The sequence below is a fragment of the Kangiella marina genome (assembly GCF_039541235.1).
Classification (GTDB): Bacteria; Pseudomonadota; Gammaproteobacteria; order Enterobacterales; family Kangiellaceae; genus Kangiella; species Kangiella marina.
The window spans coordinates 172,871-230,541 of record NZ_BAABFV010000001.1; the positions used below are offsets into that span (position 1 = coordinate 172,871).

A 57,671-nucleotide genomic window follows, 5' to 3' on the forward strand; every position below is an offset into this window, starting at 1 on the left:
CATACTCATTGATTGGGTGCATCACTAAGCTTGATTGTACTGATAAAGCCGAACGGTAACCTGAGTCAACGCGCTCTACTTCACGCGCGACAAGACCGTAAGCAACGTAAGATGCGCCAGCACAGCCATAGCCATCAATCGTAGAACCTAACAAGCCAAGCTCACCCAACTCGTTCATGATTTCACGATGGAAGTGCTCGTGGCGATTAGCTTCAAGGACACGAGGCATCAACTTGTTTTGGCAATAGTCGCGAGCAGTATCACGGATCAGCCTTTCTTCTTCAGTCAGCTGGTCGTCTAGGAGCAGGATGTCATCCCAATGTTCTAATAAGGCTTTAGACATATTCGTTTTGGTTCTAATAAATGTTGAATGGAATATACGCAATCTTAACAAATTTAACCAGTCCATAACTACTGGTCTGATGAGAGTGTCTTTTAACTGCTTATATTCAGACAAAAGCCAGCTCGAAAGCTGGCTTGTAAGGAATAAAAAGTCCGTCCTTGGATAAAAGCCTCCCACTGGAGATCTTAATTCATCGACAAGTAATAACGACTCATCGCTACAGCAAATTCAGCGCGTGTCATCAATTCTTGAGGATTGAAATGGGCAATGATAGTCGGTTCTAGATCGAACGGTCCTTGCTCAATGCTAAAACTCACGCCTAAGACACCTCGATCGATTGCATGCTGTACATAATGCTTCAAACCTTCTGGCACCATGTCTTGATCGGCAATCACTACGCGCTGATCACGATAAGCAGCCGTTAAATTTTGACCGTCATAGCTTGAATTGACGCCTTCTAAACTGAGCGACTGCATCAGTGAGTATGCCGCATCAAGCTTGCTGACTTTTCCTTTAGGGTCAAAGCTTGAACCACTGGCGGCCATCACTGGAGACTGAACCTGCGCTCTGTCTTTTAGTGCACTACCGGTTTGAGTCACGGCATTTACACTCGCTGCTTGTTCAGTTTTAACGTCGGTGAAAACTTTATCTGCGGCGTTGTTCGACTGACGAATACCCGCGCCAAGCGTTAAGTAATCAGCCATCTGTGCACGCGTGATTAAATTGTCAGGTTTAAAGCCTCTTGAGGTGCTGTCCACTAATTGCTCACTGACCGCATGCTCAATGAAGCTTTGAGCAGGGTGGCCAACCACATCATCTAAGCCAACAAAACCATCAGTGCGAATCATTTTAATGTTTGTTTCAATAGTGTCAGGCGCTGCATAACCGTTTGTCGCATCAACTGGGTCAACGTCCATGCCAGAAATGCCGCCAATACCATTAGCTTTAATAGTCCAAGTACCTGCTTCACCTGGAGCCACAACCGCAATGTTCTCACCCAATACTGGTAGCGCAATGCTAGAACCATATCGCTTACCTGATGGGCTAAATAACGATAGACCCACGGTGTTATCGGAAACACGAGCACTCGCCATCACCAAAGAAATATCGCTTTCAACATTGAAAGTCTCACCCGCATTTTCACCTACTGGCGAAAATGGAACACTTAGCGGAAACTCTCCTGCTAGCGATGTTAAAGAGCGTGCATTAAAATCACGTTCAATTTTTGTCGTCTGCCCGAAGTCTTGGCTTTCGCTTAACACCGCTTTAACAGCCGCATAGGCATTCACGTAACCAGCGCCAGCTTCCCACGGCTCAAGTCCTGGCATATTCGTAGCAGTTTCTTGCAAGATACGCTTAACGTCACGCCAGTCCATAGACGGATTGGCTTCTAACATTAATGCCACGATGCCTGAAATATGAGGCGCAGACATTGAAGTGCCGCTTGAATGCGTATAGTAAGGAACTTGTGACGCTGGTAATGCTTCAACATCACCATCAATGCTCAGCCAAGAAGTACTACCTAATGACGCACGAGCTGAAGCAATATCAACACCCGGCGCAGTGATAGTTGGGCGATCGACCCACTCAAAAGTCTCACCATCAATCTCAACGGTGCCACCCTTGCCTTTCACACCACGAGAACTAAAGTCAGCTAAGTTACCGTTTTTATCACCCGCAGCCACAGTCACAACCCATGGTGCTTTTTTAAAGTTACCGGTAATAGTGCCTTCACCGTTGCCAGAGTTACCTGCTGAGAACACCACAATAACGCCATTATCGCTTAACTTTTTGGTAATAACGTTGGTTGGGTGATCAGGGTTAAAGTCAGAACCTACATCACCAGTACTGCCGAATGAATTTGAAATAACACGAATGTTATACTCGAATTTATGGCTTAAGGCGTAGTCAAATCCACCTAGCGTATCGAGGATGAAAAGCCCTGCGCCCGAACCATAACCAATAATTTTTGCACCCGGAGCAACGCCTTCTTGCTCACCATTAGACATGCTGCCGTTACCGCCGACAGTTCCCGCTACGTGCGTACCGTGACCGCCACCGATATCCGTGTTAGCAACATCTTCTTGATAAGTAATTGGTGCAACGTCACTGAAAGAACGAAGGTTCGTTTGAGCCAATACGTTTTGTACAACATGGTTTGGGTATTTCAAATCTGGATGAGTGCCGTCAACACCAGAGTCATTGACCACAACACCAATACCACGTCCCGAAAATGGTAAGCCTTGGCTACGAAGACTGCTGTCTGCACGCAAACGATCAACGCCTGTTATTTCAGTAGCACCTTGGTTTTCATAAGAAAGCTCTGAATTGTGCCAAACGGAGCGTACATCATCACGCTCATAAATAGCTTCGATTTGCGACTTGGTAGCTAACAAACCAATAATCGGTACATTCTGTAAGCTAATACCAGTAGTCACTCCAAGCTGCTCTAAAGCATTTAACTGAAGTGGTGTCGCTGGACCATCACCTTCAAACGTGACAATAACCTCAAACACTTCAGCTTCTGATGCTGTAGGTAGCATCTCACTCAATTGAGGACCTAAAGATTTTGCTGACAAGCCTAACGATGTTACTCCAAGCCCTGCTGCAAGCATGGCCGCTTGTAACGGTTTTGATTTAAATATTGATGTTTTTTTCATGTTTTTTCACCCATTTAGTCATTACAAAATGAGGATGCCATGAAATAAGGGAGGTTGAATATCGGGGAAACCCCCTAGAATTATGCCTGCTTTTACCTAGTTATGGTGTGGTGTATAAAGTAGCAAGCTCGCTATTAAAACCGTTCAGCACGCACTCTGTTCAGCACGTACTGGTTTAAATCAAGAGCTTGTGTTGCGCGGCGTACTTTACCAGCTCTGCCGAATTAGCCGCATCGAGCTTATCAAGAACTTTACCACGATGGTTTTCCGCAGTTTTAACGCTAATATCCAGTGCTCGCGCAATCTCCTTCGTGGTTTTCCCATCGACCACCAAGTGAAACACTTCACGCTCACGTTTGGTTAGATTTTTATAGGGGTCACTCCACTTCTCGGGTTGGGTATATTGATTCGCCAAAACCTGCGCCGCGTATTGGCTGAAATAACTTTTCCCAGAGGCTAGAGTTTTGACTGCCTGAATAAGTTCTTCGCTGGCGCTATCTTTTAATAAATACCCTGATGCGCCCGCCCGAACCATATGAATCACATATTCTTCTTCTTCGTGCATGGTCAATACCAGAATTCGACAGTCGGGTAGCTTTTGATGAATCCTTTTCACCACTTCCATACCATTCAATTCAGGCATGCTAATATCCACAACAGCAATCTGTGGCTCAAGCTCAAAGGCTTTCTCCACTGCTTCTACGCCATTGGAGGCCTCACCGACGACCATGCACTCATCATCTTTGGCTAAGATGCTAACAAGTCCCTGTCTTAAAATCGTATGGTCATCAGCTAATAAAACTCGAATCATGATTAATGGCTCCCCATCAATAACATTTTAATTTCAGCACCTTGATTGGGAGCCGAGTTAATCATCAACTGGCCGCCAAAAGCTGAAACTCTGTCTTGCATCGCAGCCAAACCAAATCCATCAGGGCCGAGCGCTTCATCAGTATTCATGCCAATACCATCGTCTTTAATCTTAACCATTAACAAACTCGGCTGGGATACGACCTGAACAATAATTTGTTCAGCCTCAGCATGTTTAATCGCATTGGTCACTGACTCCTGAACCACTCGAAAAACCAGTGTCTGCGTTTCTTCATCCAGCTCATGATCGAGCTGTGTTTCAAGCGAGATATCCGCTTTTTCTTCTTCACGCATCACTCGGGTTAACCACTTTAAGGCTGGCTCAAGCCCCAAATCATCAAGAATTCTAGGGCGCATGAGTCTTGATATTTTTCGTGTATCGCTTAAAGCCTGTCTCGCTAACTCAAGACTGTCTTTTAGTGATTGCTGTATCTCATCGGAAACGGGATCTTTAGCCGTCAACTCCAGTTGATTAATTAAAGCCGTTAACAGCTGACCTACGCCATCATGAAGTTCACGAGCGATATGTTTACGCTCATCCTCTTGCACACGCCAAACGCGTTTCGCTAGACTGCGCATCTGTGTGTTGCCGCTGGCTAAATTTTCGGCAATTTTATTCTGTTTTAAACTCAGTGCATCAAGGGCTTTACTGATCTCATCACTCTTTGTCATTGACTAGCTCCATAAAATCATCGTTCCGGTAGTAACGTCCTTGAAGTGAAATAAGGTTTTGTCTTTGTTGCTCTGATAATTGTTGTAGTAATTCGGTAAAACTTGCGTGGGCACTTTGAGCATACTCTTTAGATTTTGTCGGTTGATTTTGCAACTGATAGTAAATCGCTTGCAACCTATCAATTTGATAATGTCGCCAATAGGTACCCACACCACGCTTTAATAGCATCAACTTATCTAAGCTGACTTTGAGAGCATCGACATCCCCCTTCTGGGCACTAATAAACCCCATCAAAATAAGCTTTCTCAGCTGGTAATACTTGTGTAAGTCTAAGTCATATTGGCCAAAACTTTTTTGAATACTTTCTACATCAGTATCCACCTGGTCAGAAATAAGCTTTGCTTCAAGCTGATATATTAAGGTTTCAAGGGCAGCTTTAGCCGTCACTTGAGTGAGCGATGCAGGTTCAGTCTGTACCACCGCTCTACCCTGGTAACGTTCAAGTCGTGCCGAAAAAGCATCATAAATAAGCTGCTGCGAACGGTTATTTTCTTCCTCGAGCAATGGCAAGATATCTACGAGTAACGACTCTGCCTGCTGGTAGTCACCATAAGCGGTAAACCACTCAATGAGCCATAACCCAAACTCTACTTGGCCACGGATATCCTGTCTATCCTTCAGCTCACTCTTAATGTCAAAAAGCTGCTCTGTTGGTTGTATGAAGTTACCTTGTAAGAATGCAATTTTAGCCAAGTAAGCTTTGGCCACGATGCTTTCCTCATAAAGGTTAAGCTCTTGAGCTTTATCTAACGCGGACTGATACATTTGATAAGCTGACTGCCACTGCCCTTTTTGTAACTCAAGCTGAGCCATATTTTCATTAACACGTAACACACCTACAGGATCTTCAACTTTTTCGTAGTAAGCCTTTGCTTGTTCCCAGTAGATTGTTGCCTGCTCTACATCCGATAATAAAAAGAAAATGTAAGCAACGTTGTTAAGGCTCTCGGCTTTTAACCAATCATCATCCAGCTTCATTCTAATACTGAGTGATGCACGGAATTGCTCCAGTGCCTTGTGGTACATCCCCTGCTCCTCGGCGATAACCCCTAACTCATTAAAGAGATCAGCTTGTTTTACCGAATCATTGCGTGATTGGTTAACTTTTAAAGCTCTTACCAAGCTGTGCTCGGCCTGTTCGTACTCACCTTTTATTGCGAAGACAGAGGCCAGGTTGGATAAGCTGGTTACAACACCTCTCGTATCATCAGACGCTTCGCGAGAAGATAGTCCTTGTTGATAATAGTCCAAGGCCATATCGAGCTTGCCTAGCCGATGATAAGCAACACCAAAGGCATTAAGAACATCACCTTCTAACTGAGTATTCTTTAACTTCTTTGCCGTTACCAAAGCTTTAACCAAGTAGTTGTCCACGGCCTCCTGTGTGTTTCCTTGCCATATGGATACTTTTGCCAGTTCATACCAAGCAGAAGGATGGTTTTCGTCTTGGGTGACAATTCGCTCGAGTTGGTTTTGAGCCAGCTCGAATGATTGCTGCTCTGTGTATAGTTGCGCTAACTCAAAACGGATATCATGATGGTTTGGTAATTGCTTTAAGATACTCAGGTAGGTTTGAATGGCTTGTTCATAATCCTCGGCTAACAACTGAAGCTCAGCCGTTGTTCTTTTGTGGGTTAACGAATTCTCCGCAGAGTGCTTAAGCGCTTCAGCGAAAGCTTGTTCCGCCTCTAATACCCCACCAGCTTGAGCTTCCAGTCGTCCCAATTGAAACCAACCTTTGGCATAGTCAGGAAGGGTTACCAATAAACTGTTCAGGCGTTCTTTAGCGCGAATCTCTTCTCCTTGCTGCAGTAAGATCCCAATCTCAGCAATCGCTTGCAAGTTAACTTGACTGAAGCCAGACTCAGTTGAGTCGATCGTTTCAAGATCGAAGTGTTCCTGAATAGCTTGTATCAGCTGATTAAAGTCTTTGGACAGCTCATTTTTATTGGAGCTGAACTGCGCAAGAGGTATTACTGTAAGGCTATGACCAGAAACATGAACCAAACGGGCGCTAACTTGAAACTGTGTAGGGCCTGTAGGTATAAGCTTGGTGGTCAATAAATAGGGGCTTTGTGTTAAATCACTAACCACCTTAAGTTTAGCGTCATCCAACGGTTGTTGATAACCCAGTAAATCCAATGTTCTTCTCGAGCGGTCGAAGCTTACAACACGCAGATTCGAAATTTGTGATAGCTCATCAGAGAGGAGTAATGGTAACCCTTCTGTTAACCACTCATCTCCTTTTTGAGGTTTGGTTTCGAAAGGCAGCACCACTAAAGATTGATTATTTTCAACAGTACTAGCAGCTGCAACCTCGGCGACTCCCTTCCCGCCTGAACCACTCCACCAAAATAAAGTGCCGACACCTAAGATTACAACTGTGGTAATCAGCATCAAAAAAAGTCCGCTTCTTTTAAGCGGCGAATGGGACGCGCTAGCAGTACTAGAACTCAGTAATTTTTTTACATCGGCGACGCTTTTTGGTCTGGATTCAGCAATGGGCGCAATACAGCGCTGAATGGTTTCCTGATAACCTGAATATTGCTTTGGTAGTTTAAGCTTACTTGTTGAAAGCTTTTCCTTGATGAGTTCGCTTTGGGTCCTTGACTGATAAGGGGACCGTCCAACAATAATCTCATGTAAGATTAAGCCAAAAGCATAAATATCAATCGACAACGTAACTTTTCCCGCCTGCAAATATTCAGGTGGCGAATACAAAGGCGACCCCGCTATCACTCCACTGTTAGCGTCACCAACGGCACTCGCGATACCAAAGTCTGCGATATACAGTTGGTGATTATCATCGATGAGTATGTTCTCAGGCTTAAGGTCTTTGTGCTTAATTCCTTTCGCCTCAGTCGCTTGAAGAGCTCCCAATATTTGCTCTATAAAACTATTGAGAAGCTCTTTTGAACTGCTACGATTTGAGTCTAGCCACTGGCCTAAATGTTCCCCGTCAATCCAATCCATGGTGATAAAATGATGGTCAGCATCCTCATAATATTCGTGCACACGCACAATATTCGGATGGGATAGTTGCCTGAGGGTTAAGATTTCATTTTTAAAGTGCTGGAGGGATGCTGCACTAACAAGATGCGAATGTAATACTTTAACGGCAACAAGGGAGTCGAGCTGTAGGTCTTTCGCTTTGTAGACACAGCCAAACTTGCCGCAACCTTGAAGGGATAAAACTTTGAAACGCCCGGCGAGCAGAGCATCAGCTTTTAGAGTCGCTGGTTTCGATAAAACTTGCGTTTCACTTAACGAATCGGACTTAGTTTCTTTGTCTAAGTCATCATTCCCCATTAATCTGCGCTCCTGTGGCTAACAAGCCAAATAATCAATGTATTCAGAAGTTCCCCGTGCTTTTTAATGCACAGCAGCGAATATTTGCTCTTTTATGGGTTGTTTTTGTGCAAATATATGCTCTGGAATATGACTTAATATAGCAGATATTTCGTTTTGTAAAACAATAGCTTCTGAATTTATTTTGATTTGCTCAGAAACCAGATTTAGGATTTCTAGATCTAACTCGGTTAAGACTTTATTAGCCTCTTTACTGTCAGTATAAACCACACCTACCAAGTTGTTATCCGATAATAGCGGAATACAAGCCAAAGCGGCTATTTGCTTGCGTTGAATACTCTCTCTGGAGGCTAGCTGATGCTCAAGCCTAACATCCATTGCGAGGATCGGGCTTTTACGCTGCAATGCTAATTGCATTGCGCCGACGCTTCCCTCAAAAGATTGATGGTGAAACTCTTGTCGCGACATTCCCTTAGCTGCGCAAACCGTTAAGGTTTCTGGGGAGTTTCCTAACATTACAAGGCCGCGTTGGGTGCCTGTTAAGTTAAGCAAAGAAAATAACTGCTCATCCAAAGCATCCAGTAACGATTGATGAGCGAGTTCGTTGTAGGACTTTCTAGATTGTTGAATGCGCCAAGCGTTATGAGCATTAGTAGCATCAAGTTGTTGCTGAGATTGAAGCTCAAATAGACAATTGATATCGCCTAATGAAATCAGGTCGTTAGTACTTAGCTCGCGATCGACAACCGACTCACCATTAACTTTGACGCCATTCGAGCTTAGGCCATCTTTTAAAAACCAGTGTTCGCCACTAGACTCCACAAACGCATGCTTGCGTGAGACGCTGGGATGATTAAGCCTGACTTCACAGTCATGGTCTCTACCGACTTGATAGTGAGAGTCCTCAAATAAAACGCTTTCCTTAGCCGGCTTATCAGGATAACAGGCCGTTATTCTGGCTGGCATAATTTAATAACCTCAGTTAATTAGTCGTAAACTAAAACGAAGCGTATTGGCTAAAGCTATAAGCTCACCAGCCACGTTATCAATGTCACGACTAGAGCGCCATACATTAGGAATATCTGTACCACTAGCTGCTTCAACTAATTGGTTAAACTCATTAACCTTATTACTCGCTTGCACGTAACTTTGCTGAGTAATCAGCTGCTGCACTTCATTTAACTTAGCGTTTAGTGACGTGTAGGTTGCTGAAGACATCTGAGAAGAGAAGTTGCTTAAAGTGGTGCTTAGATTATTCATTTTTGCGGTCACTACCGTAGTCGCTAATCTCAAGTCCGCTAAAATTAAGAACTGAGAAAACTTGCCCGTTGTCCCTCTAGCGCGGTAACTGCCGGAACCCATGGTCATAGTGATGTCTTTAAACTGACCGCCAAGAGGTGCTTTAAATAAGCGTAAAGGCGTTCCAACAGTATACTCTAAATTATGAGTATGGATATCAACCGTCACGAGACCTGAGAATGAAAGGCCTTCTGTTGAAGGAGGCTCAACGGTGATCAGCATCGGAAATGCTGACAGTAAATTCGTATTTAGGCTTGAAGGTAAACGATTTAGGATGCTGGTATCGGTTATATCAATCACCTCAGCGGTTAAGCCAATACTGTTATCATCTAAACCAATAACATCTTCAAAGGTAATGGTGAAGTCTGCCTCTATGCCTCCTGCTAACTCTATATCAGCGGTGACTTTATTCCCTCCATTGACTGTTAATTCAACCGGTGAGCTTTGCGCTGTGGCAAAACAACCAATCGCAACAATAGTAACCGCTAAGCGGCTAAGGAAATTCGACATTCTATACCTCCAGTGAGCTAAACAACCTTTGTAACGCCTTCAAAATTACTATTAGTAATATATGAATAGCGTTCAAAATACTTTTAATTAACTCTCAATGCAACACATTATTACAGTTGACGACAGCTATACAACTAATAAACAAAGCAGACATTAACTTTAATTTTCAAAGAGTTAAAGCTGAACCTTAAAGTTCTTTTTTTAATAAACTTTTTATCAGGAACTCTCCAAAAATTGTCTGCTCAGAGGTTAGAGCTGCACGTCATTTAGGACTAGCTTTGGCAAACCATTTTGGGTTGTGCCAAGCCTAGAACCATCTGATAGCAAGCGATAACAGCAATGTTCAGATTACTAATAGCTATCGTTCAAATTAATCAGACTTATTTGACCTTAAAATAGATACCTTTGGAATGGGGGTTTCCCCCTACTTCGACTCGGTCATGATCCCCAAAACCAGCTGCTATGTGACGTCCTTCACAAAAAAAGGGGCCCGAAGGCCCCGATGACTACAGCAATGATCCGCGCTTAGTCTTGGATCAATTTAGATAGTGTTGTGTTAATCGTATAGTTAGTCAGCACGCTAGCATAACCATTAACTCGAAGGTTATAAGTACCTTCCATGGTTGGTGCGAAACCTAATACTTCTGGGTTCGCCAATGACGCGCTTGACGCTACAGAGTCACCATTAGGGTCGATTAGCTCGTAATCTAAGTCGGCTACGCCTTCCCAGCTTAACGTCGACTCAATGAATGCTACGGTACCGTCAACTTCAAAAGGATGATCTTGGAACTGGATATTTTCAGCTGAAGGACCAATAGTTCCTTCAATGAAGAACTCTTCAGTCACCACTGTCGTGCCATTATCAACCAACTGACCATCAACCTTTAACGCATCCAGGTTGATTTTTCCTTCTACATGGCGTAGCTCAACAGAGTGAACATCGCGAGATGCTAAATCTCTAACCGCAAAACTACGAGTCTCAGGAGACTGACTGTAGAAGTCAACGATGCCATAGCTGTTGCCGTCGATCACTAACTCACCACGACCACCCTGCTCGCTCGCCTGATAGACGATTTGCAGGCTCTCACCGATAAAGTCGAACATGGCTTTAGAGCCGCGTTTCTTCGTTTCAAGGTAGGTACCACCAAAACTCTCAGCAGAGTTCACAGGTTTCCAACGAGAAGTGTAATCAATATTGGCATCAGACTGATCGACGTCATTCCAGAAACCTTGGCTTGACCACTCAGTTGAACCGTTCATGAAGTTTGAGCGAACCCCTTCTGTATTGCGCGCTAACTCAACTGCTGCTCTAACATTAACGTAACCATCACCAACTTGGTGGAACTGGTAACCAGGCATATCATCTGCAGAATCACGAATGATATCTTCGATTTGGTCTGGAGAAAGATCTGGGTTCACTTCCAACAACAATGCAGCCACACCAGCGATGAATGGCGTTGCCATTGACGTACCGCTCAGCGATGCATAGTAAAGATGGTAATCAGGGTAATCAGGCTCGATGACTGGACCTGTTAACGGTAGTGGCGTGTTGATTGCGCGCACAGAAATCACACCATCACCTGGCGCAACAACGTCAATGTGCTTGAACGTACTACCTTCAACACCACGGCTTGAGAAACCGGTTAATTCTTTATCTGGATCACCAGCACCTACATTGATAACCCAAGGCGCAATTGCGTAAGGGTTAATCGTATCGTCGCCTGGGCCATCGTTACCCGCCGCAAAAGCAACCACTAAACCTTTTTTGTACGCTTCATACGATGCTTGGTTAATTGGATTGTTTGGATCGAAAGCTGGGCCACCGCTAGCGCCCCAACTGTTAGTAATAATATCAATCCCTAAGCGCTCACGATTAGCAATCGCATAATCAAAGCCACCGATTGAGAACAAGATTGAAATCGCTTCACCAGCCCCTAGCCCTACAAGGTTTGCGTTTGGCGCGATACCATCATGATAATTAGCGCGACGAGCATCCATCGCAGAAGCTGCGCCTGTACCTGCTACTGTGCCCGCTACGTGCGTACCGTGACCAGAGCTGGTATCAGTGTTTGGAACACCTTCTAAGAAATAGTTGCTGCCACCTGCAAGATCCAAGTCGCCAAGGATTTTAACGTTCTCAATCACTTTAGAGCCCATTGGCAAGTCTTGGTGAGTTGCATCAACACCAGAATCTAGAACCGCTACTGTAACGCCTTGGCCCGTAACGCCTTCAACGTCATGGACATAATGACCGCCAGTAATTTCTCCAGAAGTATAGTTGTAATATTTTAGAGGCTTATCGTAATAAATACTCTTTACACGGTCATCGTTGGCAAGGTTCATGATTTGTAACTTGTTTAGCGATGCTCCAGCCATTGGTAGCGCCTGCATACTTAGGTACGGCGCGTTGACCTGTAGCATCACAGAATCTAAGTCGCTTCTGTCATGAGTGGTGATAATCACTTTTTTATTTTCAAGCAAGTTTGGCAACATCTCTTCAAGATCTGGGCCAATGATTGCATCTGCTTGAGCTCCCCCAGCTAATGCTGTTAATACACAAGCTGAAAGCATTTTAAATTTAGTTTTCATAGTATGGTCCTATCGTTATTAATTTAACGACAACCACTATGAATAAAGCACTATCAAAATCATATTGGGGAAAACCCCCAGAAAGAAATGCGCATAGCACCTAACGGCTATGCGGTTAGAATATGAAGCGAGATTACCTGAGACTTCTTATACAACTCGAGATTTTGAAAATAGTCGTTGATAATTCTTTGCGGTGATTTCACAAAGTTCCTGATAGCTCAAACCGTGTAAATCAGCAACAAACTGACCAACGTCTTTAACAAATGCCGGCTGATTGGATTGCCCGCGATGGGGTACTGGCGCTAGATAAGGCGAGTCCGTTTCAATCAAAATACGATCGAGAGGCACTCGACGGCAAACTTCACGCAACTCTTCAGCATTTCGAAAAGTCACGATGCCTGAGAAAGAAATATAAAAGCCTAGTTCCATGGCAGCCTCTGCCATGTCTAAACTTTCGGTAAAGCAATGCAGTACGCCGCCGCATTTTTGTGCATTTTCTTCGTTTAGGATCTTGAGGGTATCTTCCCTCGCGTCTCTTGTATGCACGATAATGGGTAGGCCGACCTGATTCGCTGCTTGAATATGTTTGCGGAAGCTTTGTTGTTGCAGTTGATGGTTCTCAGGTTCTTTATTGTAAAAGTAATCCAAGCCTGTCTCGCCAATAGCAACCACTTTTTCATGCTGGGCATTCTTAACCAGTGCGTCAACGTCTGTGTCCTTGACGCCATCGTAAAGCGGATGCACACCCACAGAGCATGAAATATCATCGTTGTTCTCTGCAATGGTGAGGACATCGTTAAACTTATCGAGGGTGATACAAACACACAGCATGTGTTTAACGCCCTGTTCTCTGGCATGGTTCAGTGCACCATCAAGATTGCCTTCGAACGGCTCTAGGTCCAGTCTGTCTAGATGACAATGCGAGTCAATCAGCATAAATATTTAGCAAGTTGAGCGGAAATTGAGGCGCGTAGAGTAACACGAGCGCCCATGAATTTATATGGGCGCCAAGGATTACATGGTGTGAGTGGGTTTGTCGGATTCTAGCTTTCCCGCCAAAAGGTTTTCAATAGTATTTTTGGCTTTACCTTTATCTTGGTCACTAAACTGAATCCCAATACCAGCGCGACGGTTTCCTTGAGCGCCGATTGGCGTTACCCAAACGACTTTACCGGCGATAGGAAGCTTTTCAGGCTCATCGACAATAGCCAATAGCATAAAGACTTCATCGCCTAAGTCATAAGCTTTAGTTGTTTGAATAAAGAGACCGCCATTAACCACAAACGGCATATACGCGGAGTAAAGGTCTTCTTTGTCCTCTACATGAATGGTTAATATCCCCGGGCCGGTTCTTTCAATTCGCATGTAAACAGTTCCTTAAAAAGTGATTCAGCTTTAAGTTAGCTCGCTATATTTTTGTATTTTATGGCAATTTGCGAACTGTATATTAAAAAACTTTGCCAAGATGCCATTAGATTAGCTGGACTTTTGAGCTTAATCAACCGCTGCATTTCAATTATTTTTGATAGTAACAGCATCACGCCTTTTGGGGAAATTGTTTCCGCAATTGGCCTTGTAGCTCCAAACTGCCCTTTAAGCTGAACTACATCTTCACCAGCCCCCTGCTGCACATACAGCACGTCGTGGAATAAAAACTGACACCAAAAAACACAGTTTTCTAATTCACTTTGCCAGCGCTCAGCGACGTCCATAGGTGATTGCTTACCTTGGACAATGTCCGAATAATCGTAAATAAATTCACCACTTTTAAACGCCTGACCATCTTCGACAAACGACTCAACTTTATAAGGCGCGGTTGGAAATAGCTGAATAGCAGCCTCCATTTCACCACTGATGAAGTCATGGCGCTGTTCCAGCCACTGCCTCGTCACGGCAACATCTGCTACGCCAACTTTACGCAACTGGGCACGACTTTTAATGGTCGCTGGCACGCCTTGAAGCTGTTCTGCTTGTAGTAACAGCAAAGTATTTGGCTGAGGCTCTTCGAGCGTTTTAAGTAACGCATTGAACGAACTCGCGTTCAGTGCATGCACATCGGTAATGTTAGCGATTTTCCACCCAGCTTGATGCGATGATTCTTGCATATGCTCGATCAGTTCCCGAACTTGTGCCACGGCAATCTGTGTCTTGCCCTCTTCAACCGCCAAACAATGGTAGTCCGGGTGACTGCCTGCTTCAAATAGCTGACAACTTTTGCACTGTCCGCAAGCACCAGCGTGTTTAGTTTCAGCACCACACAGCATCCACTGGGCCACGGACACCGAAAAGTCCTCTCGACCGACACCTTCTTCACCCAATAGCAAAATGGAGTGCGGCAGCTGCCCCTGCTCATATTGTCGAGATATTTGCTCAAACGGCTCCTTTTGCCAAGGCGCTAACCGCTCTTCTGTCAGTGAACTCATGCAGATACCACCTGCTGATAAAATAAGTCTAACGTTTGCTCAATTTGCTGCTGAACATCCTCAATCGAGCCCTCTGCATTTATAACCTTCATTCGGTCGGGTTCAGCTTGCGCAATGTTAAGATACCCTTCTCTAACTTTATTGAAGAAGTCGATTTCCTCTTCCTCGAACCGATCGGCTGGACCTCGCTGTCGGGCGCGCTCAAGTCCCACCTCAATCGGTAAGTCCAACATCAGTGTTAAATCAGGCTTAAAGCCCTGCAACGACCACTCTTCGAGTTGTTTCAATTTATCGAAGCCTAGGTTGCGCCCTGCGCCTTGATAAGCGTAGCTGGCGTCGGTGAAGCGATCACACAGCACCCAAGTCCCAGCGTCTAACGCAGGAATGATCTTGTTGTAGACGTGTTGGCACCGAGCGGCAAACATAAGCAGTAGCTCTGTCTGCTCGTTAACCCTTTCTTCACGTTTACTGAGTAGCAACCCGCGAATTTCCTCAGCAAAAGGCGTTCCGCCAGGTTCGCGCGTATGAATCACCTCATGCCCTTTACGCTCAAGCCACTGTTTGACATAAGCCATATTGGTAGATTTACCGACACCTTCTGTGCCTTCAACGGTAATGAAGCGACCTTTACTCATACTCATCATGCTTAACGATTTAATTGGTATTTTTGAACAGCTCGATTGTGTTCACGAAGGGTTTTACTAAAGTGATGACTACCATCGCCTTTAGCCACAAAATATAGCGTATCGCCATCGGCTGGGTTAACAGCCGCATGGATCGCATCACGCCCAACGATGGCTATCGGTGTTGGTGGTAAACCTTTATGCACATACGTGTTCCAGCGATGCGGGCTTCTGATATCTTTGCGACGAATGTTGCCATCAAAATTAGGCAACAAGCCATAAATAATGGTGGGATCTGTTTGCAGCAACATACCGCGCTTTAAACGGCGCACAAAAACCCCTGAAATTTGAGAGCGCTCACTCGGAACAGCGGTTTCCTTTTCAACAATTGAAGCCATAATCAACGCTTCATACGGCTCTTCATAAGGTAGGTCTTGAGCGCGCTGCTGCCACTCTTCCTGAAGAACTCTGTCAAGCCGCTTGTTGGCACGCTTCAGAATATCAATATCCGTATCACCCTTCGTAAACTGATAAGTGTCAGCAAAGAATAATCCTTCAGGATAATCTTTCCCGGTAAACTGAAGCTGTTGCCACGTCTTTGAATATTCTTGGTTTGAATCAATCGTCTGCACTAAGTCATCATTGTTAGCCAAAGCAGCTAACACTTCATAGATGTTAGCGCCTTCCACTAACGTCACTTGATAGGTGATGACATCGCCAGCTACCAAACGCTGCAACACATCTACCGCCGTCATGTCTGGGCTAACGGCATAATTACCAGCCTTAATCTCTCTGAGTTCAGGCTTGAGGCGCATTAAAATTTGGTAGTAATAATAATTATCAATCCGACCTTGGTCATACCATTTCTGCCCTAAACCAAAGGCGCTTTGACCTTTCGACACCTGGAGCTCTTGTTGCAAGCCTAATGGTTTCTCGACGAAGGTCTGAAACCCTTGCCATAGGTACGCTGTTACTCCTGCAAAAGCGACCAATACAATCAATACAAAAATAAAGAATTTTTTCATTAAGAATCGTTGTCGTAGTTGTTATAAACGTTATTTTACAAAAGCCTGCTCATGATATTGCTCTTGCAAGCCTTTAATATCTGGCGATACATCATACCGATGTTGCAAAATTTTAGTAACAGGAATCATACCGTAAAGTGCGTTAGTTACCATACAGTAGTCCGCCTGCTGTAGCACTTCCAGCCCAAACTGAGACTCTTTGACATGCTCCTGCTGACTGAGTAACCAACGTCGAACCGTACCGTTAACGCCAGCATTAGTGACCGATGGTGTATACCAAGCATCATTCAGCCAAAAATAAATGTTGGTTTTGCTACCACCAATGATCTGCTTGCCTGCCAACATAATACCATCAAAACAATTCTCAGGAATTTCGTTTTGCGCCAGTACTTGTGGAAGTCGGTTAAGGTGTTTAATGCCTGCAATTGCAGTATTGATACTGTCATTGGTCTGACAAAGCCCCAATTCAACGCCCTGCTTGCTCGCAGAAGCTAGGCTCAGAGGGAAACTAGACCATCTCACGATGTGAGTCACCTTTGGCTCATCAGGCGCTTTGTAGCCTCTATTACCAACGCCACGAGTCACGGTTAGGCGGATAGCCCCCTGCTCCTCGTGTTGCACAGCTATCAATTTCTCGATGTCTCGCTCAATTTGAGTCACATCAATCTCAGGAAACCCGAGCTTGGCTGCGCTGAAACGGATTCTATCTACGTGCAGTCGCCAATGCTCAACTTTTCCCTCTCTAACTCTCAGCGTGGAAAAAAAGCCATCCCCATACAGCAAGCCTCGATCAGAAATATCAATCGATAAAGCGTCTTGTCCATTTACTACGGCTTTGACCATCATAGACCTTTGATTAAATTGATTATTAATCCGTATTTTCGAATCAGAGAATGCTACCAAGCTTACACTTAGTGCATAGGAAAGAGCAATATAGGATTCATTCTACTGCTCCAAATTTAGCACAAGTTGACTGTTAAATCGGTGATACAAAAAAGGCGGCCGAAGCCGCCTTACAGGATGCGATGAGTGATTAGATTTTACTGAACAGCAATGACCCATTAGTGCCGCCGAAACCAAAAGAGTTACAAAGCACATGCTTCAACTCGGCCTCGCGCGCAGTATGAGGGACATAGTCTAAATCACACCCTTCACCAGGATTGTCCAAGTTAACCGTTGGTGGCGCTACTTGATCAACCAGTGCGAGCACACTGAAAATAGCCTCAACAGCGCCCGCGGCTCCTAGCAAGTGACCGGTCATCGATTTAGTCGAGCTAACCATAACCTTCTTAGCGTAATCACCAAATACCGACTTTACCGCGTCTGTTTCAGCAATATCACCCGCCGGTGTCGATGTACCATGGGCATTAATATACTGAATATCAGTCGTGTTCAGCTGCGCATCATTTAAAGCATTCACCATGGCTGCTGCTGCGCCCTCGCCGCCTGGAGGTGGCGAAGTAATGTGATGCGCATCAGCACTCATACCAAAGCCCGTCAACTCAGCGTAAATTTTAGCGCCGCGAGCTTTAGCGTGCTCATACTCTTCTAACATCATGACGCCAGCACCGTCACCCATGACGAAACCATCACGGTCTTGATCCCACGGACGACTTGCAGCATGCGGGTTATCGTTACGTGTAGACAGAGCTTTTGCTGAGCTAAAACCGCCTAAAGCCGTTGGTGTTGTCGCTTTTTCAGCGCCACCCGCTAACATCGCATCAGCATCACCGTAAGCAATCATACGCGCCGCGTGGCCAATAGTATGAACGCCCGTGGTACAAGCTGTAACGATAGCGATATTAGGACCTTTCAGACCATAATTAATCGATAAATGACCTGAAATCATGTTGATAATAGAGCCTGGTACAAAGAATGGTGAAATTTTGCGAGGCCCCGACTTATCCCATAGCAAGGTATTCTTCTCGATGGTCTCTAAGCCACCGATTCCAGCACCGACACAGGCACCAATACGGCCCGCATTCTCAGGAGTCACTTTAAGACCTGAGTCTTCCCAAGCCTGCGCTCCAGCTACAATACCGTACTGAATGAAGGGATCCATACGACGCGCATCTTTTTTCGAGATGGCAGGCTCAGGATCAAAGTTCTTCACTGCACATGAAAACTGTGTATTGAACTCACTGGCATCGAAATCTTCAATCGGGCCTGCGCCGCTGCGTCCAGCTAAAATGCCTTCCCAAGAATCTTTAATGGTATTACCCAGCGGGCTTAACATACCTAAACCAGTAACAACAACTCTACGCTTACTCAAGGAACACCTCTCGATCAACATCTCACACAAGCCATGAAAACCAATGGCCATACTAAAAAAAATGGGCAAAATACCTTCGTATTTTACCCATTATATTCGTTAACTATGACAATAAGATGTACAAATAGTTGTACGAATAGACTGCAGACGAGTTGGCTTACGCGTCAACATTAGCCTTAATGTAATCAATCGCTGCTTGAACAGTGTTGATTTTTTCAGCTTCTTCGTCTGGGATTTCAGTATCGAACTCTTCTTCAAGAGCCATAACTAGCTCAACTGTATCCAATGAATCAGCGCCTAGATCATCAACAAAAGACGCTTCAGCTGTTACTTCGTCTTCTTTAACACCTAGTTGTTCAACAACGATACCTTTTACACGTTCTTCGATAGTACTCATCTGTTTAAATTCCTCATTTATATCCACAGTATCACACTGCGTGGGTAGTTTAGTTAACTGAACCAAAGTTGCAAGTGTAAATTACCTTTTTCATTAAAGGTCAGACCACGAACAAGTTACAACTTTTGGTTAAAAATTAAAAGCAGATAATAACAAAAATCACCTGCTATTCACAAAATATTTACTTAAAAAACTTACGGTTATGATGAAAACTTAATATACAAAATGACGCTATCACTGTTTAAATCTATTTAGAAGCGTTATTTTTTCTCTACACTTGTCGAAGCTATAAAATTAAAGCCGACAGTTTCAAGTTTGTCTAAGCTGTGATTTTTGATGATTTGACAGGCAGATTTTAAACGCAGTTGCTGAGTGTATATCTAATACATGATGCGACGAGTATAAAATCTAACACAGTCAAATCTCAAAAAGGACGCTTAGATCATGTGCATCCCACCATTAACGTTGATCGTCTCACCCGTAATGTAGCCCGACTGCTCTGACGCTAAAAAGCCAACAGCATTAGCGATTTCTTCTGGCTGACCTAAACGAGCCATAGGAATTTGGTCGAACATGGCTTGACGCTGATCATCATTGAGCGCTTTAGTCATATCAGTATCGATAAAGCCTGGAGCGACAACATTCACCGTAATTCCACGCGAGCCCACTTCACGCGCTAGCGACTTAGAGAACCCGATTAAACCCGCCTTGGCAGCGGAGTAATTCGCCTGCCCAGCGTTACCCATCGTACCTACAACGGAACCGATAGTAATGATTCTGCCCCACTTAGCTTTCATCATGCCGCGCAAACAAGCTTTCGACAAACGGAAAATTGATGATAGGTTTGTCTCTAAAATACTGTCCCACTCATCATCTTTCATACGCATCAATAGGTTGTCACGCGTAATACCGGCATTATTCACGAGAATATCAGGTGTACTACCCTGCTCGTCTTTAATCGTGTCCAGCACGCTCTTAATGCTCTCGACATCGGTCACGTTCAAGCACAGACCTGTTCCGTTTAGTCCTGCGGCTTTAAAGTTTTCAGTAATTTTTTCAGCACCGGATTCAGACGTCGCTGTACCGTATACGGTAGCACCCGACTTTGACAGGTTATGCGCGATTGCCTGACCAATACCACGGCTTGCACCAGTGACTAGTGCAACTTTTCCTTCAATACTCATATTCTTGTCTACCTACCTAAAACTATGATTAGTCTGCTAATGCAGCTTCAAATTTGTCCAGTGTACCTAGTGGTTTACCCGCTAAAGCACGATCAATACGCTTAGCCAAACCACATAAAACATTGCCAGGCCCACACTCATAAAGCGATTCGACACCCTCTTCTTTTAAACGCTGAACCGTTTCTGTCCAACGAACAGGGTTATACAGTTGGCGAATCAAAGCGTCTTTTATGGCATCTGCTGTAGCCTCAGCGGAAACATCTACATTGTTAATCACGGGTATGTCAGGATTATTAAAGTGTATTGTTTCTAATTTTTCTGCGAGCTGTTCAGCAGCAGGCTTCATCAAAGCACAGTGTGACGGAACACTTACTGGCAGTGGTAACGCACGTTTTGCACCAGCTTCTTTACACGCTTCCATCGCGCGCTCAACCGCTTCTGCACTACCTGCGATAACGACTTGGCCTGGCGAGTTATAATTTACCGCCTCAACCACTTCATCGTTAGCGCTATCAGCACAAGCTTGACGTACTTTATCATCATCCAAGCCAATGATAGCCGCCATTTTACCTGTACCAGCAGGCACGGCCGCTTGCATAAACTCGCCACGCGCTTGAACCAGTGCCACAGCATCCTTCAATGATAAGACACCAGCTGCTACTAAGGCGCTGTATTCACCCAAACTATGTCCAGCTAGAAAAGCAGGCTTTTCACCGCCTTTTTCTAGCCATAAACGCCACAAAGCGATACTCGCTGTTAATAATGCAGGCTGCGTGTATTGAGTTTGATTCAACTTCTCTTCATCGTTTTGAACCAGATCCCACAAGTTATAACCCAAGCCTTCACTCGCTTCAGCGAATGTCAATTCAATTAAAGGGCTTGAAGCGGCCACATCCGCCAACATACCTAATGTCTGCGAACCCTGACCCGGAAATACAAATGCTGTTTTACTCATAATACTTCTCAACTTAAAACCTATTTTGTTTTATATCAATTAGTTATCTTTAGCTTTTAAAGTAATCTTTTAACTATGTATTGTTCGAAAAAAAGCTAGACGATGCTGAGGCGAGGCAGAAGACTTTGAAATATGAGGCGTTTAGTCTACTAAATAACGAATATTTCAAAGTCTGATAACAAAGCCTCAGCGAAGTATTAGCTCTTTTGATTAATATTTAATTAAGGCCGAGCCCCAAGTAAATCCGCCGCCGAAGCTTTCAAGCAAGCAAATATCACCACGCTTAATACGACCATCATCAATCGCTTCGCACATTGCCAGCGGAATAGATGCGCTTGATGTGTTGCCATGCTTATCAACGGTGACTACCACTTTATCCATTCCTGCGCCTAGCTTTTTCGCCGTTGCTTGAATAATGCGGATATTGGCCTGATGAGGGATTAACCAGTCGATATCGTCTTTAGTCATGTTATTCGCTTCAAGGGTTTCATCAACGATGCTGCTCAGTGTTTTTACTGCAACTTTAAAGACCTCGTTGCCGCGCATGACGATTTGTGGCTCAGGGAAATCCCCAAGTTGATCGCGCAAACCATTGTTACAGTACAATAAATCACCGTAACCACCATCAGCATGAATATGGGTAGATAAAATTCCCGGTTCTTCGCTCGCAGTCACTACGGCAGCACCAGCACCATCACCAAAAATCACACACGTTGTTCTGTCTTCCCAGTTCACTAAACGAGAAAGCACTTCCGTACCAACCACTAATACGTTCTTGCGATGGCCAGTTTTAATAAACTGATCAGCAATACTTAAGCCATATACAAAGCCCGGGCATGCTGTTGTAATATCGAACGCTGGAACGCCACCGATGCCCAGCTCATGCCCAATGTAGCAGGCTGAGCTAGGGAACATTTTGTCTGGAGTTGCTGTACCGACCACAATCATATCAATATCTTTTGCATCAATACCGGCGTCCGCAATAGCTTTCTTAGCCGCTTCAACGCCTAAATGTGATGCTGATTGGTCGTCGGCAGCGATGTGACGAGTTTTGATACCAGTACGCTCAGTAATCCACTGATCTGAAGTCTCTACAATTTTCTCCAGATCGGCGTTAGTTAGCACCTTCTCTGGTAAATAACTTCCCATGCCTAAAATTCGAGAATGTTTCACACTATCTACCTTTATTTTAATCGTCTCGTTTAATCGTCAAATCAGAGTCTTACTCTTCATTATCAGTATTTAATAGTAACTGAGCAACCGTATCTTGAATAGCTTGCGGTACTTGTCTTTCAATTTCTGTGATGGCTTTATTAATTGCGAACAAAGTCGCTTTACTATCTGCAGAACCGTGACTCTTAATAACGATTTCGCGTAATCCTAACAGACTCGCGCCGTTATACTGGTCGGGGTTGATGCGTCGCTGAAAACTTTTTAACAACGGCCAAACTAGAGCAGATACCGCCTTGCTCCACCAGCTGCGTGTAAACTCAGTTCTCAGTTGATCATACAGGAAGCGTGTAATCCCTTCGCAGGCTTTAAGCACATTATTGCCGGTAAAACCATCGCACACCACAACATCAACATCACCATCAAATATTTCGTTCGCTTCAATGTAACCAACATAATTCATCGCTGATTGATTAGACAGCATTTCTCCAGCCAACTTAATGCTGTCGCGTCCTTTAATGGCTTCTTCGCCAATATTCAGCAAAGCTACACGAGGGTTATCAATGCCATCAGCGCGCTCACTGAGAACGTGCCCCATAACGGCATAACTGGTTAACTGCTCAGCACTGGCGTCGATATTTGCCCCGAGATCCAGCATATTGGTTACCGAGCCTTTTCTATTGGGTAGCTCAGCCGTAATCGCAGGACGCTCAATACCCGGCAAAGTACCGAGTAAAACCGTTGCCAAAGCCATTAAAGCACCAGTATTACCGGAGCTCACGCAAGCATCGGCTTCTCCATCACGAACTAACTCAAGGCTTTTACGCATGGACGAGTCTGGCTTACGTCGAAGTGCCGCTGAAGGCTTCTCTGACATACCAATAACTTCTGACGCATCTTGAATATGTAGGCGCGAATCGAATTTTGGGTGTGTTTTTAAGTGACTGTTTAGCTCTTGCTGAGGACCAACAAGGTATATTTGAAGATCAGAGTGTTGCTGCAGCGCTGAAATTGCTGCCGGAATAATAACAGAGGGGCCGTAATCGCCCCCCATGCAATCAATCGCTAGTGTTTTTGTCACGGAAAATCCGTCTGATCAAAAACCAAGTGAATTTAATAGAGGACTATTAAACTACTTTGCGACCTTTGTAGAAACCATCTTTAGTCACGTGGTGACGACGATGAACTTCACCTGTTTCGTTCTCTACTGACAACGTAGGTGCAGTCAAAGAGTCGTGCGAGCGACGCATACCACGCGTAGAGCGAGTTTTGCGATTCTTTTGTACAGCCATTCTAAATCTCCTGCTTAATCAAACTTTAAATCTTTCAATGCGTTGAAAGGATTGTCTTTCTTCGCTTTTTCAATACTTTCTTCTGGAAGCTCACCACTTTCGTAAGCGTCCATGTCTTCGCACTCACCAAATAACGCTACAGGAGGCAAAGACAAAATCAATTCATCTTCTACGACTGTTTTTAAATGCAAACCGTCGTCATCGACTAAAACTGGGTCGCCGTCATCAGGCACGTGCTCCATCCGCTCTTCCGAGTAAACGGGATAAATAATCACCTGGTGATCAACTTGATACGGAAAAGGCTCTAAACAGCCTTGGCATATCAATTCGACTTCACCCTTGAGGCTCAGCTCAAGTAAAGTGATGCGAGTATCTTCTACTCTATCCCCTTTAATACTACAAACAATCTCGCCTTTATCGGAGGCTAGCTCCTGACGAAACCGGTCTAAGTATTCCAGATCGAGTGTGGCGTTTATTTCTTTCTCTTGATCCGCAAACTTGTAGGGATCAACAGACGCCGGTAACCTGCGACTTGACATAGGCGCGCAATAATACAGATATCTTGGGTTTTAGTCAAAGCAAACCCACTATTTTTGGTGTTTTTTTGCCTCAAAACCGAAGATTTGGTTGATTTCTTAGCAGATTCACACAAAATGTAGGCTAACTACTTGTTTCTACCACGAATTTTATCTGTTATCTGATAAGACAACAAGCCTAAAGTTTAGGTTATTTATTCCATATTCTCATCGTGAGACCTCTCGACTTTAACGTTCATTTTTTGAATGAGCAAAAAACGAACCAAAAAACTCACCCCTGAAAGTTAGGCCCTAAAGGGCAAACCTCAGGATTCAAGATTATTGGCGGGCCGCAAAACGAAACATCTCCCAAAGGGATTCCCTTTGGTCACATATTCGTCTTTTCTAAATTGGGCTATCACCACAGGCACTTCCTTCGGTCGCCTGCCCAATTTGCCCGATAATTTTAAATCATGAGGCTAACTTTTAAGGGGGAAATTGGTGCTAACTCTTAGATATAGCACTCTCTAATAATTATAGAACTCTCTAAAGATTTACGTCATCCCGTGGCTTGACCACGGGATCCAGTGTCTTTAATCATTAATGACGTCTATAGTTATTTTAGCTAAACTACTCTTTCTTAAAGCCTTTCTTTAAAAGTTCAACTTATGACAACTCGCAAAAATATCGTCCTCGCCTCTTCTTCTCCTTACCGAAAGGAGCTTCTCAGTCGTATCCTTGATGACTTCATCTGTCAGTCGCCCGATATCGACGAAACGCCCTTCCCCGATGAAGAGCCGATCGAGCATGTAGCGCGCTTAGCCGAACAAAAAGCCATGGCTGTAAGCTTGAACCACCCTGAGAGCATTATCATTGGTTCCGACCAGATCTGTGTCTTAGAAGGGCAAATCCTCGGCAAGCCCCACACAGAAGATAAAGCCATCGAACAGCTTCAGGCCTGTAGCGGCAAAACCGTTAACTTTTATACCTCCCTGTGTGTTCTAGAGAGTGGACAAGAAGCCAATAGTATTGATGTGGTGGTTACAGAAGTGTCATTTAGGGAACTTCAAAAAGACGAAATTGAACGCTATATCCAACGAGAACAACCACTCGACTGCGCAGGTTCCTTTAAGTGCGAAGGACTCGGTATTGCCCTATTTGAATCTTTATCCTCAAAAGATCCTACAGCCTTGATTGGATTACCGCTAATTACCTTGGCGGAAAGTCTAAGAAAGTTAGGAGTTGAAGTTATATAAGTAACATAGGATACAGTGGTATCCTATGTTCTACAGACTAAGCACCGTACTTCTGAACGTACTGTCTAATTGACCCAATAATAGACGAAAGATTGCTCATTGGAATTCTTGCTCTTCGACTACTATCATCAACTCCATTTGCAGAAAGCTCTTGTGAGTATTCAAAATCAGACAAAGCCTCTTCTGTACTTTTAATTTTAGACCAAATAGTAAGAGTGTATCTACCTGCCGTTCTTCCACTAAGTCTGAGCTTGTAATGTCCTAGCTTAAAGCTAATATATTTTCCACTTTTAGAAACATTATACTCCACAGATAACTCATCAAGCTTTGGGATAACCTCTGTATATAGCCTCTGTGAATTTTTCTTCTGTACAGCTTCTGCAGCAGCTACAACATCAGCTTCATCTGAAACTCCTATTGGTTTTGCTTCCGGGTGATATGTCTCAATAAAATCAGATACCGCATCAACTAATGTCTCATTGCCATCCCAAAAGTACTCACCATCAAGGCGTGAATTATCAAGGACGGTGTGAAGCATTGACTCAACTTTACGAGCATCTATGCTTGTCCATGCTTTAACAATCGATATTTTCACAGGACTTTTTGTACCAAGGAGTTCTTTTTCTCTCCGATCGGTAAGATCAGTAGTAATTCCTATTTTCTTTATTGGTGGAAAAGCGACCTCACTGTCAAATGTTTGAAGTTTCTCCGAAAATAATGGCTCAGCAATATAAAGAGTATTTTGCATTTAGATCACTTCCTAAAGTCCTGTTATAAATTACTAAATATATAAATAGGGGCAGAGTAAATTAAAAGCAAGCTTACCCCATCACTCCATTCTAGTGTCTCGTTTGTCTTGATACATCAGTGCATCGGCTTTATTTAATAGTTCATTGATATCATGGGTTCCATCATGTGGCACGGAAACTAGGCCCCAAGAAAACTTCACACGGTAGCCCTTAGGGTTCGCGTCATTCTTCTCGGTAATACTGCTTTTGAAGCGTTGCATAATGCTTTCCGCTTCGTCAGCCTTGGTGTCCGTCATTAAGATAACAAATTCATCGCCTCCGATGCGGGCGAAGACGTCGGTATTTCTGAAGGTATCAATCATGGTCTGTGCGAACATGATCAAAGCTTTGTCGCCCTCAGCATGGCCGTAATTATCGTTTATTAGCTTAAAGTCATTGAGATCAATAAAACATAAAGCGGCATCAAGTTGGTTGCGCTTACAGAAGTTAAGGCTATTTTGTGAAAGTGATTTAAAACCTCGTCGGTTTGAGATTTTTGTTAACTCATCTATCGTTTCCATCGTCGTGGCTGTCAATTCTCGACTAGCCAGTGCAGCTAAGTCTTGCAGCGAGGCAATATCTTCATCGGTGAAGTCACGCGGCTCGTCATCGGTAATACACAAGGTCCCTATCTTTTGACCATCGGGGTGCACTAAGGGATGCCCGGCGTAAAAGCGGATGAAAGGCTCATTTGTAACTAAGGGGTTGTCAACGAAGCGTTCGTCTTCTAGCGTATCACGAATAACCATCGTGCCATCGTCATGAATCACGTGAGCACAAAAAGATATATCTCGTGGCGTTTCGGAAACGCTTAAACCAAACCTGGATTTGAACCACTGCCGATCACGATCGACTAGTGTTATCAACGCCGTTTTTGTTCCAAACAGACGTTTAGCCAGTCGCGTAATTCGATCAAAGCGTTCCTCAGGCTTCGTATCCAGTAGATTTAGAGAGCATAAGGTTATTAGCCGTGACTCTTCATTGGTAGTCATCGGTGGTTTTTTCATGGCGTATTACTTTATCAATGCTTATAACTTCTTAGAAAATAGCACGAATGGTGTGAATCATATGTAAAATGTGCAATAAATCACAGTTTTTTACTGTTATTGGCGCTGAATAGCTTCCAAAGCCGAGTGACAGTCTGACAAGTAACCCTCTCCAAACAAGTTATAGTGATTTAAATAATGGTAAAGGTTATAAATGACCTTCTTTGTGTCATATTCTTTACTTCGAGGTAGTACCTCGTCATAAGCTCGGTAAAAGTCTTGGCTAAAACCGCCGAACATTTCGGTCATTGCTAAATCAACCTCTCTATCGCCGTAATAAACAGCAGGATCAATCAGCCAAACGTCTTTTTCATCGAACATCACGTTTCCAGACCATAAATCACCATGAACAAGACTCGCATGCTCGCAATGCTCGTTTAACCAGCGAATCAATCGCTCTCTGCTGTTACTCAAAACCTCAAGAAAACTCTCGCGAACTCTTTGTGAGGCGATTAATTGGACTTGAAACATAAGACGCTTTTCGTAAAAGAAACACCCCCAGTCTCGACTCAGACCATTTTCCTGCGGATTAAGCCCAATATAGTTATCTTCGGATAGGCCGTAATGTTCAAATCGTATGCGGTGTAGTTTGGCGAGCGCTTTACCCAGCTCTTGCATCTGTTTGGCGTTAGGGCTAACAGCGTTTATTCGTTCTAGCACTAAAGTTTGCTTTGCGACGTTCAAAACTTGCGGAACTCGAAGCTTTATACCGTTAGAGTCAATGGCACTTCTTAACAGCTCTAGCCCACTCGCTTCTTTAAGCAGCTGATCTTTGTAGCGTGAATTATTGTGCTTAATGAAGCTCATGAACTAGCTGCTTTCTAATAGAGATTGGTAGATTTCAACATCGTCATCCCCAAAGCAACAGAAAGTAACCTCTAAGTCAGATTCTTGTTGCTCTAAGAACTTCTGACAGCTTGATACCGCGACTTCTGCTGCTGCCTGTTTCGGGTAGCCATAAATGCCGGTACTAATACAGGGGAATGCAATGGTTTTAACCCCATGCTCTTGAGCTAGTTCTAGTGAGTTCGTGTAACAACGCGCCAGTAAATCGGCCTCACCCTTATTGCCTCCAGACCACACAGGCCCCACGGTATGAATGACGAACTGAGCTGATAAATGATAACCTTTGGTGATTTTCACTTGGCCAGTCTCACAACCACCTAGCGCCTTACATTCCTCTAATAACTCTGGCCCCGCCGCACGGTGAATCGCACCATCCACGCCACCGCCACCGAGCAACGACTTATTGGCAGCATTAACGACTGCATCGACAGCTAACTGAGTGATATCTCCGGCTGCTACTTTCATTAACCCCCACTCATTGGCTGAAGTACTCCTTCGCCGTCATGGAGAAAACATCAGCCTCTTTATCATAGATGGTAATACGCTCTTCAAGGCTTTCACCAATACGTTTCGCTACGGCCACCGAACCATCATTTCCTGGCTGAATTAAGCTAATAATTTTTTCAAGCCGCATACTTTTAAAAGCATGATCAAGTGCAGCCTTGGCAGCTTCCGTGGCGTAGCCTTTACCCCAAGCTTTAGGATGCAACACCCAGCCAAGTTCTTTCCCCGGCCATCCTTCTGGCTCGATAATGCCACAACGACCGATAAACTCACCGGTTTCTCTTTCTTCTAACGCCCACTGCCCATGGCCTCGCAAGACCCAGTGGCCAGCCATTCCAGCGATACTTCGCCATGCATCACGACGCGACATTGGCTGTCCGGGCACCAGATAGCGAGTGATATTTGGGTCTGCCATCATCTCGTAATACGGCTCTAGATCACTTTCTTGATAGGAGCGTAAGGTCAAGCGCTCTGTTTGAATAACCGGGATTTTTATGACATCAAATAAGTCCATTCTAAAAGTCCTTTAGATTGCTCGTTTTATTCACACAAAATTGATGAAACTTTGTTATTCTAAGCTTAATAGTATTATCTTAATTAAAGGAAATCGTATGTCACGCATTTTATTGTTAGTTTTCAGCTTGTTGCTATCATCAACCGTCGCAGCAAACTCCAGCTGGGTTGGCGCTCTAGCACCTGACTTTACGCTCGACGATCAAAACGGTGAAAGCAAAAGCCTGGACGATTATAAGGGTCAATGGTTGGTGCTCTATTTCTACCCAAAAGATGACACACCAGGCTGCACCACTGAAGCTAAGAACTTTCGCGATAAGTATGAAGAATACAAAGCACTAAATACTGAGATCGTGGGAGTATCCCTCGACGACGTCAGCTCTCACAAAGACTTTTCAAGCGCTTACAAGCTCCCCTTCACCATTCTTGCCGATGTGAATCAAGAAGCCAGTAAAGCTTACAAGGTACTTGGTGGCTTTGGTCCTATGGAATATGCTGAGCGCGAAACTTTTATCATCGATCCACAAGGCAACATCGTTCACCATTACGGTGATGTTGACCCGGATACTCACGCCAAGGAAGTGTTAAAACAATTGAAGGAATTGCAGAAAGAGCTTGAAGGCTAACTCTTTATTGAGTATCACTGTTGAGCAATGAGCTCACGGATATCGTTGATAATCGCGAGCGGAGCGTGCTGTCTTAATATATCGACCCGGTGCGCTCCGTAAGTCACTCCAACTCCTAACGCTCCCGCGTTCTGTGCCATTTTTAAATCATGTGAAGTATCGCCGACCATGATCGTTTGTTCAGGCTTCACATCAAAATGTTTCATTAAAGTATGCAGCATCGCAGGATCTGGCTTACTGTTCGATTCATCACTGGCAATCGTAAAATCAAAAAAGTGCTTAAGTTTAGACTCATTCAAGACTCGGTCTAACCCATCTCGCGCTTTCCCCGTTGCCACAGATAAGTAATAGCCGTCATCTTTGAGCTTAGCCAGTACAGCTTCTACGCCTTCAAAAACAGGACTTGGCGTCTTATCACCATCAACATACTGATAACGGTATTCTTCAGTAATCCAGTCGTGGTCTTCGACTTCCGGGAAGAGCTGCCGATAACAATTGCTTAAGCTTAACCCTATAATCGCGCGGACTTCATCGTCGCTTGGCACTGGGAGTTTCAGGTTTCGCGCTGTGGTTTGCATAGCCGAAACAATCCGCCCCGTTGAATCCATTAAGGTTCCGTCCCAATCAAAAACAATCAGTGGTGTTTTGAGAGTTACTATCACTTTGGGCATCGCTTTAGGCATAGTTTTAATCATTGACAGAATCTTAGTTATGACTGTTTCTCAATTGGTTAACGGTATCTTGTAGGTCATCAGGCAAGGGAGCCTCAACTTTTATCGGCTTCTTATCATCGGGGCGAACCTTAAACTCTAAAGAGTAAGCGTGTAAGAACAGTCGTTCACAAAGCCCGTCACGCTTAAACTGCTGATTCAAAGCATCATCACCATACTTGTCATCACCAATCAGGCTGCATCCGACGGATTGCGCGTGCACACGGATTTGGTGGGTGCGGCCCGTGATGGGTTCAGCCGAGACCAGCGTCAAGTCGGTAAATCGCTCCACCACTCTAAAGCTGGTTAAGCATGGCTTGCCATCATCACTCACACGGACCAAACGCTCTCCAGACTTCACTTGAAACTTTCGCAACGGCGCATCGACAAACTTTTGTTTCGCTGGCCAATGGCCCTGAACCAGAGCCCAGTAGCGTTTATTAATCTTCTTTTCTTGGAGCTGCTTATGGATAAAACGCAGCGTACTTCGGCGTTTAGCAATCATCAAGCAACCAGATGTATCTCTATCCAGACGGTGTACTAACTCTAGAAACGGTGCTTTTGGCCGAAGCGCGCGTAGCGCCTCTATCACCCCAAAGCTCATACCGCTACCGCCATGAACCGCCATCCCCGAAGGTTTGTTGATAACGATAATACGGTCGTCTTCATGAATAATCGCATCTTCCAGCGACTGCACTACGTTCAGGTTAACCGGGACTTCTTGCTCTCGTTGAGCCGTTTGGACAGGAGGAATTCGAATGGAGTCACCCGCTTCAATTTTATATTCCGCTTTGACTCGACCTTTATTGACGCGCACCTCACCCTTACGCACCATTTTATAGATGCGTGACTTTGGAACGCCTTTCAGCGTTTTAACCAGGTAATTATCAATGCGCTGCCCTTCTTCTTCGGCACTGACTTCGACAAAGCGAACTTTAGGGCGGGTATCTTTACTCATCGGGCGAAACTATACCCTAAAACACCCAAAAACAACACCTTAAACACGCTTTGAAAGCGGCTAAACAATAACAAGTTCTAGTCGATTCAAGAACTTAAGCAGAATAACGATTGCTGGAATCCATATATCTGTTTATAATAGCCGCACGGAGACAATAGTGCTCCGATGAGAAGTGAGGCAAATTGGTATAAGAACAATACCAATCAAGAATAGTGCCTCAATACTGGTGTTAGATGTAAACCCATATAGCGTAACGCCTTAGCGACAATCGCATGGTCATACTGACACCCCCAAAAGAATTTATGCAATAACACCGAACATGGTGAAGTAACAGAATAGTAGAGCCTTAAAGTATTCTAATTGGCTCGGTTGGTTTGGCTTCTTTTATGCACAAAAGCGGTAAGACATAAAATAGCCAAGCAGGAAAAAACTGATTAATTTTAAGCGTGGAAAGACAACTGTATGAAGGACTCTTTAGTCGCACAAGGTTTGTCACAATTAAGCAAGAAAGTATTGTAAAACAACAAGTTATACAATATACCTCAGCCTATTCCTAAAATTTCTGTTCTAGCTCTCACTGTGTTCGCGGTTTAAAAAAGAGAGTTTTTATACAATGAGACGTATGTTAATTAACGCAACTCACCACAATGAAGAGTTGCGTGTTGCGATGGTCGATGGCCAACGCTTATATGATTTAGATATTGAGTTAGCAGGAAGAGAACAGAAAAAAGGGAACATCTATAAGGGTAAAGTTACCCGAATCGAACCCAGTTTAGAAGCAGCTTTCGTTGACTATGGTGCGGAACGCCACGGCTTTCTTCCTTTAAAAGAAGTTGCTCGTGAATACATGCACAACCCTCCTCACAAAGGTCGCCCTACCATCAAAGACGCCTTGAAAGAAGGCCAAGAAATTATCGTTCAGATCGATAAAGAAGAGCGTGGTAATAAAGGCGCAGCCTTAACAACATCTGTCAGTTTGGCGGGTAGCTACTTGGTATTGATGCCGAACAACCCTCGCGCAGGCGGTATTTCTCGCCGTATCGAAGGTGAGGAACGTTCAGATCTTAAGCAAATTATGGGACAGCTTGCTGTGCCTAAAGGCATGGGCTGTATCGTAAGAACCGCCGGTGTTGGCAAGAGCCTTGAAGAAATCAATTATGATTTCGGTTACTTGTTAGAGTTTTGGAAAAACATCAAAGAAGTTTCAACCACTCGCCCTGCTCCATTCCTGATCACTCAAGAATCTGACGTTATTACTCGTGCGATTCGCGATTATTTACGCCCAGACATTGGTGAAATCATCGTAGACCGCAAAGAAGTTCATGATCGAATTAAGACTGAGCTTGGCTATCAGCGCCCTGACTTCGTCAACCGCGTGAAATTCTACAAAGATGAAATTCCACTATTCAACCGCTACCAAGTAGAGAGCCAAATTGAAAGCGCCTTCCAGCGAGAAGTTCGCTTGCCATCAGGTGGCTCGGTAGTTTTCGATCAAACCGAAGCATTGCTTTCAATCGATATTAACTCGGCTAAAGCAACTAAAGGTGGTGATATCGAAGAAACGGCTCTGCATACCAATAAGGAAGCTGCTGAAGAAATCGCTCGTCAGTTGCGTCTGCGTGACATCGGCGGTCTAATCGTTATCGACTTTATTGATATGGGCCCACCACGCAATCAGCGTGAAGTAGAAAAAGTATTAAAAGACTCTGTGGCACGTGACCGTGCGCGCATTCAAATCGGTCGTATTTCTCGATTCGGCTTACTTGAAATGTCGCGTCAGCGCTTACGTCCGTCACTTGAAGAGTCTAGCCAGCACGTATGCCCACGCTGTAGTGGCTCGGGTGTTATCCGTGGTACTGACTCGTTAGCGCTGTCAATCCTGCGTTTGATGGAAGACGAAGCGATGAAAGAGTCGACAGCTGAAGTTCAAGCAGTGCTGCCTGTAGAAGTGGCAACGTTCTTATTAAACGAAAAGCGTCGCAAAATCGAGCAAATCGAAAAGCGCCAAAAAGTTCGTTTGGTTGTGGTACCAAACCCACACATGGAAACACCTCATTACGAAGTGCTTCGTGTCAAAGGTGGTGAAACTCTTGAAGACAACAGTTACTCTTTAATTGGTAAAGCCCCGGAAGTCGAACTGGTTAAAAGTACAACACAACCCGTACAACCTTTAGATGAGCCTGCGCTTAAAGGGTTGAAACACAGCACGCCTCCTCCGGCTCCTAGCCCGAAACCAAAAAAGAAGAAGAGCAAATCTAAGAAAGAAAAGCCAGGTTTGTTCAAGCGCTTGTGGACGGCACTTTTTGGCGATGATAAGAAAAAGTCAAAAGGTAAAGGCAGCAAGAAGCACAGCAAAAACTATAAAGGCAAAGGTCGCCATAGTTCTGATCGTCAAGATAATCGTAACCAGAACAACCGCCGCGGTAACTACAAAGGTAACCGCCGCCGCAACGATCGTCGTAACGATAACCGCAATAAGGATAACCGCGATCACGACAACCGTAATAAGCAAAACGAGCAGAACAAGAAAGATAATCGCCAACCTAAGCAGGATCAAGCTCAAGCTAAGGGTCAGCAAAAAGGTGGCAATAATCGTCAGCAAAATGCTCAAAACCGTAATAAAAATAATCGCGGCCCACAGAAAAGCCAGCAGCAAGCTCAGCAACAAACCGAGCAGCGTCCACCACGTAAAACGCGTGCTGAGCGTATGGCTACTGTGCAAAAGTCTGAGACCCAACAGCCAACGGATATCAAGCAACAGCAGCAGGAAAAAGCTAAAGCAACTCAAGCTCAAGAGACTAGGCCTCAAGCGACTCAGGCTCAAGATAAGCAGCCGAAGCAGCAGGACAAGCCTCAGCAGCAAGACAAGCCTCAGCAGCAAGACAAGCAGAAGCGTGCTAAAGCGAACCCTGAGGATATTATGGTCTACAAGGCTCATAAGTCATTAGAAAGAACGGTAACTGAGGTGCTTAAAGACGAAACCTTACCTGAGGTAATCGATAACTCAGCCGATAACTCAGCAAATAACCAAGCCGAAACAAACTCGAATAACGCCGAGCCGGTTCAAGAAGCATCTAACGGCAATACAGCTGAAAAAGCAGTGTCTGATTCAAAGATAGAACCCAAAGCACCAGAAGCAGCTCCTTTGAAGGAAAGTCATGAGGTAGAGCAAGCTCCTGCAAAGCCTCAATCTGAGACTCAGCCTGAAGACAATAAAGCTCAAGAAACAGCAGCTAGCACACCAGTAGCAACAGAAAAAACTGAAGCAGCGAAAGTAGCTCCAAAAATGAATGGTAGCGTTTCTTCAAGCTCTAGTGCTCCAGCAAGCAAAGCAGTTACTGAAAGCTCTATTGAGCCAATAGCCTTCAAACCGCAACCTCATAGTTTTGATGGTGCTATTACGCAGTCTGTAACCGACGCTTCTCGTGAGCATAGTCACTCACAAGCGGCTAAAACTAACATTTAGCTCGAATAACAGACTCTAAACAAAAATCCCACGGAGTTATCTTCGTGGGATTTTTTTGTGCCTGAAATGCTGTTGATTATTAATTTTTCTGGACTTTACCTTTGGCAGGCATTAAGTGGTAAAGCTGTTGGTGGATACGTTCGTTATGATACGTCACTCGAAAAATGCTACCGTAATCTTGCTCACTCAAATAAACTGTCGGTTCTTTTTTTAAAGGTTTTCCAGCATAAGTCACACCGAAGCTACCGCCTAGCGCAGTGATGATAGACGGCACAGTGTTCGAGTGCCCGACGACGACGACCGTTTCCCCACAATGCTTGTCTTTTATGCGCTGTATCAACTCTTCCGGCTTCGTAGGATCATAAATACTTTTCTCAACATCCACATACTGTAAAGTCTCATAGGTTCTTTTATAGGGAGTATAGAAGCCATGGTTCACAGTGCTTAAAGCTTTCATCGTCGACAGCTGTTGCGCTTGTTGCTGACCAACCTCGTTTAAGCTTGGATCTTTTGTCCCATCGTCCTGCTTTTGTAAATGCCTTAATACAAAGACATCATAGTCATTACAGCGATTATTTATTTCAGCGGCACTCGCACTTGGCTGGACAATCCCTAAAACCAACGTTGCCATCGTAGTAAACAATAATTTCATGAGCATTCCTCAACTAATGTAAGAGCTTGACACCCTATGCTAATCTATATGCCTTAACTTTTACAAACACTATACATTTTTGCATTAAATCGCTATATTTAAGTGTGAAAAGAGGGAGTTACGATGGACGTTCGAGATTTACAAGCTGGTGATGTGCTTCTGTTTTCGCCTGAGGAAGACAGCTGGATATCAAAAGCCATTACATGGTTAACAGACGCACCCGTAAGTCATGCAGCCATGACTTACCAAATTCCAACTAAAATGGTTGAAGAGACGCCACCTGCCGTGCGAGTTGCAGAAGCCACTATGCGCTTCCCAGGAAGGACGGTTCATGTCATGCGTCTCAACAAGCCTATTGATGATTTTAAGCCTGTGATGGACGTGGCGGCCCAGTACCTCAACGGTGAAGCGCCCTACGCCATGAATAACCTTTATTTGCTTGGTATTTTATTACTCTATAAAAAGTTTACTCCAAGTGATACAACCCAAAGAGTCATATTACGCATTCTGAAAAGACTGACAGAAAAGTTGCTGGATGCGATTAATCAACACAAATACCCAGACAAGCACCCAATGGTATGCTCTCAGTTTGTCTTTGAGTGCTACCAAGAAGCTGGTAAAGCATTTCACCTAACGATAAAGCAAGGCAAGCTACAAAGTGATAGTAGCCGAGCTAGCTTATTGCATAAAGCATTTAAGCATAAGCGTCAGCAGAGCCAGTTAGGCAACTTACAATCTGATAAGACGGATGATGAGCAATTAGCCAAAGAGCTCTATAAGGCAATGAACGATGAAACCTTGTTAGCGTCAGGCACCGTTTCGGATGACTTGCTCGATGCGATACACGATTTTGCACAAGTACTTCATGGTGTGAGTCAACAGCTCGACCTCGACAAAGCAGATCCTAAACAAGGTATAGCAATCCTTCAGGCTCAATCATCAATGTTCGTCACCCCAGGTGACCTACTAAGACATTGCCCAGAGCTTAGACATATTGGTGATATAAAACTCAAATGATTGGAAGACTGCATTATGCAACGATTGCCATTAGTATTGTGCTGGTGGCAATCTTGCTTGCAGCTTCTAAAATTGTCTCCAAAGACAGCCTTCAGCCAATCAGCTCTAACTTTGACTCCTACAACCTTAATAACCCTGAGGTTCTAACCAAGCTTAATGACATAGAAAATATTGGGAACATTGCTAGTGAGGTAGAATCTGAATACAACACTAACTTACTTTACATACTCCCTTCCAATTTATCTCGAACTAAAAACCCTCTACTCGTCGTTCGTCCTGGGCACTTAAGGTTTGTCACCCTCTATAAACTCAGTCACAACAAGCTTGAACCGCTGAATCAACAATCACGCTATGACTTTCAAAGCGCGCCCGAGTTCATGGGTTTCCAGAAATCTTTTAAGTTACGAGACTTACAAGGTGAGAAGCTGTATTTACATATTAATCACTACAAACAGGCAATCCCCAAGCTAGAGCTGTGGGAATATGAAACATTCAACCGAGTAGATAACCAGTATAACCAACTTTTCACGGCAATTATCTTCGGTATCATTCTGCTGATCTTAGTAAATACCTTCTTCTACCTCATCATCAAGCGAAGAGAGTATTTACTCTATATATTTTATAACACCACATTTGTTATATTTTTAATGGGAAGCACTGGGTATATTTACCAGTTTCCTGCTCTGTCTCTACTTGCGGATAGCAAGAACTCGCTGTTTATCTTTTTGTGCTTAAGTATGTACGCGCTTTACACCTTTACTCAAGCATTCCTCTCGACCGAGAAACTTGCTCCCGTTGAACATAAATTATTGAATGTTTACCGAGGCGCCATGGTGGCCCTCTTTGTGACAGGCTTTATATTCAACCCAGTTCCTCAAACACTAATCAACATCACAAACTTTACTTTAATATCAGCATTTCCACTGTATTTATGGCTGGTCGTTAAACTTCTTCGCAAAGCCAGCCGACAAGCTTTCTTTTTCGCCCTAGCCTTTGGTTTGCTCATTCTAGCCGGTGTCTGCAGAATACTAACCACCTTCAACCTTTTACCAGAAACCTTTATTTTTAATCATGGCTTTGCTATTGCGTCTTTATTAGAAGCAACTATTTTTACACTAGGCCTTGCGGATAGAGTTTTGCAAATAAAGCTGCAGCGCGACAATGTGAAAAGAGAGTTCCAAGAACGCACTCAGGCATATGAGTTACAAAAGGAGTTCTCGACTCTGCTCAACAATATCACTGAAAAACTACACAGTAGTAAACCCCAAAACTACGAGGCCATGGTTGTTGGAACTTTCTTAAAAGAACTCAAAAAAAGAGTGAAGTTCGTCAGCGCTGCCGCTATTTACCAAATGGATGCTCAACTCCATGTATTCGCTAGGTCAACGTTTGAACGACAGAAATACAACCAGCTCATTAAAGATACTTCATTGCAAGTTAAGCGCCTATGCGATCTAAACGTGCCAAGGCGACTAGAAGCCGACCTTATCTATGAGAATATGTTTGTGATTCCGGTGGCTATGCGCCGACATGAGTGGAGCTGCTTAATTTTAGAGGTGGGTGATGAGTTCCAACCCACAGAGTCCATGCTAGACTTTTTACAACACTATGCCACTGAGTTAACGCGCTGCTTACTCAATATTGAAAGTTTACGTCTGATAAAATCAAAAGCCGAGACGGATGACTTAACAAGGCTTTTAAATCGAGGAGCGATTCTTGAGCAATTAAAATTGACCTTAATTCGATCTCAGCGAAGTAATGACCCCTTGTCCATTGCTTTTGTTGATGTGGATGACTTTAAAGCGGTTAACGATAACTTTGGACACGAATCTGGCGATCGTTGTCTTAAGAATCTGGCCAACCTATTACTTGAAGAGCTACCTCATAACTGCCTTATAGGGCGTTATGGAGGTGATGAGTTTTTAGTGATATTACCTAAAATTAAACAGGTAGAAGCGAAACGTTATTTAACTATTATCAGCGATAAAATCATTCCTTTATTTGTTGAAAATAAACGCTGCCATTACACTATAAGTGTCGGTATTTCGGGACTAAAAAAAGAAACCAAAGATAGCTTGCAGTTAATTCGCGAAGCCGATAAAGCACTTTACGTCTCTAAAAGTCAGGGCAAAAATCAAATCAACTTGGCTGAAAATTAAAGCTTATCAACGAGTCTTCATGATTTAAATGGTATCTAAAAATTCAACACCGAGGACTTCAACCCCCAAAGATTCTGCCTTTGTTAACTTACTACCAGCCTTCTCTCCGGCGATTAGTGCGCTAGTATTTTTAGACACAGATCCAGCAACTTTAGCGCCTAACGATTCTAGCTTGTCTTTTATTTCGGCGCGGCTAATTCCTTCAAAACTCCCCGTAATCACATAAGTTTTGCCTTTTAAGGGAAGTTCAGAGTCTGACTTTTGTCTAACCTCTGGCCAATGGATGCCGAGATCGATTAGCTCCTGAACCTGCTTTCTATTATCGTCATTATCAAAAAACGCGGTGATATGTTGAGCTACAATTGGACCAACGTCGGACACAGCTTCAAGCTGCTGTTGATCAGCTTGCATGATGGTTTCTATGGTTAAAAAGTGGTTAGCGATATTTTTAGCGGTCACTTCACCGACTTCGCGGATGCCTAAGGCATACAAAAATTTAGGCAAGGTCGTGCTTTTACTCTGCTCTAGAGCCGCTAACAGGTTCTCAGCAGACTTCTCGCCCATTCTGTCTAAGCCAGTGATTTGTTCTTTTGAAACTCGATACAAATCACTGATGGTTTTGACGTAACCTTTTTCAGAAAATATCTCCACTAACTTATCGCCAAGACCATCAATATCCATGGCTTTACGTGAAGCAAAGTGTTTAAGCGCTTCATTGCGCTGTGAAGAACATACCAGCCCGCCTGTACAACGGAGCACAGCTTCCCCTTCAGCACGTTCTACAGGTGACTCGCACACTGGACACTCTTTTGGGGATTCAATAGCGACAACCGCGTCTGGGCGGCGCTCCTCAATAATGCTGACTACTTGCGGAATCACATCACCAGCACGACGAATAATCACATAGTCATTGATTTTGACGCCAAGACGTTCAATCTCATCCATGTTATGTAATGTCGCGTTGCTCACTGTGACCCCGCCGACTGACACCGGCTCTAATCGAGCCACAGGTGTCAAAGCTCCGGTTCGTCCAACTTGAAAATCCACGCCCAATAACTGGGTAACCTCTTCTTGCGCAGGAAACTTATGCGCAATGGCCCATCGAGGAGCGCGTGCGACAAACCCAAGACGCTCCTGTAGCTCAATACTATTCACTTTATTGACAACGCCATCGATTTCATACTCTAAGCTATCGCGTCGTTGCAAAATGTCACTGTAATATGCAAGACATTCGCTAATACCTTTGACGACTTTTACTTCGTCTGAGACCGGTAAGCCCAAGCTTTTAATTTGCTGCAACCGATCAAAGTGTGACTCTGCTAGCTCAAAGTCATCAGACACAAGCCCCATGGAGTAAGCGTAGAAAGACAGATTTCGCTTGGCCGTAATTTGAGGATCAAGTTGACGCAAGCTGCCTGCCGCGGCATTGCGCGGATTTGCAAAGACTTTCGCTCCTTGCTCACGCGCATCATCATTCAATGCCTCAAAAGCACTTTTAAGCATAAAGACCTCACCCCTAACTTCAATTTTCTTAGGAGGCTTTTCGAGGCGTAGCTTTAATGGAATTGAACGGATCGTTCGGGCATTTAGGGTAATATTCTCACCTTGTGAACCGTCACCACGAGTGGCTGCCCGAGTTAGTAATCCGTCTTCATACAATAAACTAACCGCTAGCCCGTCGAGCTTTGGCTCACAGACATACTCGATATCACTAGACTGACCTAATCGTTCATTCACTCGGCGGTTAAAATTTACCATTTCATCATGATCCATGGCATTGTCTAGCGATAGCATAGGAAGCTCGTGCACGACTTCAGCAAAGCCACTATCGGGCTTCGCCCCAACACGTTGTGTAGGAGAGTCAGCAGTGATTAAATCAGGATGTTTGTTCTCCAGTTGAGTTAGCTCACGATAAAGCCTGTCGTACTCAGAATCCGGCACAGATGGATCGTCAAGGACGTAATATTGATAATTATAATCGCTAATAAGGGAGCGCAACCGCTCCAACTGTTCTTGTACGTTGTCGGCTTTATTTGTCATAACTGATTAATTACTTTTGAAGAAGTTGCTTGCGCTCGAACTCTACAATTTGTTCGCGATGGTGCGACTCAATTTGCTTACTAAAGTTGCTTTTTGTTGCGTCAAGAACATAACCGCCTAACTCTTTAGTGATGCCCTGTGCTGTTTTGACCATCAAATCATAGGCTTTCATCGGCTTACCGGGTCCAGGAAGCGTCATAAATAACGCTAGACCGCGGGTTTCTAAATCATCAACTTTTTTCAGTTCAAAAATGCCCGGTTCAAAAGCATTGGCTAAGCTGAACTGTACTGCACCTCGACCATTGGCCTGAGCATGACGATGGAAAATATCCATTTCACCATGACGCATACCCTGCTCCACTAACGATTGAATGAGTTCAGGGCCTTTAAAAGGACGTTCTTGCTCGGCGACAACGAAAAGCGAAAAGATGAGCTCCGGTTCTACTTCAATGGATGGTTCTTCATCAGGCTCATCAAACAAAGAGGTCTGTTGTGGTTGCTCTATACGCGGTTCTTTTTTTGGTTCCTTATTCGCTTCTTCTAGCTTGGTTTGATCTTTTTTCAAACTTTCTTTCGTAAACTCGAACAATGCATCATCCAGAACCGGAATGTCGCTTTCAGAAATGATTGGCTCAACATACTCTTTTTGCTCGCCTTCCGTGACCATTGGCTCGGAGTCTTGGTGCGTGGCGTCACCTTGAAGCTCATCACTCAGAGACTCTGAAGCTTTAAGCTTTTCTAAAGGCTCTGACTCGACTTCAGCTCGAGTTGCTTGTAATGGCTCTTCTGGCTCCGGTAATGGCTCGTTATCAATGCCGTCATCGTCGGCATTGTCATCACCGACAAGACGGACTTGCCCGATACCATCATCATCAAAACCCGCATTATCGCGGCTTTTAGCTAAACGCTCTTGATAAAGCTCACGCTCAACTCGCTCTTTTCTAACTTTTGAGCGACGCTTAGCATCGAAATAAATAAAGCCAATAATGACCAGACTTACTAAAGCCAGCAATATTGCGAGTTGCCACTCCATTAAATCACCCTTACTAGATTTATCGTTTTAAGAAGCGGCTAAAGCAGCAGCTTCATCCACATCAACTGAGACCACACGTGACACACCCGGTTCACTCATAGTGACGCCCAGTAGCGTATCCGCCATTTCCATTGCAATCTTATTATGCGTAATCGCAATAAATTGCAGGTGTTCACTCATTTCTTTAACAAGGTTTGCATAACGGCCAACGTTAGCATCGTCTAGCGGCGCATCAACCTCATCCAACATACAGAAAGGCGCTGGGTTCAACTGGAAAATAGAAAATACCAGTGAAATTGCAGTTAACGCTTTCTCACCGCCCGATAGTAAGTGAATGGTTGAATTGCGCTTACCCGGTGGACGCGCCATCACGGCAACACCCGTATCCAGTAGGTTTTCCCCTGTCAGCTCAAGGTAAGCATGACCACCGCCAAAGACTTTCGGGAATAGCTCCTGAACGCCTTTATTGACCTTGTCGAACGTTTCTTTAAAGCGAGTTCGTGTTTCATGATCGATTTTTCGAATCGCGCTTTCCAAGGTTTCTAGCGCTTCAACTAAGTCGTCATTTTGAGCATCAAGGTAAATTTTCCGCTCTTCAGAGGCTTTAAACTCTTCAATCGCCGCCAAGTTAATGGCACCCAGTCGTTGTATACGACCGGTGACCTCTTCAATCTTCTCTAACCAGGCGCTTTCAGAATAATCTTCAGGCAAGGTCTCGATAACCTCTTCGACGTCCTGCTTAGCATCTTTAAGAATTTCAGACTGAGTATTTTGACGAGTCTTTGCTTCCTGCCAATCCATGCGCAGCTTTTCTAAGCGAGAACGAACGCCTTGTGCGCCCTGCTCAGCCTCGTGACGTAAACGCTCAAGCTTACGCATTTTTTCATCAACTTCACTCAGCTTGTTCCGCGCTTGCTTCATTTCCTCTTCAACCACAAGACGCTTCTCTAAAGCTTCTTCCAGTTCGATTTTGTATTCCTCAGAAGGATCGCGATCGCTGCTTAAACGATTCTCTAGCTCAACTTTACGAGATGTCAGCTCACCAATTTGAGAGTTCACACGCTCAAAACCTGAACGAGTCGAGTTAACCTCGGCCTTTAAAGCACTGACTCGAATCGCTAACTTCTGCTCAGCCTCTTTAGCTTCACGCGCCTGAGTACGACGAGTTTCTAGTTGAGCCCGGCGCTCCTCGCGCTCTGCCATAAGCTTTTCCCGCTTATCACTGTCTTGCTCCATAGAGTCAAGCAGTTGCTCAATAAGCTGTCGGCTTTTAGCAAGCGCTGCTTCATCGTCGTGAACTTGCTCAATGATATTGTGCTGCTCACGCTTAAGACGTTCTAAACGACTTTGCGCTTGCTCTAATTTTGCTTGCTGAGTACCAACGCTGGCTCGCAGCTCACTGTGCTTCTTATTTGCTTGAGCTAGCTGAGACTGTTTGGTTTGCCACGTTTCTTCATATTGGCTCAGTTGCTCTGAAAGTTGCTCTTTGGTTTCTTCTAGCTGCTCTAAAATCGCTTCTTGTTGTTCAATCTTTTGATAGATCTCATTGAGTTCAGCTTCGCGCTCTAGAATGCCTGATTCATTATCGCTGGCACGAGTCACTCGTAACCAATCTTTGCCTAGCCAAACACCGTCTTTGGTAATGATTGACTCTTGTGCTGCGAGGTTTGAACGCTTACCCAAAGCTTCCGCTAAATCATCAGCCACAAGCACATTGTTTAAAGTACCGTTAAGCGCTGAAGCACCCTTAACTTTATCCGACAAACGCCCAGACTCAGCGCTATTTGATGACTCTCCATCGACCAGCAAGATAGAGCCAGAAGCCAGTTCAGATAGACTGTCCGCGTATTGTTCCGGCGTCCCAACAACAACGGCTTCAAGGTATTGACCTAAAACAGTTTCAGCCGCAACTTCCCACCCGCTATCCACACTTAAGTTTTGAGCTAGACGAGCTTTATTCGTTAAGTCATTAGACTCTAACCATTTAATCGCTTGCTCATTATCAGAACCTAGCGCAGCACTTTGCAAAGCTTCGAGTGAAACTTTTCGCGACTCTAAACCACGAAGTTCTTTTCGAGTTTCTTCAAGCTTTTGATTATGTTGACGCTGTTCTTGACGAGACTGGTTGATTTTTTCAACGGCATCTTGAACACCTTCTTCAAGTTTCTCAGCCTGCTCTTCAGCAATACTGAGGTCTTGAGCGGCTTTCATCAGCTCGGATTCCATTGGCCCAGACTGTTGCTGACCAATTTCATCTTTAATTTCTTCGATTCGCTTTTGATGACGAGACAAGTGCGACTCAAGATGTTGAATACGGGTTTTTTCGACTTCCGTCTTTTGTGCGTTCGCACTGGCTTGTTGATTGAATACGTCCCAATCTTGTTGCCAAATGCGCATATCTTCTTCTAAGTCGCTCAGCTGCTGCTGTTGCTCTTCAACTTGCTCAGAGTTCATTTCCAGCTCAGGTTCAGCCTGCAACAACTCTGTCATCATTTCTTCAAGTTTCGACTCGTCAAACTTTAACTGATCACGTAGCTTATCCAGCGACGCTTCAACTTGGCTCTTATCTTCAAGAAGTTGTGATTTTTGCTGACGTGCGTGCTCAATGGCCTGCTCTAAACGAGCAATATCAGCAGCAATACCATAAAAGCGACCTTGGACTTCGTTGTGCGCATCCGTTAACTCAATGTGCAGCTCGCGAGATTTTTCAATTCCTGTGTCGGAGTGGCGCTGATCAGCGACTTTGGCCTCAACCTCTGTTTCCATCTTTTGAATCGCTTCGTCCAGCGCTTCAATTTTAAGGTTGTACTCTTGCCAGCGAATCGCTGCAAGCTGCGCTTTCAGCGCGCGCTCTTCAGACTTATATTCTTTATAACGCTCAGCTGAAGTTGCCTGGCGCTTTAAATGCGACAGTTGTTTTCCGAGTTCTTCACGTAAGTCATTTAAGCGATCAAGATTATCTCGCGTATGGCGAATTCGGTTCTCCGTTTCGCGGCGACGTTCTTTGTATTTAGAAATTCCAGCAGCTTCTTCTAAGAAAATACGCAGTTCATGAGGCTTAGACTCGATCAGCTTCGAAATCATGCCCTGCTCAATAATGGCGTAACTGCGCGGACCTAGGCCTGTGCCTAAAAAGATGTCAGTGATGTCTTTACGTCGACAGCGTGTGCCGTTTAAGAAGTAGGAGGACTGGGCCTCACGGTTAACCATCCGTCGCACGGAGATTTCATTAAAGCTCGCGTACTCTCCTTTAACCGTGCCATCGGAATTATCAAAAACCAACTCAATACTGGCCTGGCCGACAGGCTTACGCCCCGTTGAGCCATTAAAGATAACGTCTGTCATGGCGTCACCACGAAGGTTCTTTGCCGATGACTCCCCCATCACCCATCGCACCGCATCAATCAAGTTAGACTTACCACAGCCGTTTGGGCCGACTACAGCAGTCATATTACTTGGGAACGATACGGTCGTTGGATCAACGAATGATTTAAATCCTGCTAGTTTTATTTGTTTTAATCGCATTTATTCTCTTACGTATTCTCTTACATTTTCTCCTTTAAAGAGATTCCTGTAAGGGTCTGTAACAATTTTAGGGTTATCATCTAAAGCGTTTAAGTGTAAATTATTTTGCATCATTTAGCACATAGTAAGTGTAAAAAAACATTGTATGGCACAAAATAGTTTCGAAGGTGCTCATTATTTAGCCAACGGCTTCAGAATGTTGCTCCAAAAAGGCATAAAACGCTACGTTTTCATCCCCTTAGGTATTAATTTAACTTTGCTAACTATCGCATTGATATACCTCATAAATCAAATATCTTTTTGGGCGCAGTGGGTTGAAGAATCAGTCACCAGTTGGGGCGCTTGGGAGTGGCTGGGCACAGCTCTTGCCTGGCTGGTGTGGCCGATTGTCATTGTGGGTGCTGTCTTATTCATATTCTTCTTCTTCTCCATGTTGGCCAACTGGATTGCGGCCCCCTTTAACGGCTTATTAGCGGAAGCCGTTGAGCGCAAGCTTCATGCCGAAAACGGTAACGACGATGCTCCGATTGAAGACGAAGGCTTTAAAGGTTTAATCAAGGATACCCCTCGCCTGCTTAAACGAGAGTGGACTAAGCTGAAATATTACATTCCCAGAGCGCTCGTCTGTTTACTGGTGTTATTTGTTCCCATCATTGGAGCTATAGCCTTCCCCATCATATGGTTTGTCTTTAATGCTTGGATGATGTCGGTCCAATACATTGACTATCCGATGGATAATCATAAGATTCCATTCGACGATATGCTCAAAACATTACAGACCACACGTAGCGGTACACTTGGTTTTGGGAGCTTGGTGATGCTTTGTACCATGATTCCAATTATCAACTTGCTAGTCATGCCAGCAGCGGTTTGTGGCGCAACCCAACTGTGGTATGAAAACTATCGCGATAAGCACTTATCAAAACAGTTATCTGAGCAGTAATAGAAAAAAGCGTGCATTTTACACGCTTTTTATCTAATAAGACTCCAGTTATTGCTCAAAAATTAATAGCCCAGACTCCATGCCTGCGACATAAATGCCCTCTTCATTGGCATGGATTCGAGCTGCATTAGCAGGCAGCGTATGGTCGCCAATATGCACCGGTGCTTCCGGGTTACTAATGTCGAGCACCTTAATCGATGCCGAATCAATTAAGTAGGCTCTATCCCCGAAAAGACTCACGTTATTAGCACGCCATTTACTTTCGAAAATTCCAGCACTTTTTAAATCATTAGGGCTGGTAATATCAACCACCAGCAAGCCCATGTATCCTGCGGCCAAATAAGCATGAGCCCCTTTTATTTCCACGCCTCTTGCTTCAAACTTTCTCTCACTAAATTTATAACTGTCTAAGATAATTGGGCTGGTGGGAATACTGACATTAACCGCAACGAGCCCCGCCTTGCCAGCAGCCACAAATGCAATATCGTTTTGCACGCTGACTTCATAAGCATAACCACCCAGCGCCACAGCAGCGACCTCGACAGGCTGCTTGGGGTTAGAGACGTTCAATATCCGCAGTCCGCCTTCACCATCAGCGATGTAAGCGTAATGACCATTAACCTGAATACCTTCGGCGTAGCCAGGAGTATCCAGCGAAGCAATTTCAACAGGATTGTGAGGATCCGAAACATCAATCAGCTTATAACCCGCCCAATCATCAGCCACATGGACAAAAGGCCCAGCAACATCAACATCGAGAGCGCGGTAAGTTTTAAGCTCGGAAATATCTTTAGGGTTAGTGCTATCGGTCACATCAACAACCTTTAGGCCGCGATAGCCGTTAGCGATAAAAGCATACTCTCCTTGCGTATCAATCCCTCTAACGTGCCCGGCGGCCGCAAAGTGCTTAATCACAGTCGGCTCATGAGGCTTGCGAACATCTAACACCTCAAGCCCTTGGTCGCCATGCGCCAAGTAAGCGATTTGGTTATCAATCGTGACCGACTCTGAACAGGTCGAGTCCCACCAAGCCCCAAGTTTTTGGGGGTTAGCAGGATCGGCAACGTCAATGACGATCAGTCCTGCATCGTTTGCTACGCCTGCCACATAAGCCAAGTTGCCATCAATTCTGACGCGCTCCGCGCCATATTCCAGCGGTGCAGCAGCCACTTGTATGGGATTTTCTTTATCGGAAACGTCGAAAATGCTTAAACTGGGCTCATGATCATCCATATTAACCACGAAGACGTGTCGCCCATTAGTATCAATACCCGAAGCACTTCCAGCGATAGGATGCGAGCCAAGCGCTTTGGCTTCGCTTGGATTGGACAAATCTGAAATTTGCAAACCAGCATCGTGCCCCGCTGCGACGTAGGCAATACCTTCTTTGACCACAAGGTCTAGCGAGTAGCCCTTGGACGGAAAACTATCAATAAGTTCTGGTTTGTGAGGTTTAGAGACATCAATTATATGGATCCCTTTCCAACCCGCGGCGATATACACTCGATCATTTTCGATATGAATCGCTTTTATTTCACTATCGAGTGCGAGCTTGCCACTCAGTTTAGGTTTTGTGGGGTTTTTGATGTTAACTAACCGTAACCAGCCTGATCCATCGGCAATATAAAGATGGTCATCACGAAGAATCATATCCCGGACCACGCCATCGGTTTGAATCGAAGCGACTTCTTCCCAGGCAACAGCATTGCCAGAGCCATCCTTTTCTACAGCAACCACTCTCACCGTTCCAGATGAGCCAAAGTATAAGTAGTTGCCACTGGCCACGCTTGCAAAAACAGGGCCTTGATTCCATCGCCCCGCCATCTCAACAGTAGAGCTTCGATTATTGGCAACGCCAATTTCTGCGGGCGCTGCAACGATAACGTTGCTCATTACAAAGCTGAAATAGACAAGAGCACACTTGATTATTTTTAACACAAATACATCCTTCATTTGCATACCACCTACCTTAAACATTACGACTGATCGTAGAAAAAGCCCAGCAGCAGCCAGGCTTTTCTACTCGCTCATCGTATTTTAATCAGTACCATCTGGGTCGATTAAGATACAGGCTGAGCCACCTTCGAAACTACCGCCATCCGTTTTGATAAAGACACTCAAGCTATCGAATAACTCTAGTTCGTTATTCGTGCTGAATGTGATTTTACAAATACTTTTTACGGCAGTGTCACTCAAGATACACTGGTTATTTGGAGCTGTACCAAGTGGTTCCCCACCTTGTGCGCCGCCCGCAGCATCATGGAACAAGACCGCTGAGCCTGAGCGTGGGCTGTTCCCTTGGGCCGCTTTGACGACCAGAGTCACTACCTCAGCGCCCGCTAGGAATGGGCTGATAACGCCCACACTGTCATGCGAACCAGCTTGCTGACCTAAACCCATGAACTTACCACTCGTACCAATGGTTTGGTCAGTACTGAAGCACATGAGGTTGGTGCCGATACCATCGTCTCCTGGGTCACCTTTTTGACCTTGAGGACCGACTTTGCCCTGAGGGCCTTGATCACCAGCATCACCTTTAGGACCCGCTTTACCTTGAGGACCTTGGTTACCCTGTGCACCAACTTTACCCTGAGGACCTTGATCACCGGTATCACCTTTTAGCCCCATTTTACCCTGAGGACCTTGGTCGCCTTGCTCACCTTTAGGACCAATTTTGCCTTGTGGACCTTGGTCACCGGTATCACCTTTTAGACCAATTTTGCCTTGTGGGCCTTGGTCGCCTTGGATACCTTGAGGGCCAATTTTACCTTGTGGGCCTTGATCACCCTGCGCACCTTGTGGACCTACTTTACCTTGAGGGCCTTGGTCACCGGTGTCACCTTTCAAGCCCATTTTACCTTGTGGGCCTTGGTCACCTTGAGCACCTTGTGGACCAACTTTACCTTGTGGGCCTTGGTCACCTTGATCACCTTTAGCACCGATTTTACCTTGTGGGCCTTGGTCTCCGGCGTCACCTTTGGCGCCGACTTTACCTTGTGGCCCTTGGTCACCTTGATCACCTTTGGCGCCGACTTTACCTTGTGGGCCTTGGTCGCCCTGAGCGCCTTGTGGACCAACTTTACCTTGTGGACCTTGGTCTCCGGCGTCACCTTTCGCACCGACCTTACCTTGTGGGCCTTGGTCACCCTGAGCACCTTGTGGACCAACTTTACCTTGTGGACCTTGGTCTCCGGCGTCACCTTTCGCACCGACCTTACCTTGTGGGCCTTGGTCACCCTGAGCACCTTGTGGACCAACTTTACCTTGCGGACCTTGGTCTCCGGCGTCACCTTTGGCACCAACTTTACCTTGTGGGCCTTGGTCACCTTGATCACCTTTGGCACCGACTTTACCTTGCGGACCTTGGTCTCCGGCGTCACCTTTGGCACCAACTTTACCTTGTGGGCCTTGGTCACCTTGATCACCTTTGGCGCCGACTTTACCTTGTGGGCCTTGGTCACCCTGAGCACCTTGTGGACCAACTTTACCTTGTGGACCTTGGTCACCGGCGTCACCTTTTGCGCCGACTTTACCCTGAGGACCTTGGTCGCCTTGTGGACCGGCAGGACCTTGATCACCAGCGTCTCCTTTTTTACCCTGAGGACCTTGTGGGCCTTCTGGACCCTCAGGACCTTGTGGGCCTACGCCGCCAATGGTTAAGTCATAGAGATCCATTTCATCAAATGGAGAGCTGGCATCACCTACATAGTCAACCAACTCAAAGCTGCCGAACACATCACCTAACAGCAGTGGCTGTGAACAAGAGGTATGAATACTAAAGCTTTGAGACAGTCCATTTTCGCTGAGGACCACATCAAGCTCGTTTGCAGATGGGTGGTTAGCGTTAAATGTTACCAGCTCACCTGGGTTAATCTGATTGGGGAACGACCACTTATTGGCTTGACTGGTTAAGCTGACACTCGTAGCACCGATTGCGCCGGTCATATCACCAGAGCAGCTCGCGTTCTGAGCATTAACACCCAAGCAATCTGAAGGATTGTATTCGAAAGTCACGGAGCTAGGTTTTGTACCACAAATATTCGTCCCTTCTACCACGATTTTTAACAGATAATCACCTGAAGGAACCGCTGGCGTACCGTTTGTGACAAAGGGTAAGTCAACAACAACACACTGAAAATCGGTGGGGTCTAGCGGCGGAGCTGGATTGAATTCCATATCAACACACGCTGACTGATCGGCACTAATGACTAATGGGTCTGGATAAGTACCAAAGAAAATACTGGGGTCATCAAACCCTGTCCCCCAGATAACTAAATTTGTCGGAGCATCCGACGGATAGGGCTGAACTTCGTGAATTTTTGGTGCCGCAGCACCCACTTGTGAAGCTAACAACAACCCGATCCCTAAAGCGGACTGTGCTAACAATGATATTGGTCGGTTCATGAGAATTCCCTCCGCTGAAACCTGCATAATGCATTTCTAGTTAACGTTAAAACATCACCAAATTGGTAATCCTTCACCACCAGCAACAATGCGCTTATGCATCGCTGATTAATGAACTATCAAATATATTCCTACCTAAACACCTTGTCTATTGTCTAAAATTTAGACAGTTAAATGCATCTTTTATAGTGTAAACCTCTGATTTATGGTGAACTGATAAAGATTTTTACACCTTGAGGGCTTATGGCTTTGAAACTCATCACTGGGATCTGCTGGCGATGCAAATTTGAAGTTTTTTTGAGTGTTTCTCAAACACTTACCCTTACCGCCTGGTTTTGGCGAAGAATGTCGACTCAGTCCATGAAAAATTATTTTTTTACAACTTTTCGTTTGCATCACGGTCTAGACTGTCAATAAAATGTACATAAAATCAGCTCATTAGCGCCGTTTTTGGCGGTAAATTGATACAAATTTCATCATATTTTTTGTAAATAGCGGCTTAATCTTGGTTATCGAATGAAGAAAGCGACTAAAATTGTGCTCAATTCAGTCATTTTCTGCCAAATATTGGAACACCAGAAGCTCATCGTAAGTAGCGATAAGGACATACTTAGTGAAGAAAATAATCGTCGTTGACGACAGCAGGTTTTTTTGCGCCTTAATAGAAAAACAAATCATAGAGCAAACGCCCTATGGTGTTGTGACTTGTAGTAGTCTTGAAGAAGCTAAGATTGTCTTATCTCGTCTCGATAAAGAGTCCATACAAGCGTGTCTCACTAGTTATCGATTAAGGGATGCGACCGAAGGTGAAGCCATTGAGCTATTTCGTTCACACAATATTCCAACCATCGTGCTTATCAGTGATGTCACGGCCAGATTAAGAAGCCGTTTCTGGCAGCTCAGAGTTATAGACTATGTGCTTAAGCATGATAAGTACGCCATTAATGAAATTATTAATACCCTTTCACGATTAGAACGAAATCCTAATAATAAGATCGTAATCGTTGAAGACTCCAAAACATCAGCCAAAATGTTGCAGATCCTTTTGGAGGTTCACCAGTACGACGTGATGCATTTTAATAACCCAAAACAAGCGCTCGATTACGTCAAATATCACCAAGATGTCAAAATGGTAATAACAGATTACAACATGCCAGAAATGGATGGTTGTGAGCTAACTCGACGATTGAGACGTCTTTATAGCAAACAAGAGCTTGCGATTCTGGGCATGTCAGGAGCAGGCCAAACCATCATGTCAGCCAACTTTTTAAAACATGGCGCTGATGATTTTATCATTAAGCAGTCGTTTTTAGCCGAAGAGTTTTATTTACGAGTTAACTCCTACCTCGATCGACTGAACACCTATCAAGAGCTGGCAACCGCAGCCAGTTATGATTATTTGACCAAAATACCTAACCGTCGTCATTTCTTTGAAGTGGTAGAGGCGATGCACGAAGCGGCCATTCGGCATGAGACACCAGTGACTTGCGCCATGATAGACATTGATAAGTTTAAGTCTGTGAATGATGAATATGGACATTCTGTTGGTGACGAGGTGTTGCGCAAAGTCGCCGAAACAATAAAGTCATCGACTAGAAAGTCCGATGTTGTTGCCCGCTTTGGAGGCGAAGAGTTTTGCATGTACATGAATGGTATGTCTGCAGAAAACGCGCAGCCCTACTTTGAAAAGTTGCGTCAAAAAATTAGTGACACCATTATTCATGTTGAAGATTATACGCTCCAAGTAACCGTCAGTATTGGCTTGAATTCAAAACTCGAACAAGACCTCAATCAAATGCTGGAAAAAGCGGATAAAAGCTTATACGAAGCCAAAGAAACCGGCCGTAACCGCGTCATTCTAAATTCAAACTTGGCTGAGGTGAGTTGCTCATAGTTAACTGTGTAAGCACTAGAAACGATGAACATAAAAGTCGATGACCTAAAAGGTCCTGAAATAGCACAGCTTCTCAATCAACATCTAGAAGAAATGCGGGCCACCTCTCCTCCGGAAAGTAAACATGCCCTCGACCTTAACGCCCTACGCAGTAACGACATCACCTTCTGGACCCTATGGGACAACGACAAGCTGGCAGGCTGTATTGCTTTAAAGAAACTGGATGAGAGGCATGCTGAAATAAAATCGATGCGAACAGCACCAGATTATGCTCGACGAGGCGTGGCAACGCGATTGTTAGAACACCTCATCCTTGAATCACAAAAACAGGGATATCATCGGTTAAGCTTGGAAACAGGTTCAATGCCATACTTTAACCCCGCAAGACAACTGTATCAGAAGCATGGTTTCAAACTGTGCGAGCCTTTTGCGGATTACAGGGAAGATCCGAATAGCGTTTTTATGACTAAAAGCCTCGATGACTAAAACCTTGTTTGAGATTAAATATACTCTCTGTTTAGGTTATCAATAAATTTTTGTAAGCGCTTGTGTGATACTGGAAAGCGTGTCTTTTGCCCTTGAGCAAATAGCGAAATTCGATACTCCTGCAACATCCAGCCATACTCATCAACTTCAAACTGTGGAATTTTTGGATTATCTTCCAGGGCTTTCATTTCCTCGAGCCACGGTTGATACTGTTGCATCAACTGCATATCTTTAAGGGGGTTGTGCTTGATTCGCTCTAAGCGAAGATCAATCGCTTTAAGGTAGCGTTGATAATCTCTTACATGCTCCGCACCAAAGCGATAACAAAAACCCTCTTGGAACAGAAACTCAAGTTGCTCTTTAATATCATCGTAAGCGGCTTTAAAGTTCTTCCCAAGGGCCTTCGCTTCTGTCAGACATGAGTTTCGAGCTTTTAAACTTGAAACCAAGTTATCCAGTACTTTATTGGCGTTTGGAACGATCGTTTCTTTAACCGTTGAAAGCACTTCCTGGTAAGCCTGGTTGGTATAGGGTACAGCTGTTGAAACCTGATCTTTAACCACTGACATCATGACATCGTTAATCAAGTCCTCAGGAGCGTATAAGGAGGCGCAGGCCAACATCAATTGTTGCCGGTTATGATACTTTTTCTGCAAATAAGTAAAGGTTTTACTTTCTGACAAAGCTATCAAGCGACAGACACCACGGATATGAGTTTTTTCCGCTTGGCGCTTATTAACCACTGGGATGATTCGTACTTTATCCTGCGCGTCTTCTAACGCATGAAATACCGGAATATCAGTACCTGCTTCTTGCATCGTACCTTCTTTGACAAATTCTTCCGGCCATTCGGTATAAGTCACATTCTTAACTTTTTTAGACGGCTTGGAGCGAACCTTCGCGACTTTTTTAGGCTGCTCTTCTAGCGTTCGAGAACTGTAGAGTAACTTGCCCCCATCATTAACCACCTCAAAACGCATTAAAAAATGTTCAGGGAGGTTTAACTCTGACCATGCTTCCATCGGCAAAATCACACCAGTCATGGTGAACAGATGCTGGGTGATAATATCGACTAAACGCCCTTTGCTTTCCAACACCTTTTCATAACAAGCTTGCGCAAAAGTCGGGACTGGAACAAAATTTTTGCGGAAGCGTTTTGGCAATGAGCGTATTAAAAACTCAATCTTTTCTTCAAGAACTCCCGGAACCAAGCGCTCAAAGTCACCATCCGTAAACTGCCCTACTAACGATTGAGGCAAACGCACAGTCACCCCATCTTTTTCATGACCGGGCTCAAAGTGATATTTTAATGGCAGTTCAACACCTTTAACCTTGATCGACTCTGGATAGAGTCCTTTATCTTCTTGCTCTTGCGGTAATAACACATCGGCAGTGATACTGATCAACTGATTATGTTTGTCAGGATTTTTCTTAAGCCAATTGTTCAGAGTCTTTACGCTATTGATATGGTCCGGAAGTTTACGCTCAAACCATTCAACGATAAGGCTTTCATCAGCCCATAAATCAGCTTGACGTGCTTTCGCGACTTCTTGCTCGACCTCTTGTTTGACTTGAACATTGTGCCTGTGAAACGGTTGCTTCGAATCAAGATCTTGCCTGACTAGCGCGTGAAGAATAAACAGCTCACGGCACAACTCAGGCTCAATAGCGCTATAGTTAACGGTGCGATTGGTAACGATTTTAAGGCCAAGAAGTGTCTGCTGCATTTCAGCAACAACGGCTCCCCGGTTTTTACTCCAGTGCGGATCATAATAATGCGTTTTAATTAAATGACTGGCTAAGTGCTCTAACCAATTTGGTTCAATAGCTGAAGTCATTCGCGCATACGGCTGAGTCGTCTCGACAATCTCAAAAGTCATCAACCAAGCCGGCTGTTTCTTAAAGTTAGTCGACTGTGGATGCACCATAAATTTACTCTGGCGTGTTCCCTGATACCCTTTCTCGATATCTTTCTGTCCAATAAAACTCAATAGTCCGCTGAGCAATACCTGATGAAGGTTTTGGTAAAAAACAGGGTCATTCTGATCAAACTCCGCCGTTTGCCAGTCTTTTGGCCCTATTTTATTCTGACCATGTTTAGTCTGCTGTTGCACCAAACTTTTTAACTGGCGATAAGTACTTTTCCACTCACGATACGCATTAAAGTTGATTAACTCTTCGCCACAATAACGCCGGAACTGGCTATTGCTTAATTCCGCTTGCTGCTGATGCAGGTAGTTCCACAAGTTAATAATAGCGATAAAGTCTGACGTTTTATGGCTATATCTCGCATGCTTTTGTTGAGCTTGCTCTTTCTTGTCAAAGGGCCATTCACGAGGGTCTTTAACGGATAAAAATGCCGCCAATACCAAAGCGTAGTTTAGGAAATTTTTTTCCTGCCCCGCCAACAAAATACGAGCTAATCTAGGCTCTATCGGCAGACGAGCCATTTGGCGGCCAATTGAAGTCAGCTCCTTATCGCCGCCAATTGCCTGCAACTCATTCAACAACGTTAAACCATCACTGACCTGACGATCAGCGGGCGGATCGATAAACGGAAACGCGTCAATATCACCCAACTTTAGCTGCTTCATTTGTAAAATAACTGCCGCTAAATTGGTTCTTAAAATCTCAGCGTCGGTAAACTCTTGGCGGTCATTAAAATCTTCTTCACTGTACAAACGAATACAAATACCTTCAGCAACCCGGCCGCAGCGTCCTTTTCTTTGGTTAGCGCTTGCTTGTGACACCTTTTCAATCGGTAAGCGCTGAATTTTACTGCGAACGGAATAGCGACTCATGCGTGCAAGGCCAGGGTCAATCACATAGCGGATGCCCGGTACCGTGATCGAGGTCTCAGCAACATTAGTCGCAAGCACGATACGGCGCTTGCCACCAGAAGGCCGGAAAATCCGCTCCTGCTCAGACATGGATAGTCGCGCATAGAGCGGTAACACCTCACAGTTTTTAAACGCTTCTTTACGAAGATGTTTTGCTGTGTCTCGAATATCCGCTTCACCCGGTAAGAAAATCAAAATATCACCGGGTCCATGAGCCATGATTTCCTCTACAGCATGACCGATGTGATCCGTTTGCGGTAAGGGGTTTTCTTCATCGTTTGGACGATACCAGACATCAACAGGGTACGTTCTACCGCTAATCTCCAACACAGGAGCAGGCCTACCATCAAGTTTAAAGTGCTCAGAAAACCGCTGAACATCGATTGTTGCCGAAGTAATAATGATTTTAAGATCGGACCGCTTAGCCACTAATCGCTTTAAGTAGCCCAGCAAAAAATCAATATTAAGGCTTCGCTCGTGCGCCTCATCAATGATGATGGCGTTATATTGTAGTAACAAAGGATCGTGGATGATTTCATTCAACAAGACACCGTCAGTCATGACTTTTACCGGTGTCACAGCATTGGTTTGATCATTAAACCGAATGTTGTAACCAATGACTTGACCGATATCGCTTTTCAGCTCTTCCGCAATCCGTCTCGACACGCTGGTCGCGGCAACGCGTCGTGGCTGGGTATGGCCAATGCGGCCTCTGCGCCCCAACCCCAGCTCTAAACATATTTTCGGCAGCTGAGTGGTTTTACCGGAGCCAGTTTCCCCCGCAATGACGACTATCTGATGCTCTTTAATTAACTGGGCAACTTTGTCTCGCGACTGTGAAACCGGTAATGCATCTTCATACTCAATAACCTGCGGAATGATCGCGTGACGCTGGCTTACTATTTTGGATGAATCGTGCAGCAAGCGCTCCAGCTTGCCCTCAAGTTTGGTCGCAGGCAAGTTCTGTTGAGTACGCTTTTTGATGGCTTGTTGGAGGTTTTTAATAGCCGAAAGATCGCTCAATAAGCAATCCTTCAGATCAATAGCCGAATTCGGTTTAGACATAAAGTGAGTATATCGTATTAGTTGGTTGTCGAGTCCCAGAAGGCGTCTACAGCCCGAAGTTCGCCGAGATAATCAGCCACAGGACGGTAAAAGTCTTTATCCTCCCAGTAGCCCGTATGGCACGCAGGATTCCATGAAGTAGCAGCACTACCAACGTTAATTTCGAAGTCCTCCGTCACCACATCGCTGTAGGACTCGCTGATATTTTTCATGGGATAAGCCACGACGTCGTCTTTATCGTAAAAGTTGAGCCATTTGGCATGTTCAATCAACGCAGGATTCAGTTCCGCCCCCACTTTATTGATGGGGCTGGGTAAACGCTCGGTTAAGCTGTCATAAATGGCCAAAGGACTTCCGCAAGTGATTAAACCCGCAAGCGTTCGAAAACTCTCAACATGGCTCAGCTGACTGAACTTATCAGAACCTTTAGCTTGATTGATGTCTTGGATATAGTGGGACATGATGACAGAGCCGAATGAGTGCGCCAGCAATACAACCGGCGTCGAGTCAGGATTGACATGCCTGTGAGTCGCCAACTTTTTCATGCTCTGCCCTATCCGCTCATGAATCGCTTGATACAAGCCGCTCTCAGAATCACGATCATACGCAAGCCCCAGATTCATATAGTCGATAAACAACTGTCTCATCGAGGTATAAGTTAACTCATTGCGGTAGTCGAGTCTCTGCAACAAATCATCATTGATCTGCTGCAACAAGTCGCCCCAATAGAT

General features: G+C 44.6%; 45 protein-coding genes (2 of these 45 running past the window's edge). 8 read left to right on the plus strand and 37 right to left on the minus strand.

Annotation, left to right across the window (positions count from 1 at the left end):
- The 22 genes from ABD943_RS00750 to ABD943_RS00855 form a co-directional block, all read right to left on the minus strand.
- A protein-coding gene (locus ABD943_RS00750) for an acyl-CoA dehydrogenase (protein WP_345291289.1) crosses the window boundary here: on the minus strand, positions 1-343 show its 5' end (the start). The gene continues 836 nt to the left of window position 1, outside the view; only the first 343 of its 1,179 coding nucleotides appear in the window; its start codon is at positions 341-343; its stop codon lies off the left edge, out of view.
- Between the two features lie 185 nt (positions 344-528).
- Entirely contained in the window at positions 529-3,003 is a 2,475-nt protein-coding gene (locus tag ABD943_RS00755; RefSeq protein WP_345291290.1) for a S8 family serine peptidase, read from the minus strand.
- A 175-nt stretch (positions 3,004-3,178) separates the two neighbouring features.
- A complete protein-coding gene (locus ABD943_RS00760) occupies positions 3,179-3,814 on the minus strand; it encodes a response regulator transcription factor (protein ID WP_345291291.1) in 636 nt (211 codons plus the stop codon).
- A 2-nt stretch (positions 3,815-3,816) separates the two neighbouring features.
- Complete coding sequence (locus ABD943_RS00765) at positions 3,817-4,545, minus strand: sensor histidine kinase (RefSeq protein WP_345291292.1); 729 nt, start codon at positions 4,543-4,545, stop codon at positions 3,817-3,819.
- Entirely contained in the window at positions 4,532-7,915 is a 3,384-nt protein-coding gene (locus tag ABD943_RS00770) for a protein kinase domain-containing protein (RefSeq protein WP_345291293.1), read from the minus strand. Before ABD943_RS00770 ends, ABD943_RS00765 begins: the two co-directional genes overlap by 14 nt.
- Positions 7,916-7,978: 63 nt before the next feature.
- Positions 7,979-8,881, minus strand: coding sequence for an FHA domain-containing protein (locus tag ABD943_RS00775; RefSeq protein WP_345291294.1), 903 nt, complete (start codon positions 8,879-8,881; stop codon positions 7,979-7,981).
- A gap of 12 nt (positions 8,882-8,893) precedes the next feature.
- Positions 8,894-9,724: a DUF6689 family protein gene (locus tag ABD943_RS00780; protein ID WP_345291295.1), complete on the minus strand. Its 831-nt coding sequence runs from the start codon at positions 9,722-9,724 to the stop codon at positions 8,894-8,896.
- Positions 9,725-10,249: 525 nt separating this feature from the next.
- Positions 10,250-12,313 carry a S8 family serine peptidase gene (locus tag ABD943_RS00785; protein WP_345291296.1) on the minus strand — a complete coding sequence of 688 codons (2,064 nt, stop codon included), beginning with the start codon at positions 12,311-12,313 and terminating at the stop codon, positions 10,250-10,252.
- 147 nt (positions 12,314-12,460) lie between these two features.
- Positions 12,461-13,249: a TatD family hydrolase gene (locus ABD943_RS00790; RefSeq protein WP_345291297.1), complete on the minus strand. Its 789-nt coding sequence runs from the start codon at positions 13,247-13,249 to the stop codon at positions 12,461-12,463.
- A gap of 78 nt (positions 13,250-13,327) precedes the next feature.
- On the minus strand, positions 13,328-13,678 hold the full coding sequence (locus ABD943_RS00795; protein ID WP_345291298.1) for a PilZ domain-containing protein: 351 nt from the start codon (positions 13,676-13,678) through the stop codon (positions 13,328-13,330).
- A gap of 35 nt (positions 13,679-13,713) precedes the next feature.
- Positions 13,714-14,736: a DNA polymerase III subunit delta' gene (locus ABD943_RS00800; RefSeq protein ID WP_345291299.1), complete on the minus strand. Its 1,023-nt coding sequence runs from the start codon at positions 14,734-14,736 to the stop codon at positions 13,714-13,716.
- Positions 14,733-15,371 carry a dTMP kinase gene (gene tmk / locus ABD943_RS00805; protein WP_345291300.1) on the minus strand — a complete coding sequence of 213 codons (639 nt, stop codon included), beginning with the start codon at positions 15,369-15,371 and terminating at the stop codon, positions 14,733-14,735. The genes ABD943_RS00800 and tmk overlap by 4 nt, the downstream gene beginning before the upstream one ends.
- An 11-nt stretch (positions 15,372-15,382) precedes the next feature.
- Positions 15,383-16,384, minus strand: coding sequence for an endolytic transglycosylase MltG (gene mltG / locus ABD943_RS00810; RefSeq protein ID WP_345291301.1), 1,002 nt, complete (start codon positions 16,382-16,384; stop codon positions 15,383-15,385).
- Between the two features lie 30 nt (positions 16,385-16,414).
- On the minus strand, positions 16,415-17,230 hold the full coding sequence (gene pabC, locus ABD943_RS00815; protein ID WP_345291302.1) for an aminodeoxychorismate lyase: 816 nt from the start codon (positions 17,228-17,230) through the stop codon (positions 16,415-16,417).
- 187 nt (positions 17,231-17,417) lie between these two features.
- A complete protein-coding gene (fabF, locus tag ABD943_RS00820; RefSeq protein WP_345291303.1) occupies positions 17,418-18,656 on the minus strand; it encodes a beta-ketoacyl-ACP synthase II in 1,239 nt (412 codons plus the stop codon).
- Between the two features lie 157 nt (positions 18,657-18,813).
- Complete coding sequence (gene acpP, locus ABD943_RS00825; protein ID WP_046561130.1) at positions 18,814-19,053, minus strand: acyl carrier protein; 240 nt, start codon at positions 19,051-19,053, stop codon at positions 18,814-18,816.
- A 437-nt stretch (positions 19,054-19,490) separates the two neighbouring features.
- Positions 19,491-20,237 (minus strand): 3-oxoacyl-ACP reductase FabG, encoded by a 747-nt coding sequence (gene fabG / locus ABD943_RS00830; protein ID WP_345291304.1) that lies wholly within the window; start codon positions 20,235-20,237, stop codon positions 19,491-19,493.
- 28 nt (positions 20,238-20,265) lie between these two features.
- On the minus strand, positions 20,266-21,192 hold the full coding sequence (gene fabD / locus ABD943_RS00835; RefSeq protein ID WP_345291305.1) for an ACP S-malonyltransferase: 927 nt from the start codon (positions 21,190-21,192) through the stop codon (positions 20,266-20,268).
- A gap of 210 nt (positions 21,193-21,402) precedes the next feature.
- Positions 21,403-22,365 carry a beta-ketoacyl-ACP synthase III gene (locus ABD943_RS00840; RefSeq protein ID WP_345291306.1) on the minus strand — a complete coding sequence of 321 codons (963 nt, stop codon included), beginning with the start codon at positions 22,363-22,365 and terminating at the stop codon, positions 21,403-21,405.
- A gap of 49 nt (positions 22,366-22,414) precedes the next feature.
- Entirely contained in the window at positions 22,415-23,443 is a 1,029-nt protein-coding gene (gene plsX, locus ABD943_RS00845; protein ID WP_345291307.1) for a phosphate acyltransferase PlsX, read from the minus strand.
- Between the two features lie 46 nt (positions 23,444-23,489).
- Positions 23,490-23,654 (minus strand): 50S ribosomal protein L32, encoded by a 165-nt coding sequence (rpmF, locus tag ABD943_RS00850; RefSeq protein ID WP_046561125.1) that lies wholly within the window; start codon positions 23,652-23,654, stop codon positions 23,490-23,492.
- A gap of 14 nt (positions 23,655-23,668) precedes the next feature.
- Positions 23,669-24,193 carry a YceD family protein gene (locus ABD943_RS00855; protein ID WP_345291308.1) on the minus strand — a complete coding sequence of 175 codons (525 nt, stop codon included), beginning with the start codon at positions 24,191-24,193 and terminating at the stop codon, positions 23,669-23,671.
- A gap of 644 nt (positions 24,194-24,837) precedes the next feature.
- On the opposite strand from ABD943_RS00855, the gene ABD943_RS00860 reads away from it, so the two are divergent.
- Complete coding sequence (locus ABD943_RS00860) at positions 24,838-25,425, plus strand: Maf family protein (protein WP_345291309.1); 588 nt, start codon at positions 24,838-24,840, stop codon at positions 25,423-25,425.
- Positions 25,426-25,462: 37 nt separating this feature from the next.
- Here the strand turns inward: ABD943_RS00860 and ABD943_RS00865 are convergent, their stop codons facing one another.
- From ABD943_RS00865 to ABD943_RS00885, 5 genes are all read right to left on the minus strand, one after another.
- Positions 25,463-26,173 (minus strand): GIY-YIG nuclease family protein, encoded by a 711-nt coding sequence (locus ABD943_RS00865; protein ID WP_345291310.1) that lies wholly within the window; start codon positions 26,171-26,173, stop codon positions 25,463-25,465.
- A gap of 81 nt (positions 26,174-26,254) precedes the next feature.
- Positions 26,255-27,220, minus strand: coding sequence for a sensor domain-containing diguanylate cyclase (locus ABD943_RS00870; RefSeq protein ID WP_345291311.1), 966 nt, complete (start codon positions 27,218-27,220; stop codon positions 26,255-26,257).
- A gap of 96 nt (positions 27,221-27,316) precedes the next feature.
- On the minus strand, positions 27,317-28,066 hold the full coding sequence (locus ABD943_RS00875; protein WP_345291312.1) for a fructosamine kinase family protein: 750 nt from the start codon (positions 28,064-28,066) through the stop codon (positions 27,317-27,319).
- A gap of 3 nt (positions 28,067-28,069) precedes the next feature.
- Positions 28,070-28,570 (minus strand): O-acetyl-ADP-ribose deacetylase, encoded by a 501-nt coding sequence (locus ABD943_RS00880; RefSeq protein ID WP_345291313.1) that lies wholly within the window; start codon positions 28,568-28,570, stop codon positions 28,070-28,072.
- Positions 28,571-28,580: 10 nt separating this feature from the next.
- Positions 28,581-29,123 carry a GNAT family N-acetyltransferase gene (locus ABD943_RS00885; protein ID WP_345291314.1) on the minus strand — a complete coding sequence of 181 codons (543 nt, stop codon included), beginning with the start codon at positions 29,121-29,123 and terminating at the stop codon, positions 28,581-28,583.
- Between the two features lie 97 nt (positions 29,124-29,220).
- On the opposite strand from ABD943_RS00885, the gene ABD943_RS00890 reads away from it, so the two are divergent.
- Entirely contained in the window at positions 29,221-29,748 is a 528-nt protein-coding gene (locus ABD943_RS00890) for a peroxiredoxin (RefSeq protein ID WP_345291315.1), read from the plus strand.
- A 14-nt stretch (positions 29,749-29,762) separates the two neighbouring features.
- Here the strand turns inward: ABD943_RS00890 and ABD943_RS00895 are convergent, their stop codons facing one another.
- Both ABD943_RS00895 and rluC read right to left on the minus strand, forming a co-directional pair.
- Positions 29,763-30,443, minus strand: a complete 681-nt coding sequence (locus ABD943_RS00895; RefSeq protein ID WP_345291316.1) for an HAD-IA family hydrolase — start codon at positions 30,441-30,443, stop codon at positions 29,763-29,765.
- Between the two features lie 10 nt (positions 30,444-30,453).
- Positions 30,454-31,416, minus strand: a complete 963-nt coding sequence (gene rluC / locus ABD943_RS00900) for a 23S rRNA pseudouridine(955/2504/2580) synthase RluC (protein WP_345291317.1) — start codon at positions 31,414-31,416, stop codon at positions 30,454-30,456.
- A 613-nt stretch (positions 31,417-32,029) separates the two neighbouring features.
- Here rluC and rne point away from each other — a divergent pair.
- Positions 32,030-34,882, plus strand: coding sequence for a ribonuclease E (gene rne / locus ABD943_RS00905; protein WP_345291318.1), 2,853 nt, complete (start codon positions 32,030-32,032; stop codon positions 34,880-34,882).
- 79 nt (positions 34,883-34,961) lie between these two features.
- Here rne and ABD943_RS00910 read toward each other — a convergent pair whose 3' ends face one another.
- Positions 34,962-35,534, minus strand: coding sequence for a histidine phosphatase family protein (locus ABD943_RS00910; RefSeq protein ID WP_345291319.1), 573 nt, complete (start codon positions 35,532-35,534; stop codon positions 34,962-34,964).
- A gap of 123 nt (positions 35,535-35,657) precedes the next feature.
- On the opposite strand from ABD943_RS00910, the gene ABD943_RS00915 reads away from it, so the two are divergent.
- Together ABD943_RS00915 and ABD943_RS00920 are read left to right on the plus strand one after the other, a co-directional pair.
- Positions 35,658-36,551: a hypothetical protein gene (locus ABD943_RS00915; RefSeq protein ID WP_345291320.1), complete on the plus strand. Its 894-nt coding sequence runs from the start codon at positions 35,658-35,660 to the stop codon at positions 36,549-36,551.
- A complete protein-coding gene (locus ABD943_RS00920; protein WP_345291321.1) occupies positions 36,548-38,710 on the plus strand; it encodes a sensor domain-containing diguanylate cyclase in 2,163 nt (720 codons plus the stop codon). Before ABD943_RS00915 ends, ABD943_RS00920 begins: the two co-directional genes overlap by 4 nt.
- Positions 38,711-38,734: 24 nt before the next feature.
- Here the strand turns inward: ABD943_RS00920 and ligA are convergent, their stop codons facing one another.
- From ligA to smc, 3 genes are read right to left on the minus strand one after another with little or no spacing between them, the layout of a single operon-like run.
- Complete coding sequence (ligA, locus tag ABD943_RS00925; RefSeq protein WP_345291322.1) at positions 38,735-40,750, minus strand: NAD-dependent DNA ligase LigA; 2,016 nt, start codon at positions 40,748-40,750, stop codon at positions 38,735-38,737.
- A gap of 10 nt (positions 40,751-40,760) precedes the next feature.
- Positions 40,761-41,783 (minus strand): cell division protein ZipA, encoded by a 1,023-nt coding sequence (gene zipA / locus ABD943_RS00930; RefSeq protein ID WP_345291323.1) that lies wholly within the window; start codon positions 41,781-41,783, stop codon positions 40,761-40,763.
- 27 nt (positions 41,784-41,810) lie between these two features.
- Positions 41,811-45,308 carry a chromosome segregation protein SMC gene (gene smc, locus ABD943_RS00935; RefSeq protein WP_345291324.1) on the minus strand — a complete coding sequence of 1,166 codons (3,498 nt, stop codon included), beginning with the start codon at positions 45,306-45,308 and terminating at the stop codon, positions 41,811-41,813.
- A gap of 145 nt (positions 45,309-45,453) precedes the next feature.
- Here smc and cysZ point away from each other — a divergent pair, with 145 nt between their 5' ends.
- Entirely contained in the window at positions 45,454-46,251 is a 798-nt protein-coding gene (gene cysZ, locus ABD943_RS00940) for a sulfate transporter CysZ (RefSeq protein ID WP_345291325.1), read from the plus strand.
- 48 nt (positions 46,252-46,299) lie between these two features.
- On the opposite strand, the gene ABD943_RS00945 is transcribed toward cysZ, so the two are convergent.
- Positions 46,300-48,144: an LVIVD repeat-containing protein gene (locus ABD943_RS00945; protein ID WP_345291326.1), complete on the minus strand. Its 1,845-nt coding sequence runs from the start codon at positions 48,142-48,144 to the stop codon at positions 46,300-46,302.
- 144 nt (positions 48,145-48,288) lie between these two features.
- Positions 48,289-50,655: a DUF7467 domain-containing protein gene (locus tag ABD943_RS00950; RefSeq protein ID WP_345291327.1), complete on the minus strand. Its 2,367-nt coding sequence runs from the start codon at positions 50,653-50,655 to the stop codon at positions 48,289-48,291.
- Between the two features lie 613 nt (positions 50,656-51,268).
- Here ABD943_RS00950 and ABD943_RS00955 point away from each other — a divergent pair.
- A complete protein-coding gene (locus ABD943_RS00955) occupies positions 51,269-52,549 on the plus strand; it encodes a diguanylate cyclase (RefSeq protein ID WP_345291328.1) in 1,281 nt (426 codons plus the stop codon).
- A gap of 24 nt (positions 52,550-52,573) precedes the next feature.
- Positions 52,574-53,035 (plus strand): GNAT family N-acetyltransferase, encoded by a 462-nt coding sequence (locus ABD943_RS00960; protein WP_345291329.1) that lies wholly within the window; start codon positions 52,574-52,576, stop codon positions 53,033-53,035.
- Positions 53,036-53,049: 14 nt separating this feature from the next.
- On the opposite strand, the gene hrpA is transcribed toward ABD943_RS00960, so the two are convergent.
- Together hrpA and ABD943_RS00970 are read right to left on the minus strand one after the other, a co-directional pair.
- Complete coding sequence (gene hrpA / locus ABD943_RS00965) at positions 53,050-56,940, minus strand: ATP-dependent RNA helicase HrpA (RefSeq protein ID WP_345291330.1); 3,891 nt, start codon at positions 56,938-56,940, stop codon at positions 53,050-53,052.
- A 17-nt stretch (positions 56,941-56,957) separates the two neighbouring features.
- Positions 56,958-57,671, minus strand: partial view of a hypothetical protein gene (locus ABD943_RS00970; RefSeq protein WP_345291331.1) — the 3' portion only. Its footprint extends 159 nt past the window's final position; 714 of the gene's 873 nt are visible here — the last part of the coding sequence; its start codon lies beyond the right edge, outside the window — the gene reads right to left on this strand; it ends in the stop codon at positions 56,958-56,960.

Excerpts from the sequence above, each read along its gene's own strand:
- ABD943_RS00890 (WP_345291315.1), top strand. The coding sequence starts at position 29,221 with ATGTCACGCATTTTATTGTTAGTTTTCAGCTTGTTGCTATCATCAACC.
- ABD943_RS00775 (WP_345291294.1), bottom strand. The coding sequence starts at position 8,881 with ATGCCAGCCAGAATAACGGCCTGTTATCCTGATAAGCCGGCTAAGGAA.
- tmk (WP_345291300.1), bottom strand. The coding sequence starts at position 15,371 with ATGAGTAAAGGTCGCTTCATTACCGTTGAAGGCACAGAAGGTGTCGGT.
- pabC (WP_345291302.1), bottom strand. The coding sequence starts at position 17,230 with ATGATGGTCAAAGCCGTAGTAAATGGACAAGACGCTTTATCGATTGAT.
- ABD943_RS00865 (WP_345291310.1), bottom strand. The coding sequence starts at position 26,173 with ATGCAAAATACTCTTTATATTGCTGAGCCATTATTTTCGGAGAAACTT.
- hrpA (WP_345291330.1), bottom strand. The coding sequence starts at position 56,940 with ATGTCTAAACCGAATTCGGCTATTGATCTGAAGGATTGCTTATTGAGC.
- ABD943_RS00795 (WP_345291298.1), bottom strand. The coding sequence starts at position 13,678 with ATGCGAATTGAAAGAACCGGCCCGGGGATATTAACCATTCATGTAGAG.
- ABD943_RS00765 (WP_345291292.1), bottom strand. The coding sequence starts at position 4,545 with ATGACAAAGAGTGATGAGATCAGTAAAGCCCTTGATGCACTGAGTTTA.
- ABD943_RS00860 (WP_345291309.1), top strand. The coding sequence starts at position 24,838 with ATGACAACTCGCAAAAATATCGTCCTCGCCTCTTCTTCTCCTTACCGA.
- ABD943_RS00875 (WP_345291312.1), bottom strand. The coding sequence starts at position 28,066 with ATGAGCTTCATTAAGCACAATAATTCACGCTACAAAGATCAGCTGCTT.
- ABD943_RS00910 (WP_345291319.1), bottom strand. The coding sequence starts at position 35,534 with ATGAAATTATTGTTTACTACGATGGCAACGTTGGTTTTAGGGATTGTC.
- ABD943_RS00760 (WP_345291291.1), bottom strand. The coding sequence starts at position 3,814 with ATGATTCGAGTTTTATTAGCTGATGACCATACGATTTTAAGACAGGGA.
- acpP (WP_046561130.1), bottom strand. The coding sequence starts at position 19,053 with ATGAGTACTATCGAAGAACGTGTAAAAGGTATCGTTGTTGAACAACTA.
- ABD943_RS00960 (WP_345291329.1), top strand. The coding sequence starts at position 52,574 with ATGAACATAAAAGTCGATGACCTAAAAGGTCCTGAAATAGCACAGCTT.
- ABD943_RS00915 (WP_345291320.1), top strand. The coding sequence starts at position 35,658 with ATGGACGTTCGAGATTTACAAGCTGGTGATGTGCTTCTGTTTTCGCCT.
- mltG (WP_345291301.1), bottom strand. The coding sequence starts at position 16,384 with ATGAAAAAATTCTTTATTTTTGTATTGATTGTATTGGTCGCTTTTGCA.
- ABD943_RS00895 (WP_345291316.1), bottom strand. The coding sequence starts at position 30,443 with ATGATTAAAACTATGCCTAAAGCGATGCCCAAAGTGATAGTAACTCTC.
- ABD943_RS00870 (WP_345291311.1), bottom strand. The coding sequence starts at position 27,220 with ATGAAAAAACCACCGATGACTACCAATGAAGAGTCACGGCTAATAACC.
- cysZ (WP_345291325.1), top strand. The coding sequence starts at position 45,454 with ATGGCACAAAATAGTTTCGAAGGTGCTCATTATTTAGCCAACGGCTTC.
- ABD943_RS00855 (WP_345291308.1), bottom strand. The coding sequence starts at position 24,193 with ATGTCAAGTCGCAGGTTACCGGCGTCTGTTGATCCCTACAAGTTTGCG.
- ABD943_RS00790 (WP_345291297.1), bottom strand. The coding sequence starts at position 13,249 with ATGCTGATTGACTCGCATTGTCATCTAGACAGACTGGACCTAGAGCCG.
- rpmF (WP_046561125.1), bottom strand. The coding sequence starts at position 23,654 with ATGGCTGTACAAAAGAATCGCAAAACTCGCTCTACGCGTGGTATGCGT.
- ABD943_RS00950 (WP_345291327.1), bottom strand. The coding sequence starts at position 50,655 with ATGAACCGACCAATATCATTGTTAGCACAGTCCGCTTTAGGGATCGGG.
- ABD943_RS00880 (WP_345291313.1), bottom strand. The coding sequence starts at position 28,570 with ATGAAAGTAGCAGCCGGAGATATCACTCAGTTAGCTGTCGATGCAGTC.
- ABD943_RS00945 (WP_345291326.1), bottom strand. The coding sequence starts at position 48,144 with ATGAGCAACGTTATCGTTGCAGCGCCCGCAGAAATTGGCGTTGCCAAT.
- ABD943_RS00785 (WP_345291296.1), bottom strand. The coding sequence starts at position 12,313 with ATGAAAACTAAATTTAAAATGCTTTCAGCTTGTGTATTAACAGCATTA.
- smc (WP_345291324.1), bottom strand. The coding sequence starts at position 45,308 with ATGCGATTAAAACAAATAAAACTAGCAGGATTTAAATCATTCGTTGAT.
- ABD943_RS00780 (WP_345291295.1), bottom strand. The coding sequence starts at position 9,724 with ATGTCGAATTTCCTTAGCCGCTTAGCGGTTACTATTGTTGCGATTGGT.
- ABD943_RS00755 (WP_345291290.1), bottom strand. The coding sequence starts at position 3,003 with ATGAAAAAAACATCAATATTTAAATCAAAACCGTTACAAGCGGCCATG.
- ABD943_RS00770 (WP_345291293.1), bottom strand. The coding sequence starts at position 7,915 with ATGGGGAATGATGACTTAGACAAAGAAACTAAGTCCGATTCGTTAAGT.
- fabG (WP_345291304.1), bottom strand. The coding sequence starts at position 20,237 with ATGAGTATTGAAGGAAAAGTTGCACTAGTCACTGGTGCAAGCCGTGGT.
- fabD (WP_345291305.1), bottom strand. The coding sequence starts at position 21,192 with ATGAGTAAAACAGCATTTGTATTTCCGGGTCAGGGTTCGCAGACATTA.
- ABD943_RS00885 (WP_345291314.1), bottom strand. The coding sequence starts at position 29,123 with ATGGACTTATTTGATGTCATAAAAATCCCGGTTATTCAAACAGAGCGC.
- rluC (WP_345291317.1), bottom strand. The coding sequence starts at position 31,416 with ATGAGTAAAGATACCCGCCCTAAAGTTCGCTTTGTCGAAGTCAGTGCC.
- ABD943_RS00800 (WP_345291299.1), bottom strand. The coding sequence starts at position 14,736 with ATGAGTTCACTGACAGAAGAGCGGTTAGCGCCTTGGCAAAAGGAGCCG.
- rne (WP_345291318.1), top strand. The coding sequence starts at position 32,030 with ATGAGACGTATGTTAATTAACGCAACTCACCACAATGAAGAGTTGCGT.
- ligA (WP_345291322.1), bottom strand. The coding sequence starts at position 40,750 with ATGACAAATAAAGCCGACAACGTACAAGAACAGTTGGAGCGGTTGCGC.
- zipA (WP_345291323.1), bottom strand. The coding sequence starts at position 41,783 with ATGGAGTGGCAACTCGCAATATTGCTGGCTTTAGTAAGTCTGGTCATT.
- ABD943_RS00920 (WP_345291321.1), top strand. The coding sequence starts at position 36,548 with ATGATTGGAAGACTGCATTATGCAACGATTGCCATTAGTATTGTGCTG.